This is a genomic window from Nocardioides sp. (genome assembly GCF_035697785.1).
GTDB lineage: Bacteria > Actinomycetota > Actinomycetes > Propionibacteriales > Nocardioidaceae > Nocardioides_B.
In genome coordinates this window covers 1-45,654 of record NZ_DASSCL010000100.1, presented here as the reverse complement: position 1 = coordinate 45,654, position 45,654 = coordinate 1, and the positions used below count along the sequence as shown (strand labels likewise).

The 45,654-nt window shown below is 71.5% G+C and carries 51 protein-coding genes and 1 pseudogene; 34 read left to right on the top strand and 18 right to left on the bottom strand.

The annotated features are described in order from the left end of the window. Window positions 1-365, top strand: a pseudogene (locus VFH10_RS10275) (hypothetical protein); the annotation flags it as partial. 230 nt (window positions 366-595) lie between these two features. On the opposite strand, the gene VFH10_RS10270 reads toward VFH10_RS10275, so the two are convergent. After that, window positions 596-2,101, bottom strand: coding sequence for an arylsulfatase (locus VFH10_RS10270; protein ID WP_325128157.1), 1,506 nt, complete (start codon window positions 2,099-2,101; stop codon window positions 596-598). 397 nt (window positions 2,102-2,498) lie between these two features. Here VFH10_RS10270 and VFH10_RS10265 point away from each other — a divergent pair, with 397 nt between their 5' ends. Next, on the top strand, window positions 2,499-3,578 hold the full coding sequence (locus VFH10_RS10265) for a PP2C family protein-serine/threonine phosphatase (RefSeq protein ID WP_325128155.1): 1,080 nt from the start codon (window positions 2,499-2,501) through the stop codon (window positions 3,576-3,578). A gap of 38 nt (window positions 3,579-3,616) precedes the next feature. On the opposite strand, the gene VFH10_RS10260 is transcribed toward VFH10_RS10265, so the two are convergent. After that, window positions 3,617-4,609, bottom strand: a complete 993-nt coding sequence (locus VFH10_RS10260; protein ID WP_325128153.1) for an HAD family hydrolase — start codon at window positions 4,607-4,609, stop codon at window positions 3,617-3,619. Between the two features lie 92 nt (window positions 4,610-4,701). On the opposite strand from VFH10_RS10260, the gene VFH10_RS10255 reads away from it, so the two are divergent. The 9 genes from VFH10_RS10255 (at window position 4,702) to VFH10_RS10215 (ending at window position 14,469) form a co-directional block, all read left to right on the top strand. Beyond that, the gene (locus VFH10_RS10255; protein ID WP_325128151.1) at window positions 4,702-6,201 is read left to right on the top strand and encodes an arylsulfatase; all 1,500 of its coding nucleotides are present in this window, start codon (window positions 4,702-4,704) and stop codon (window positions 6,199-6,201) included. Window positions 6,202-6,269: 68 nt separating this feature from the next. Beyond that, complete coding sequence (locus VFH10_RS10250; protein WP_325128149.1) at window positions 6,270-7,208, top strand: formylglycine-generating enzyme family protein; 939 nt, start codon at window positions 6,270-6,272, stop codon at window positions 7,206-7,208. Between the two features lie 157 nt (window positions 7,209-7,365). Next, a complete protein-coding gene (locus VFH10_RS10245) occupies window positions 7,366-8,667 on the top strand; it encodes a phosphodiester glycosidase family protein (RefSeq protein ID WP_325128147.1) in 1,302 nt (433 codons plus the stop codon). Between the two features lie 136 nt (window positions 8,668-8,803). Further along, the gene (locus VFH10_RS10240) at window positions 8,804-9,883 is read left to right on the top strand and encodes an ABC transporter substrate-binding protein (RefSeq protein WP_325128145.1); all 1,080 of its coding nucleotides are present in this window, start codon (window positions 8,804-8,806) and stop codon (window positions 9,881-9,883) included. Continuing rightward, window positions 9,880-10,725, top strand: a complete 846-nt coding sequence (locus VFH10_RS10235; protein WP_325128143.1) for an ABC transporter permease — start codon at window positions 9,880-9,882, stop codon at window positions 10,723-10,725. The genes VFH10_RS10240 and VFH10_RS10235 overlap by 4 nt, the downstream gene beginning before the upstream one ends. Beyond that, window positions 10,701-11,492 carry an ABC transporter ATP-binding protein gene (locus VFH10_RS10230; protein ID WP_325128141.1) on the top strand — a complete coding sequence of 264 codons (792 nt, stop codon included), beginning with the start codon at window positions 10,701-10,703 and terminating at the stop codon, window positions 11,490-11,492. The genes VFH10_RS10235 and VFH10_RS10230 overlap by 25 nt, the downstream gene beginning before the upstream one ends. After that, window positions 11,489-12,826 (top strand): LLM class flavin-dependent oxidoreductase, encoded by a 1,338-nt coding sequence (locus VFH10_RS10225; RefSeq protein ID WP_325128139.1) that lies wholly within the window; start codon window positions 11,489-11,491, stop codon window positions 12,824-12,826. Before VFH10_RS10230 ends, VFH10_RS10225 begins: the two co-directional genes overlap by 4 nt. Beyond that, entirely contained in the window at window positions 12,823-13,863 is a 1,041-nt protein-coding gene (locus tag VFH10_RS10220; RefSeq protein WP_325128137.1) for an aldo/keto reductase, read from the top strand. Before VFH10_RS10225 ends, VFH10_RS10220 begins: the two co-directional genes overlap by 4 nt. A gap of 105 nt (window positions 13,864-13,968) precedes the next feature. Next, the gene (locus tag VFH10_RS10215) at window positions 13,969-14,469 is read left to right on the top strand and encodes a hemerythrin domain-containing protein (RefSeq protein ID WP_325128135.1); all 501 of its coding nucleotides are present in this window, start codon (window positions 13,969-13,971) and stop codon (window positions 14,467-14,469) included. A 21-nt stretch (window positions 14,470-14,490) separates the two neighbouring features. On the opposite strand, the gene aqpZ is transcribed toward VFH10_RS10215, so the two are convergent. After that, the gene (gene aqpZ / locus VFH10_RS10210; protein ID WP_325128133.1) at window positions 14,491-15,249 is read right to left on the bottom strand and encodes an aquaporin Z; all 759 of its coding nucleotides are present in this window, start codon (window positions 15,247-15,249) and stop codon (window positions 14,491-14,493) included. Between the two features lie 296 nt (window positions 15,250-15,545). Between aqpZ and VFH10_RS10205 the strand changes: the two genes are divergently transcribed. After that, a complete protein-coding gene (locus VFH10_RS10205; protein ID WP_325128132.1) occupies window positions 15,546-15,980 on the top strand; it encodes a hypothetical protein in 435 nt (144 codons plus the stop codon). A gap of 46 nt (window positions 15,981-16,026) precedes the next feature. On the opposite strand, the gene VFH10_RS10200 is transcribed toward VFH10_RS10205, so the two are convergent. Then, window positions 16,027-17,103, bottom strand: a complete 1,077-nt coding sequence (locus VFH10_RS10200; protein ID WP_325128130.1) for a hypothetical protein — start codon at window positions 17,101-17,103, stop codon at window positions 16,027-16,029. Window positions 17,104-17,143: 40 nt separating this feature from the next. Between VFH10_RS10200 and VFH10_RS10195 the strand changes: the two genes are divergently transcribed. The 5 genes from VFH10_RS10195 to VFH10_RS10175 are packed head-to-tail and all read left to right on the top strand — an operon-like array spanning window position 17,144 to window position 20,843. After that, window positions 17,144-17,557, top strand: a complete 414-nt coding sequence (locus VFH10_RS10195; RefSeq protein WP_325128128.1) for a (deoxy)nucleoside triphosphate pyrophosphohydrolase — start codon at window positions 17,144-17,146, stop codon at window positions 17,555-17,557. Next, window positions 17,554-17,838, top strand: a complete 285-nt coding sequence (locus VFH10_RS10190) for a hypothetical protein (protein ID WP_325128125.1) — start codon at window positions 17,554-17,556, stop codon at window positions 17,836-17,838. The genes VFH10_RS10195 and VFH10_RS10190 overlap by 4 nt, the downstream gene beginning before the upstream one ends. 14 nt (window positions 17,839-17,852) lie before the next feature. Beyond that, complete coding sequence (gene mshB / locus VFH10_RS10185) at window positions 17,853-18,755, top strand: N-acetyl-1-D-myo-inositol-2-amino-2-deoxy-alpha-D-glucopyranoside deacetylase (protein ID WP_325128123.1); 903 nt, start codon at window positions 17,853-17,855, stop codon at window positions 18,753-18,755. After that, window positions 18,752-19,093: a hypothetical protein gene (locus VFH10_RS10180; protein ID WP_325128121.1), complete on the top strand. Its 342-nt coding sequence runs from the start codon at window positions 18,752-18,754 to the stop codon at window positions 19,091-19,093. Before mshB ends, VFH10_RS10180 begins: the two co-directional genes overlap by 4 nt. A gap of 10 nt (window positions 19,094-19,103) precedes the next feature. Then, the gene (locus VFH10_RS10175) at window positions 19,104-20,843 is read left to right on the top strand and encodes a VanW family protein (RefSeq protein ID WP_325128119.1); all 1,740 of its coding nucleotides are present in this window, start codon (window positions 19,104-19,106) and stop codon (window positions 20,841-20,843) included. 195 nt (window positions 20,844-21,038) lie between these two features. On the opposite strand, the gene VFH10_RS10170 is transcribed toward VFH10_RS10175, so the two are convergent. Then, window positions 21,039-22,061: a serine hydrolase domain-containing protein gene (locus VFH10_RS10170; RefSeq protein ID WP_325128117.1), complete on the bottom strand. Its 1,023-nt coding sequence runs from the start codon at window positions 22,059-22,061 to the stop codon at window positions 21,039-21,041. Window positions 22,062-22,109: 48 nt separating this feature from the next. Here VFH10_RS10170 and VFH10_RS10165 point away from each other — a divergent pair, with 48 nt between their 5' ends. Continuing rightward, window positions 22,110-22,484: a DUF1304 domain-containing protein gene (locus VFH10_RS10165; protein WP_325128115.1), complete on the top strand. Its 375-nt coding sequence runs from the start codon at window positions 22,110-22,112 to the stop codon at window positions 22,482-22,484. 32 nt (window positions 22,485-22,516) lie between these two features. Here the strand turns inward: VFH10_RS10165 and VFH10_RS10160 are convergent, their stop codons facing one another. The 3 genes from VFH10_RS10160 to VFH10_RS10150 all read right to left on the bottom strand — a co-directional run bounded on the left by VFH10_RS10160 (window position 22,517) and on the right by VFH10_RS10150 (window position 24,500). Further along, window positions 22,517-23,122, bottom strand: coding sequence for a hypothetical protein (locus VFH10_RS10160; protein ID WP_325128114.1), 606 nt, complete (start codon window positions 23,120-23,122; stop codon window positions 22,517-22,519). Between the two features lie 51 nt (window positions 23,123-23,173). Continuing rightward, the gene (locus VFH10_RS10155; protein WP_325128112.1) at window positions 23,174-23,449 is read right to left on the bottom strand and encodes a hypothetical protein; all 276 of its coding nucleotides are present in this window, start codon (window positions 23,447-23,449) and stop codon (window positions 23,174-23,176) included. A gap of 124 nt (window positions 23,450-23,573) precedes the next feature. Continuing rightward, complete coding sequence (locus VFH10_RS10150) at window positions 23,574-24,500, bottom strand: GNAT family N-acetyltransferase (protein ID WP_325128110.1); 927 nt, start codon at window positions 24,498-24,500, stop codon at window positions 23,574-23,576. 138 nt (window positions 24,501-24,638) lie between these two features. On the opposite strand from VFH10_RS10150, the gene fdxA reads away from it, so the two are divergent. Further along, entirely contained in the window at window positions 24,639-24,962 is a 324-nt protein-coding gene (gene fdxA / locus VFH10_RS10145) for a ferredoxin (RefSeq protein ID WP_325128108.1), read from the top strand. A 16-nt stretch (window positions 24,963-24,978) separates the two neighbouring features. Continuing rightward, complete coding sequence (dapC, locus tag VFH10_RS10140) at window positions 24,979-26,079, top strand: succinyldiaminopimelate transaminase (RefSeq protein ID WP_325128106.1); 1,101 nt, start codon at window positions 24,979-24,981, stop codon at window positions 26,077-26,079. Window positions 26,080-26,094: 15 nt separating this feature from the next. Here the strand turns inward: dapC and VFH10_RS10135 are convergent, their stop codons facing one another. Further along, entirely contained in the window at window positions 26,095-27,066 is a 972-nt protein-coding gene (locus VFH10_RS10135) for a hypothetical protein (RefSeq protein ID WP_325128104.1), read from the bottom strand. After that, a complete protein-coding gene (dapD, locus tag VFH10_RS10130) occupies window positions 27,056-28,054 on the bottom strand; it encodes a 2,3,4,5-tetrahydropyridine-2,6-dicarboxylate N-succinyltransferase (RefSeq protein ID WP_325128102.1) in 999 nt (332 codons plus the stop codon). Before dapD ends, VFH10_RS10135 begins: the two co-directional genes overlap by 11 nt. Before the next feature lie 67 nt (window positions 28,055-28,121). Between dapD and VFH10_RS10125 the strand changes: the two genes are divergently transcribed. The 6 genes from VFH10_RS10125 (at window position 28,122) to VFH10_RS10100 (ending at window position 32,075) form a co-directional block, all read left to right on the top strand. Continuing rightward, entirely contained in the window at window positions 28,122-28,829 is a 708-nt protein-coding gene (locus tag VFH10_RS10125; protein ID WP_325128100.1) for a VOC family protein, read from the top strand. Between the two features lie 58 nt (window positions 28,830-28,887). Continuing rightward, a complete protein-coding gene (gene dapE / locus VFH10_RS10120) occupies window positions 28,888-29,955 on the top strand; it encodes a succinyl-diaminopimelate desuccinylase (protein ID WP_414689860.1) in 1,068 nt (355 codons plus the stop codon). Window positions 29,956-29,987: 32 nt separating this feature from the next. Next, a complete protein-coding gene (locus tag VFH10_RS10115) occupies window positions 29,988-30,758 on the top strand; it encodes a TIGR00730 family Rossman fold protein (protein WP_325128161.1) in 771 nt (256 codons plus the stop codon). A gap of 70 nt (window positions 30,759-30,828) precedes the next feature. Next, window positions 30,829-31,131, top strand: a complete 303-nt coding sequence (locus VFH10_RS10110; protein WP_325128096.1) for a DivIVA domain-containing protein — start codon at window positions 30,829-30,831, stop codon at window positions 31,129-31,131. A 2-nt stretch (window positions 31,132-31,133) separates the two neighbouring features. Then, the gene (locus VFH10_RS10105; RefSeq protein ID WP_325128094.1) at window positions 31,134-31,595 is read left to right on the top strand and encodes an SRPBCC family protein; all 462 of its coding nucleotides are present in this window, start codon (window positions 31,134-31,136) and stop codon (window positions 31,593-31,595) included. 72 nt (window positions 31,596-31,667) lie between these two features. Continuing rightward, window positions 31,668-32,075, top strand: coding sequence for a hypothetical protein (locus VFH10_RS10100; protein WP_325128091.1), 408 nt, complete (start codon window positions 31,668-31,670; stop codon window positions 32,073-32,075). A gap of 124 nt (window positions 32,076-32,199) precedes the next feature. Here VFH10_RS10100 and VFH10_RS10095 read toward each other — a convergent pair whose 3' ends face one another. Further along, window positions 32,200-32,994, bottom strand: coding sequence for an enoyl-CoA hydratase-related protein (locus VFH10_RS10095; RefSeq protein ID WP_325128089.1), 795 nt, complete (start codon window positions 32,992-32,994; stop codon window positions 32,200-32,202). Next, entirely contained in the window at window positions 32,991-33,869 is an 879-nt protein-coding gene (locus VFH10_RS10090; RefSeq protein WP_325128087.1) for a PaaX family transcriptional regulator C-terminal domain-containing protein, read from the bottom strand. Before VFH10_RS10090 ends, VFH10_RS10095 begins: the two co-directional genes overlap by 4 nt. 174 nt (window positions 33,870-34,043) lie before the next feature. On the opposite strand from VFH10_RS10090, the gene VFH10_RS10085 reads away from it, so the two are divergent. From VFH10_RS10085 to VFH10_RS10075, 3 genes are all read left to right on the top strand, one after another. Then, window positions 34,044-34,211: a DUF3117 domain-containing protein gene (locus VFH10_RS10085; RefSeq protein ID WP_221025160.1), complete on the top strand. Its 168-nt coding sequence runs from the start codon at window positions 34,044-34,046 to the stop codon at window positions 34,209-34,211. A 124-nt stretch (window positions 34,212-34,335) separates the two neighbouring features. Then, a complete protein-coding gene (locus VFH10_RS10080) occupies window positions 34,336-35,889 on the top strand; it encodes a leucyl aminopeptidase (RefSeq protein WP_325128082.1) in 1,554 nt (517 codons plus the stop codon). 51 nt (window positions 35,890-35,940) lie between these two features. After that, window positions 35,941-36,285, top strand: a complete 345-nt coding sequence (locus VFH10_RS10075) for a hypothetical protein (RefSeq protein WP_325128080.1) — start codon at window positions 35,941-35,943, stop codon at window positions 36,283-36,285. A 78-nt stretch (window positions 36,286-36,363) separates the two neighbouring features. Here VFH10_RS10075 and VFH10_RS10070 read toward each other — a convergent pair whose 3' ends face one another. Further along, window positions 36,364-37,014, bottom strand: coding sequence for an O-methyltransferase (locus tag VFH10_RS10070; RefSeq protein ID WP_325128159.1), 651 nt, complete (start codon window positions 37,012-37,014; stop codon window positions 36,364-36,366). A 250-nt stretch (window positions 37,015-37,264) separates the two neighbouring features. On the opposite strand from VFH10_RS10070, the gene sigE reads away from it, so the two are divergent. From sigE to VFH10_RS10055, 3 genes are all read left to right on the top strand, one after another. Then, complete coding sequence (sigE, locus tag VFH10_RS10065; RefSeq protein ID WP_325128077.1) at window positions 37,265-37,948, top strand: RNA polymerase sigma factor SigE; 684 nt, start codon at window positions 37,265-37,267, stop codon at window positions 37,946-37,948. Continuing rightward, complete coding sequence (locus VFH10_RS10060; RefSeq protein ID WP_325128075.1) at window positions 37,948-38,550, top strand: hypothetical protein; 603 nt, start codon at window positions 37,948-37,950, stop codon at window positions 38,548-38,550. The genes sigE and VFH10_RS10060 overlap by 1 nt, the downstream gene beginning before the upstream one ends. A 111-nt stretch (window positions 38,551-38,661) precedes the next feature. Then, complete coding sequence (locus VFH10_RS10055) at window positions 38,662-40,233, top strand: S1C family serine protease (RefSeq protein ID WP_325128073.1); 1,572 nt, start codon at window positions 38,662-38,664, stop codon at window positions 40,231-40,233. 17 nt (window positions 40,234-40,250) lie between these two features. Here VFH10_RS10055 and VFH10_RS10050 read toward each other — a convergent pair whose 3' ends face one another. From VFH10_RS10050 to VFH10_RS10035, 4 genes are read right to left on the bottom strand one after another with little or no spacing between them, the layout of a single operon-like run. Continuing rightward, window positions 40,251-40,583 carry a sec-independent translocase gene (locus VFH10_RS10050; RefSeq protein ID WP_325128071.1) on the bottom strand — a complete coding sequence of 111 codons (333 nt, stop codon included), beginning with the start codon at window positions 40,581-40,583 and terminating at the stop codon, window positions 40,251-40,253. Window positions 40,584-40,639: 56 nt separating this feature from the next. Continuing rightward, window positions 40,640-41,821: an Mrp/NBP35 family ATP-binding protein gene (locus tag VFH10_RS10045; protein WP_325128068.1), complete on the bottom strand. Its 1,182-nt coding sequence runs from the start codon at window positions 41,819-41,821 to the stop codon at window positions 40,640-40,642. A gap of 52 nt (window positions 41,822-41,873) precedes the next feature. Next, window positions 41,874-42,419, bottom strand: a complete 546-nt coding sequence (locus VFH10_RS10040; RefSeq protein WP_325128066.1) for a DUF1003 domain-containing protein — start codon at window positions 42,417-42,419, stop codon at window positions 41,874-41,876. Continuing rightward, window positions 42,412-43,677 carry a magnesium transporter gene (locus VFH10_RS10035; RefSeq protein ID WP_325128064.1) on the bottom strand — a complete coding sequence of 422 codons (1,266 nt, stop codon included), beginning with the start codon at window positions 43,675-43,677 and terminating at the stop codon, window positions 42,412-42,414. Before VFH10_RS10035 ends, VFH10_RS10040 begins: the two co-directional genes overlap by 8 nt. A 41-nt stretch (window positions 43,678-43,718) precedes the next feature. Here VFH10_RS10035 and VFH10_RS10030 point away from each other — a divergent pair, with 41 nt between their 5' ends. Further along, the gene (locus VFH10_RS10030) at window positions 43,719-44,603 is read left to right on the top strand and encodes a PhzF family phenazine biosynthesis protein (protein WP_325128062.1); all 885 of its coding nucleotides are present in this window, start codon (window positions 43,719-43,721) and stop codon (window positions 44,601-44,603) included. Between the two features lie 117 nt (window positions 44,604-44,720). Here the strand turns inward: VFH10_RS10030 and VFH10_RS10025 are convergent, their stop codons facing one another. After that, complete coding sequence (locus tag VFH10_RS10025; protein WP_325128060.1) at window positions 44,721-45,296, bottom strand: hypothetical protein; 576 nt, start codon at window positions 45,294-45,296, stop codon at window positions 44,721-44,723. A 52-nt stretch (window positions 45,297-45,348) separates the two neighbouring features. Here VFH10_RS10025 and VFH10_RS10020 point away from each other — a divergent pair. Further along, window positions 45,349-45,654 (top strand): hypothetical protein (locus VFH10_RS10020; RefSeq protein ID WP_325128058.1); only part of this gene is annotated, 306 nt, incomplete at its 3' end.

The following is a 45,654-nucleotide window of genomic DNA, read 5'->3' as shown; positions in this document are numbered from 1 at the left end:
GCCTCGCTGCAGAACAGGCCGTCGCGTGGCGGCGCGAGATGAAGAGCATGGTCATCCGGCTCGTCGCGATGTCGCTGAAGAGCGGCCATCTCGCCGTAGCCGAGTTCCGGAACCATCGGATCAAGGCGCTCGTCCGGGCAGAGAACGGGCACGAGGCCTACCTCGCCATCATTGCCGAGGGAGTGCCGGACCCGCAGATGTTCGCGCTGCTTCTGGACTGCGTCCCCGGAGTTGCGCCCGAAGACTGGCAGCCCGAACCGTCGCCTCTGGCCGAGATGAACCCTGGCTCGGGCGAGATCATCTGGTCGACGCTGTTTCCGTCCGAGGTCGCTCGCGCGATCCTCGACCTGGACGGCGATGACTGAGGCCAGCGGTCCGCAAATAGTCCGCAAGAAGTCCAGCCGAGACCGATTCTCGCCGACGACGTCCAACGGTCTCGCGAACGCGTTTCCGCAGGTCAGGCCGCGTTTTCCGGCATCAGTCGGCGATGACCACCAACGGCCGAAGCCCCGCGTGATCGTTCCGCTTCAACGTCTGACAGGCGATGGGTGGCGCCCAGCGGTCGTCCCGATCTTGAGAGCCGCGGCCAAACCTGTTACTGGCCCGCCGCCGCCTGCAGCACCCGGTCCAGCATCTGCTGGGGGTTGAAGTCGGGCGGTGGTTGTCGGGGCGGGAAGGCGTCGAACGTAGCGGCGTGCTGCTGGACGAGGGCGGCGGCCGGTAGCACCGTCCAGAGCTTCTCGCCGGCGTAGAGCGGGTACGCCGGGGCGTCCATGTGCTGCTCGAACGGGTCGACCCGCAGGTTCACCGGTCGTGGGACCGTCGGGCGGAGCATGGCACCGGCGAACCAGTCGTCCTTGACCAGGAAGTGCACCTTCCAGTTGTTGTAGCGCAGCGCGAACAGGTCGTGCTCGCCGTAGTAGAAGAACTCGTGCCGTGGAGACTCCTCGACCTCGCCGCTCAGGTAGGGCAGCTGGTTGTAGCCGTCGAGGTGCACTCGGAAGTTCTTCTCTCCGGACTGGTACCCCTCCAGCAGCTGCTCCTTGATGTCCGGAACTCCGGCCGCGGCCATGACGGTCGGCACCACGTCCTCCAGGGACAGGATCCCGTTGAGGACCTGGCCGGCGGGGATGGTCCCCGGCCAGCGGATGGTGAACGGCGCCCGGAAGCCGCCCTCCCAGCCCAGCCCCTTCTCGCCCCGGAACGGCGACGTGCCGCCATCGGGCCAGGTGAACTTCTCGGCGCCGTTGTCGGTGGTGAAGACGACCACGGTGTTGTCGGCGATGCCGAGGTCGTCCAGCTTCTGGAGCAGCCCGCCCACCACCCAGTCGAGCTCTGCCATGCCGTCGGCGTAGCGACCCAGCCCGGTGCTGTCCTTCCACCTCTCCGAGAGGCGCGTCCAGACGTGCATCCGCGTGGTGTTGTGCCAGAGCAGGAACGGAGTCCCGGCCCGGTGGGCGCGGTCGATGAAGTCGAGCGACCGTTCCAACAGGTCCTCCTCCACGCTCTCCATCCGTCTGCGCGTCAGCGGACCGGTGTCGTTGATCGTCTGCTTGCCGACCTTCCCGAAACGCGGGTCCTCCGTCGGGTCATCGATGTCGGTGGCCTTGCACTCGAGCACCCCTCGCGGCATGAAGAACTGCTGGAAGATCGGCAGGTCCTTCGGGTAGTCGGGCTGCTCGGGCTCCTCCTCGGCGTTGAGGTGGTAGAGGTTCCCGTAGAACTCGTCGAACCCGTGCACCGTCGGCAGGAACTCGTTGCGGTCACCGAGATGGTTCTTGCCGTGCTGTGCGGTCACGTAGCCGAGGGGCTTGAGCAGTTCCGCGAGGGTCGGGTCCTCGGGCTGCAGGCCCTGCTTCGCACCTGGCAGCCCGACAGTCGTCAGGCCGGTTCGCATCGGGATCTGACCGGTGATGAACGCGGCCCGCCCCGCCGTACAGCTCGCCTGCGCGTACGCGTCGGTCGCCATCGCCCCCTCGGAGGCGATCCGGTCGATGTTGGGCGTCCTGGTGCCCATCAGCCCCCGGTGGTAGGCGCCGACGTCGAACCAGCCGATGTCGTCGGCCAGGATCAGGAGAATGTTCGGCTTCTCGGTCGACATGTGGGGCGCCCTTCCTGAGCGGTCTTGGCGTCGCTGGGCGGGAGCCCGGCGAGACGTTCCCGGCCGCACCCGTCTCGCCACCGACAGCCACACCTCGATGCTGGGCGAACCGGAGAGCGCGAGCATCATCCCCATCAGGTGAGCTGCGGGTAGTTCCCCCTCGTGGCTCGTGCCGGCGGAGAACGCCGATCCGCGGTGCGGCTGACGCATATCCCAGACCGCGCGTGGCTCGCCGTCCGCAGGGGTCGGCAGTGACAAGCCGAGTGGGCGGACCCGAGACACCCGTCTCCGCTATCGTCTCGGACAGGCAACACGCGGGCTTGTCAGCACCCTGCGGCTCAGCCTTGCTGGTGCAGTCAGTTCCTTCAGTGGTCGAGGGCGGTTTGACGGAGGGAATGTGTCGAACGAACGAGCCGCGCGACTCGGCGTCGTCCTGGCGCTGTCCTGGCTGATCGTTCTGACCGGCGTCAACTTCCTGCTTCCGCCGTCCAGCGTGCCCGATCCGCTGTTCCCGGTCGCGCCGCTCATCACCTGCGCGGTCTGCTCGGCCAGGACGACAGCGGGCTTCGCGGTGGCCGCGGTCCTGCTGACCGCCTTCTCCGGGATCTACAACCAGAACTGGGACACCGCCCAGCAGTGGGTGCGCCTTCTCGCCGTGGTGCTGATCAGTGGGGCGGCCGTCGTGATCGCCGAGGTGCGGATCCGGCGGGAACACCGGTTCGCCCGGGTCGCCGCGATCGCCGAGGTGGCCCAGCGTGTCATCCTGCCGACGCTGCCCAAGACGGCCGGTTCGGTGCACGCCACCGCCCAGTACTGGTCGTCGGCGGAGGACGCCATGGTGGGCGGGGACCTCTACGACTGCTCACTCACCGGCGGGCACGTCTGCTTCCTCATCGGTGACATGCGCGGCAAGGGTCTCGGCGCCATCGAGCAGGCCGCCCGCGTCATCCGCGCGTTCCGGCAGGCCGCGGCGCACTACTCCGACCTCGACGAGGTCGCCCGCGACATGGACTCCTACCTCCGGCCGTTCTTCGGCGAGGAGGACTTCGTCACCGCACTGATCGTCGACGTCACCCGGCCGAACCGGCTCACGGTGACGTGCTGCGGACACCCCCCGCCGCTGCTGGTCCGCGCCGACGGCACCGCGGAGCTGCTGAACATCCCGCCGGGGCTGCCGCTCGGCCTGGGCGGGAGCCACGACTCCTTCACCCTCACGTGGGGCACCGGGGACCGGCTGCTGCTGTACACGGACGGTGTCAGCGAGGCCCGCGGGTCCGACGGTGAGTTCCTCTCCCTGCTCAGCCTGGCTCCGGTCATCGGCGACGCCACGCTCGAGCAGGCGATGGAGGCGTTCCTCGCCAGCGTCCGCGACCACGTCCCGGGCGGAGAGCTCTCCGACGACGCTGCCCTGGTCCTGCTGGAGAACGCCAGCGAGGTGACGCCGAAGACCTCGGTAGCCTCCGTACGCCACGCGTAGCGGCGGCCACGGTCGCGCCCAGGCTTGGCCGATGACGGTCAGAACACCGTGGCCCAGTCGTCCTTCATGCTCACGACAGTCCAGCCGCTCTGCCTGGCCCGGTCGAGCGCCCGCTCGGCTCCCGCGGTGTAGTCGTACTCCCGCTCCGGGTCGTCGTGCAGGACCAGCAGGCGCAGCGTCGGCGCCTCCAGGTGCTGGGTGAAGTCGAGCATCTCGATGTCCCCGTTGGAGTTGCCCGCAGCAAGGATCGGTCGCCTGCCCGTGCGGGTCCAGATGCGGACCGGCTTCTCCGGACCATCGTCGAGGTAGTCGGCGGCCGCCTGGCGGACGATCGAGCCGCCCTGCGCGTTCGGGACGTACGTCAACGCGGTGCTGCTGCCGATCACCCGCTGGCGGGGCACGCCGTACACCTCCTCGGTGATCGGCCTCATGAAGTCGCGGCCACCCCCGGAGGCGATGTAGTTGGAGAACCCGTTGGCCGCGAGGTGGCCCAGGAGCTCGACCATCGGGGCGTAGGCGCACTCCAGGTACCCACGGCCCAGCAGCGGATGCTGGGTCTTCCGCAGGAACGCCTCGGACTGGTCCTCGAAGTCCTCCACGGTGATGTTGGCGAACGCCGCGAGCACGCCGCCCGCGAAGATTCTCACGTTGCTGTCGTTCCCCGCGTAGTGCTCGGCAAGGGTGTTCGTCAGCCACGCGTAGTCCTTCTCGTGGGCCGCCTTCCAGGGCTGGCGTCCGCGCAGCTCCGGGTCGCTCGCCGCCATCTCGGCCAGCCGTCGCAGGATGAAGTCCAGCTGGATCGGCATCGGCTTCTCGCACCAGAGGGTGCCGTCGTTGTCGAACACCGCCACCCGGTCGGCGGCCGGCACGCCCCCTGAGCCGTCGGCGCAGGCGCGCTCCACGAAGTCGAGGATCGTCTCCTTCGCCACACCCTCGTTCCACGTTGCCAGGGGTTCGCCCACGCCGCACCCGCCTCGTCGTACGTCGCCGTCGCCGTCATCGAACCAGCGGGATGTCGCCGTCCGCGTCACCCCGCGAGGGTGATGCCCCCACATCCGGCACCGACCTAGGTTGTGGCTCGACCCGGCGACGCCCTGCCCGGGCCCGCGGAGGAAGGACATCAATGTCGGACCGACCGAACATCCTGGTCATCTGGGGCGACGACATCGGGATCGCCAACCTGAGCTGCTACAGCGAGGGCCTGATGGGCTACCGGACGCCGAACATCGACCGGATCGCGGCGGAGGGCGTCCGGTTCATCGACTACTACGGCGAGCAGAGCTGCACGGCCGGCAGGGCCGCCTTCATCACCGGGCAGAACCCCTACCGCACCGGACTCACGAAGGTCGGCATGCCCGGGGCGGACATCGGGCTCCGGGCGGAGGACCCGACCATCGCCACGGCGCTCAAGGCCCTCGGCTACCGAACCGGCCAGTTCGGCAAGAACCACCTCGGCGACCGTGACGAGTTCCTGCCCACCGCCCATGGTTTCGACGAGTTCTTCGGCAACCTCTACCACCTCAACGCCGAGGAGGAGCCGGAGCACTTCGACTACCCGACCGAGGACGAGTTCCCCGACTTCCGCAGACGGTTCGGCCCGCGCGGCGTGCTTCACTCCTGGGCCACCGGGGACGGGACACAGAAGGTCGAGGACACCGGACCGCTCACCAAGGAACGGATGAAGACCGTCGACGACGAGATCCTGCCCGACGCGCTGCGGTTCATGACCGAGGCGAAGGACGCCGACACCCCGTTCTTCGTGTGGTTCAACACCACCCACATGCACTTCCGCACGCACCTCAAGGACGGCAGCCGCGGCCGGGCGGGGCGCTGGCAGTCGGAGTACCACGACACGATGTGCGACCACGACGAGCTGGTCGGCGAGCTGCTGGACCACCTCGACGACAACGGTCTCGCCGACAACACGATCGTCGTGTACTCCACGGACAACGGCCCGCACATGAACTCGTGGCCGGACGCCGGGATGACGCCGTTCCGCAACGAGAAGAACTCCTGCTGGGAGGGCGCCTACCGGGTGCCGGCGATGGTCCGGTGGCCCGCCCGGATCCCTGCCGGCCGGGTGCTGAACGGCATCGTCAGCCACACCGACTGGTTCGTCACCCTGCTGGCCGCCGCCGGGGAGGCCGACGTGGCCGACCGGCTCAAGGCAGGTGCCGACCTGGGTGGTACGACGTACAAGGTCCATCTCGACGGGCACAACCAGCTCGACTACATCACCGGCGCCGCCGACCAGAGTCCGCGCACGCACTTCTTCTACGTCTCGGACGACGGCGATCTGACCGCGATGCGGTACGACAACTGGAAGCTGGTCTTCCTCGAGCAGCGGGCCGTGGGCACGTTGCGTGTCTGGGCCGAGCCCTACACCGAGCTCCGGGTGCCCAAGATGTTCAACCTGCGCACCGATCCCTACGAGCGCGCCGACATCACGTCCAACACCTACTACGACTGGCTCATCGACCACGCCTGGCTGGTGGTGCCCGCGCAGGCGTACGTCGCGCAGATGCTCCAGACGCTGGCCGAGTTCCCGGCCCGGCAGGCACCCGCCAGCTTCAGCCTGGAGCGTGTGATGCAGCACCTGCGGGCCGGCGTCCCCAGCGCCTGACCCGGCTCAGGGCGGAGCATTCTGTGTCGAGCACGAAGCAGGGCCGACCCGACGTCTACAGTCGGCGGGTGCACAGCGAGCCGGTCAGCCTCCCGGGCGGGACCTTCGTGATGGGTTCCGACGCGCACTATCCCGAGGAACGGCCCACCCATCACGTGCGGGTGGCTGCGTTCGCCATCGATCCGGTGCCGGTCACCAACGCCGACTTCGAGGAGTTCGTGCGGGCGACGGGCTACGTGACGGTCGCCGAGCGTCCGCTCGACCCGGCCGACTTCCCGGAGGCCCCGGCGGAGAACCTCGTGCCCGGCTCGATGGTGTTCACTCCGACCAGCGGCCCGGTCGACCTGCGGCACATCAGCCTGTGGTGGACCTGGACGCCGGGCGCCTGCTGGCGCCACCCCGAGGGTGCCGGCAGCTCGATCAAGCGCCGGCGCGACCATCCGGTCGTGCAGGTGGCGCACGAGGACGCCGCCGCCTACGCGGCCTGGGCGGGTGCCGAACTGCCCACCGAGGCCGAGTGGGAGTACGCCGCACGCGGCGGCCTCGAGGGAGCGACGTTCACCTGGGGGGACGAACCCCGTCCCGGCGGCCGGATCATGGCCAACACGTGGGACGGGCCGGACTTCCCGTGGCGCAGCACCCGGGAGAGCGGGTGGACGCGGACGTCCCCGGTCGGGAGCTTCCCGGCCAACGGCTTCGGGCTGCACGACATGGCCGGCAACGTCTGGGAGTGGACCCAGGACTGGTGGACCACGCACCATCCCGACGACGCAGCGTCACCGTGCTGCGTCCCGGACAACCCGCGTGGCGGTGCGGAGGCGAACAGCTACGACGCCGCCCAGCCCCAGTTCCGGATCGGCCGCAAGGTGATCAAGGGTGGCTCGCACCTGTGCGCCGACTCCTACTGCCTGCGCTACCGCCCCGCCGCACGCCGCCCCCAGATGGTGGACACCGGGATGAGCCACATCGGGTTCCGGTGCGCGCGACGGGGTGCCGAGACTGCCTGATCGCTCGGCTGCAGGATCTCGGGGGCATCCCGACCGGGCCGCGGGGGGCGCCATCCGTGGTCGGGTGCGACACGCACGGCGGCCCCCGATGCCAGGGTGAGGGCGCCTCATGCCGCACAATCTTTACTTCCGTCCTCAAACCTCGGGGGAGATCGTGGTGCGTCGATCCTCAACTGTCCGGGCGAGCAGGAAGCTCGTCGCCGTCGGCCTCGGCACGCTGCTCGTGGGGCTCGCCACCGGCGGTCCCGCGACCAGTGAGGACGTGCCGCTGCCGCTGGGCGACGCCGACCTGGTCGAGACCCGCACGGTCACCGAGCTCGCGCCCGGGGTCTCGCTGACCCACATCTCGCGCGGCACCGAGCCGGCGAGGGAGAAGGACTACCAGACCACGCGCCGCGGCCCGTGGCAGGTGCGGGTGCTCACGATCGACCCGGCCGTCGCGGTGGGCAGCCTGCGGGCGACGTACGGCCCCGACCTCGCCCCTACGGAGAAGACCAGCGAGCTCGCGGCCTACTCCGGGGCGATGGCAGCGGTGAACGCCTCGTTCTTCACGTTCTCGGGCAGCAGCAACTACCCAGGGGACCCGGTCGGGCTCGGCTTGTACGACGGGCAGCTGCTGAGTGAGCCGAGCACCGGGACCGCGGAGGTCTCCCTGCTCGTCGACTCGCGCACCAACCAGGTCTCGATGCCGGGCAAGCTGTCCTGGCGGGAGCGGGTGGTGAACAAACGCACCGGCAACGGGCTCAAGGTCGAGATGCTCGGCCACCCGCCGGTCGTGCCCGCCGAGTGCGCCAAGAAGAACAACCCCACCAAGTGCCGCCAGTCCGGAGACGTGGTCCGGCTGCCCGCCCAGTTCAGCGCGAACACGCCGAGCGGCAAGGGCGTCGAGGTGGTGCTCGGCCGCAACGGCTGCGTGATCCGCAGGGAGAAGGAGCGCGGCACCACGCTCAAGCCGGTGCAGACCTCGATCCAGGCGACCGGCAAGCAGACCAAGCGGCTGATGACGATCACCCGCATGCACAACAACAAGCGCAAGGCCTGCCTCCGCAGCAGCATGCGCCTGCGCGACAGCACGGGTGCCCGGATCCCGACGGGTCCCTGGATGTACGGCGTGAACGGCCGCTTCACCCTGACCCGCGCGGGTCAGGTCGCCGTGCCGCGCGGCGAGACGTCGCTGTTCCAGCGACACCCCCGCACCTTCGTCGGCCGCACCAGCGCCGGCCAGATCCGGATCGTCACCATCGACGGCCGGCAGGCCACCAGCGTTGGCGCCGGGCTGCGCGAGACGGCCGCGGTCGCGCTGGCTCTCGACATGGCCGACTCGATCAACCTCGATGGCGGCGGATCGACCACGATGGTGGTCAACGGAGCCGTGGCCAACCGGCCGAGCGGCAGCAGTGAGCGCGAGGTCGGCGACGCCTTGATCTGGTCCCCGACGCCCTGGGCGCGCCGACGCTGATCGGCTAGCCCGCGCGGCTCGCCCGGAAGCGGTCGGCCGCGACACGCCCCAGCAGCCGAGACGGGGTGTGGTTTTCTCGGATCAATAGTGTAGTAATTTAGGTGACTTAGTTCAGGACACTCGAAGGAGTCACCTCATGCCAACCCCCGGAACCATCCACGCGCACACCCGGCGCCGCCGGCCGTCGCTCGTGGCGGGCGTCGCCACCGCACTGCTCTCCCTGCTCGGGCTCGCCGCGTGCGGTGCCGAGGAGAAGGGTGCGCACCTCGCCCTGACCGCCGCCGTCCCCGACGAGGTTCCCGCCGGCACCGTGCTGCGTGTGGGGGACCCGGCCACCCAGACCGCGCTCGAGGAGTCCGGCCTCATCGACGAGCTCGACGTCGAGGTCGAGTGGGCCAACATCAGCGGCGGCCCCAAGACACTCGAGGCGTTCCGCGCCGACGCGATCGACGTCGGTGCGGTGGCCGACATTCCTCCGCTGTTCGCCAAGTGGACCGGCACCGACATCCGCATCGTCGCGGCTCGCGAGACCGTCGACCCGCTGAACCACCCGACCTACGAGCTCGGCGTCGCACCCGGCGCGGGCGTGGAGAGCCTGGAGGACCTCGAGGGCAAGAAGATCGCCTACAGCCCGGGGCAGGCCCAGGGCGCACTCGTGCTGCGGGTCCTCAAGCAGGTCGGGCTCGAGCAGGACGACGTCGAGCTGGTGGAGATGACCAGCGTCGACGACGCCTACGTCAACGCCCTCGGCAGCAAGCAGGTCGACGTCGCACCCCTCGGGCAGACCCTCGTCAAGACCTACCGTGCGAAGTACGAGCAGGACGGCGCCACCACCCTCCAGCCCGGCGTGCGCGACGACTCATGGACGCTCTACGCACCCACCGAGACGCTCGAGGACGCGAGCATCGCGGCCGCGCTGAAGGAGTACGTCGCCGCGTGGGCGAAGGCCCAGCAGTGGATCAGCGAGCACCCCGACGAGTTCGCGCAGGCCTTCTACGTCGACCACGAGGGCCTCTCGCCGGAGGACGCGAAGTTCGTCGTCGACGCGCTCGGGACGTTCGAGGTGCCGACCTCGTGGGACGAGTTCATCGCCCGGCACCAGGAGACGGCCGACCTGCTCGAGAAGGAGCAGGGGCAGGAGCCGCTCGACGTCGAGGCGCTCTACGACCGCCGCTACGAGAAGGTCATCGCCAACGCCGTCGAAGGAACCTCATGAGCACCCTGCAGGCGACCCACAGCCCCGCGCAGGAGGTGGACGCAACCTCCGACGACCGCGTCGTGCGACGCCGGCTGGGGCCGGGGCGACGCATCCCGTTCGGCTTCGCGATCGGACCGGTCCTGCTCCTCGCCCTGTGGGCGGTCGGCTCCGCGACGGGGTTCCTGGACCCGCGGACCCTGTCCGAGCCCTGGACCGTCGTCGCCACGGCGGCCGGCCTGGCCGAGAGCGGCCGCCTCCAGGACAGCCTGCTCACCTCGGCGCTGCGTGCCCTGCTGGGGCTGGGCATCGGCGTCGCGGTCGGCACGGTGCTCGCGGTCCTCTCCGGCCTGTCGCGGACGGGCGAGGCGCTCATCGACGGACCGATCCAGGTGAAGCGCTCCATCCCCACGCTGGCGCTGATCCCGCTGCTCATCCTCTGGCTGGGCATCGGCGAGGAGATGAAGGTCGTCACCATCGCGCTCGGCGTCATGGTGCCGATCTACATCCACACCCACAACGGCCTACGCAGCATCGAGGGCCGCTACGCGGAGCTCGCGGAGACGATCGGGGTGAGCCGCGCCGAGTTCATCCGCGCCGTCGTGCTGCCCGGCGCGATGCCCGGCTTCCTGCTGGGGCTGCGGTTCGCGGTGACCACCGCGCTGCTGGCGTTGGTCGTGGTCGAGCAGGTCAACTCCACGAGCGGGATCGGCCACATGATCACGCTCGCGTCCAACTACGGCCAGACCGACGTGATCGTCGTCGGACTCGTCGTCTACGCCGTCCTGGGTCTCGTGGCCGACGGCTCCGTCCGACTCATCGAGAGGAAGGCACTTTCATGGCGCCGCACCCTGGCAAGCTGACGGACCCCGACGCCGACGTGGCCGTCCGGGTCCGCAACCTGCACCGAAGCTTCAACGAGGCAGGCGGGGTCCTCAACGGCCTGGACCTGCGCATCGCACCGGGCGAGTTCGTCGCCCTGCTCGGCCGCAGCGGCAGCGGCAAGAGCACGCTGCTGCGGGCGCTGGCCGGGCTGGACCGTGAGGTCACCGGGCACGGCAGCATCTCGGTGCCCGAGAACGTGTCCGTCGTGTTCCAGGACTCGCGGCTGCTGCCCTGGCGACGCGTGCTCGACAACGTCGTCTTCGGGCTGCGCGCCCCCGACGCCGAGGAGCGCGGACGCGTCGCCCTCGCGGAGGTCGGCCTCGAGGGCCGGGAGCGCGCCTGGCCGCACGAGCTCTCCGGCGGCGAGCAGCAGCGGGCCGCGCTCGCTCGCTCCCTGGTGCGCGATCCGCAGCTGCTGCTGGCCGACGAGCCCTTCGGGGCTCTCGACGCGCTCACCCGGATCCGGATGCACGTGCTGCTCCGCAAGCTCTGCGAGGCACACCGGCCGGCGGTGCTGCTGGTGACCCACGACGTCGACGAGGCGATCGTGCTCGCCGACCGGGTCATCGTGCTGGACGACGGCGTCGTACGTCGGGACGTGCCGGTGCACCTGACCGGACGCCGCTCCCAGGCGGACCCGGAGTTCGCCGAGCTGCGGACGCACCTGCTCGCCGAGCTCGGTGTCGAGGACGACGCCGAGGCGGCCCGACGTTCCTACCCCCTCCACCGGAAGGCGGCCTCATGAGCCTGCACCTCAACCTGTTCATCTATCCCGGCGGTCACCACGAGGCGGCCTGGCGCTACCCGGGATCGGCACCGGACCGAGTGCTCGACATCGGCTACTACCAGGACCTGGCCCGGCAGGCGGAGGCGGCGAAGTTCGACGCGGTGTTCTTCGCCGACGGCCCGGCGCTGGCCGACAACATCCGCTACGCGTCCCGGTTCCGGCTGGAGCCGTTCACGTGGATGTCCGCGATCGCCGCGGTCACCGAGCGGATCGGGCTGATCGGGACCGCGTCGACGACGTACTCCGAGCCCTACAACCTGGCCCGGTTGTTCGCGTCCCTGGACCACCTGAGCAAGGGCAGGGCCGGATGGAACATCGTCACCACTGGCGCCCCGAACGCGGCCCAGAACTTCGGGCTGGACGAGCATCCCGTGCACGCCGACCGCTACGCGCGCGCCGAGGAGTTCCTCGAGGTGGTCACGAAGCTGTGGGACAGCTGGGAGGACGACGCATTCGTCGCCGACGCGGAGAGCGGTGTCTTCGCCGACACCGACCTGATCCACTCGGTCGACCACGTCGGGCCGCACTTCTCGGTCGCCGGCCCGCTCAACACGGCACGGTCGCCCCAGGGCCGGCCGGTGTACGTCCAGGCCGGCTCGTCCGAGGACGGTCGTGCGTTCGCCGCCCGATGGGCGGAGGCGATCTTCACCGCGCACCAGACGCTGGACAGCGCCCGCGGCTTCTACGCGGACATCAAGGCGCGGGCCGGTCGGCTCGGCCGCAACCCCGCCCACGTGAAGATCCTGCCGGGGATCAGCCCGGTGCTCGGGTCGACCATGAGCGAGGCGCAGGACCTGCACGACGAGCTCAACCACCTCACCCAGCCGGCGTACTCGCTGGACGTGCTGCGCCGGCTGACCGGTGCCGACCTCTCGGCGTACGACCTCGACGGCCCGTTCCCGCGGCACCTCGTCGACGAGACCGGGGAGCGCGGCGTCAGCAGCCGCTCACAGCTCGTGCTCGACATCGTGGACCGGGAGCAGCCGACGATCCGCCAGCTGATGCATCGGCTCGCCGGAGCGCGCGGGCACCAGGTCGTCGTCGGGACCCCCGAGTCGGTGGCCGACCAGATCCAGGCGTGGCACGAGGCCGGCGCGGCCGACGGGTTCAACGTCATGCCGCCGTGGCTGACCGGCGGCTTCGACGTGTTCGTCGAGGAGGTGGTGCCGATCCTGCGCGGTCGCGGCTTGTTCCGCACCGACTACTCGGGCAGCACCCTGCGCGAGCACTATGGGCTGGACCGTCCGGTCAGCCAGTACGCCCGCACCGACCAGCACCTGGAGACAGCATGACGACAGACCACTGGCGCAGCCTCGGCACCACCGGAGTCCGGGTGAGCCCGCTGACCCTCGGCACGATGATGTTCGGCGCGTGGGGCAACACCGACCACGCCGAGAGCGTCCGGATCATCCACCGCGCGCTCGACGCGGGCGTCAACGTCGTGGACACCGCCGACGTCTACGCCCGCGGGGAGTCGGAGGAGATCGTCGGCCGCGCGCTCAAGGGCCGCCGCGACGACGTCGTGCTGGCCACCAAGTTCCACGGCGCGATGTCCGACGACGACCCCAACCAGGGCGGCAACTCCCGGCGCTGGGTCATCCGCGAGGTGGAGAGCTCGCTGCGGCGCCTGCAGACCGACCACATCGACATCTACCAGGTGCACCGCCCGCGACCGGAGGCCGACATCGACGAGACCCTCGGCGCGCTGTCGGACCTCGTGCGCCAGGGCAAGATCCGCTACATCGGGACCTCGACCTTCCTGCCCTCGCAGATCGTCGAGGCGCAGTGGGTGGCGGAGCGACGGCACCGCGAGCGCCCGGTCACCGAGCAGCCGCCGTACTCCATCCTGGCCCGCGAGGTGGAGCGTGACGTGCTGCCGACCGCCGAGAAGTACGGCCTCGGCGTGCTGCCGTGGAGTCCCCTCGCCGGTGGCTGGCTGTCGGGCCGCTACCGACGCGGGGAGGACGCGCCGGTGTCGAGCCGGCAGCAGCGGCAGCCGGCCCGGCACGACCCGCGGTCGCCGGAGAACCGCCGCAAGCTCGAGGCGGTCTACGCACTCCAGGACCTCGCCGACGAGGCCGGGCTCTCCTTGATCCATCTCGCGCTGGCGTTCGTGCTCGAGCACCCCGCCGTGTCGTCGGCGATCATCGGACCCCGGACGATGGAGCAGCTGGAGTCGCAGCTCGGCGTCGAGAAGGTGACCCTGCCGCGAGACGTCCTGGACCGGATCGACGAGATCGTCCCGCCCGGGACGACCATCAACGACGCCGACCGCGGCTATGCGCCGCCGGCCCTGGTGGACCCCGACCGGCGGCGCATCCGGCGCTGACCCGTGCGGGAGGGCCCGCGGCCGGTGCCGCGGGCCCTCCCCACGCATGACCTCGACACGGCGGGGTACGGCGAGAGCATTCCACCCGTCACCGCAGGAGGTGCCATGTCCACCGACGCAATCGTGCTGCTGAAGAACGACCACAAGGAGATCCGCAAGGCGTTCACCGAGTTCGAGCGCGCCGGCGACCAGGCCCAGGTCACCAAGGGTCGCCTCGTGGACCGGATCATCGAGCTGCTCACGGTGCATACCTACATCGAGAACGAGGTCATGTACCCGAAGGTCCGCGAGCTGCTCCCCGACCTCGAGGACGACGTGCTCGAGTCCTACGAGGAGCACCACGTCGCGGACCTGCTCGTGATGGAGCTCGCTGCGATGAAGCCGGACGACGAGCGGTTCGACGCGAAGACCACGGTCCTCATCGAGAACGTGCGGCACCACATCGAGGAGGAGGAGCAGGAGTGGTTCCCGCAGGTCCGCGAGGGGCTCGGGCGCAAGGCCCTGCAGGACATCGGCGCCGAGATGATGCGCGCCAAGAGCGTCGCGCCGCGTCGGCCTTCCCAGCCCAGCGCGCTGAAGAAGGCCGTCGACGCCGTCATCTCGTGAGGCGGACCGCCTCGCGCATCCCTACCCGGCGGTGGCCTCCTCGAGCGGAGCCGCCGGTCCCTCACCCATGAGGACCGCGTAGCTGAAGCCGGCGATGAGCGCGCCCGCGATCGGCGCGAGGATGAACAGCCAGAGCTGGGCGATCGCGTCGCCGCCGGCGAAGAGTGCCGGGCCGATCGAGCGGGCCGGGTTCACCGACGTGTTGGTGACCGGGATGCTCACCAGGTGGATCAGGGTGAGGGACAGGCCGATCGCCAGCGGAGCGAAGCCCTTCGGGGCGCGAGTATCGGTGACGCCGAGGATCACGTAGAGGAACACCGCGGTGAGCACCACCTCGATCACGAGGCAGGCGAGCAGCGAGTAGCCACCGGGGGAGCGGTCGCCGTACCCGTTGGTGGCGAAGCCGGACTCGCTCGCAGAGAAGCCGTCGACACCGTTGGCCACCACCCACAGCACGGCCGCGGCAACGATCGCGGCGACCACCTGCGTGACGATGTAGCCAACGCTGTCCCTCCACGCGAACCGCCTCGAGGCGGCCAGCCCGAGGGTGATGGCCGGGTTGAAGTGGCCGCCGGAGACGTGACCGACGGCGTACGCCATCGTGACCACCGTGAGTCCGAAGGCGAGGGCCACCCCGGCGAAGCCGATGCCGAGCTGCGTGTCCTCGTCGTTGAGGAAGACGGCCGCGAGGACGGCCGAGCCGCAGCCGCCGAAGACGAGGACGAAGGTGCCGAGGAACTCGGCGGCCAGACGTTGGGGCGTGGTGGGCACGGTCGGCATCGGATCTCCCTTCGGGCCACGCCCGACCGGCGGGCTCCGGCCTGGGTCCTGCGGCCCTCCTGGGGCGACGCTAGTGCCTCCCGACCTCGCGTGGGGGCCGGTGCGAGTGATTTTCGGACTTGTCGTCTCGCTCCGCCGTGCGCAGGCCGCAGGGTCCGAAACGCCCCGATGTCGCGGTTTGGCGCGAAGTTTTACTTTCGGTTCGCCCCGGAACGTCCGGTTTTGCCCCGACGCGCCGGATGACCCACCGCAATCTGGGGGATCCCCGCGCGGCCGCCAACCCGGATCATTCGGTCATGAACCTGACGCAGTTCCACCGCATGCGCAAGGCCGTCCAGGTGAACGCCGCACCCGGGTCGACCGGGGACCTGTCGACCGTCGAGCGCTCGCTCCGGTCGATGCTGATGTCCAGCGGCCTGTTCGTGGAGGTCGAGGTGGAGCACACCGACGACCCCGACCAGCTGATCATCGCGCTGTGCACGTTCGACCCGCACGTGGCGGAGGCCGACGTCGCCGGCCAGCTCGAGCGGATGTGGGCCGACCGGGTGAGCTACCCGTTCTGGGAGGCGCACGCCCTGCTGGTCGAGCCGGACCACGTGGAGCTCGAGGCGGCGAGCCGGCCGAGTGCGATGGGTGGCTACGTGACCGTGCACCTGGTGGCGCAGAAGGCGCTCATCCCGGCGCAGCGGCAGTCCTCGGAGGCGTTGACGAGGGAGACCGCCGGCTCCTGACACCTCCTCGACGAGCCGCCCGCGCGCGTGACGGCCGGGCAACGACCTAGTCGAACCGGCTGCGCGGCATCGCGAAGACGTAGCGGTGCCGGGGGTACTCCGAGAGCGACCAGAGCTCGTCCGTCGACGGCCAGTAGGTGATGTCCTCCGGCCCCACCGGCAGCGCGAACCGGTGCCGGACCAGCTCACCGGGTGTGCCTGCCCACACGCTGCCCAGCCGGTAGGGCCCGGCGGAGGTGGTGAGGTACCACCGGCCGCGCACGACGACCGCGCCCTGGGTGTGGCCGACACCGCGTTCCTCCAGCAGCAGCGGTCGGGCCGTCCCGTCGTCGTCGGCGGTGAGCAGCGCGGAGCCGGGGTCGATCTCGTAGCGGACCAGGCGCGTCGTCATCGAGCCGCGGCCGTACTCGCCGGCCACCAGCTCCTGCGGCGTGCTGCTGCGGTCGAGGGACAGGAACGAGTAGCGCATCTGCTCGAGGCCGGTGTCGGTCACCGCGTCGTACCCGAAGCGGACCGGCAGCAGGTAGCGGTAGCCGAACCCGTGGACCGTGTCGTCGTCGATGCCGAGCCGGTCGGGATCCCCCTCGCCGGGCACCCGCACGACGTCGTCGAGCCGGAACGTGCTGAGGCCGCGCCGGGTGCCGGCGACGTGCAGGTGGTCGCCGTGCCAGACGATGCCACCGGCGTGGACGTGCACGGGGCGTACGTCGACCCGGCCGTGCTCGTCGACGTACGGCTCGACCAGCAGCACGTGCCGGTAGTGGACCCGTTCCCGGTCGGTCACGTCGACCACGGTGATCCTGGCTCCCTTGTCCAGCCCGCTCACCCGCTTGGAGTAGGCGCTGGTGAGCACGACGCGTCGGCCGTCGAACAACTCGTCGGGTCGCGCGTCGGCGGAGGTGGTGATCCCCTGCGGCCACCAACGCCGGGACCGGTGGTCCTCCTCGTTCCAGCGGAACCCCCACTGCACCTCGAGGCCGGGGACCGGTCCGGGCCGGGCCTCCCGGTTGAGGTCCTCGAGGACGCCCTCGAGCCCCACCCGGCCACCGAGGCGCTCGGCGAGCCGGTCCGTCTCGTCGACGCGCTCGCTGCTGCGGACGAGGTGGATGCCGGGACGGTTCACGCCCCCGTTCTACCCGACGAGGCGTGCGATCATGGCGCGCGTGCCCACGAGCGAACCCGCGGTGCCCACTCTCGTGATGGGCGCCGCCATCGTCCACGAGGGGCGCGTGCTCGCCGCGCGGCGCACCACCCCGGCCATCGCCGCGGGCCGCTGGGAGTTCCCCGGCGGCAAGGTCGAGCCGGGGGAGGACCCTGACGTCGCGATCGTGCGCGAGATCGGGGAGGAGCTCGGCTGCGTCGTCACGGTCACCGGGCGCCTCGACGGTGAGCAACCGGTGAAGCCCGGCTACACGCTGCGGGTGGCAGTCGCCGCCCTGACGGACGGTGAGCCCGTGCCGCACGAGCACGACGCGGTCCGCTGGCTCGGGCCCGACCAGCTCGACCTCGTGGAATGGCTGGAGCCGGACCTGCCGTTCCTGCCCGCGCTGCGCGAGCTGCTCGAGGCGTCGCCATGAGAGTGGTCTTCCACGAGCGGGACGAGGCCGACCGGGTCGTGGCCCGGCTCCACGCGGACGGCTTCGGGGCCGAGCTGGCGCGGGAGCGGTTCGCCGGCGAGGACGACGACGAGGACCACCCCTGGTCGGTGGTCACCGACGCGCCGGAGATCGTCGTCGAGGTCGTCGCGGAGGAGTACGACGGCTGGGTCGACCACGAGGACACCGGCGTACCGCAGCCACCGATGGGGCTGGAGCTGCCGGACGGTCCGCGTCGCATCAAGCGGCCCGAGAGGGACTGACTAGGCTCGACGGCATGGACCAGAGCCTGCTGTTGGTGCACGCCCATCCCGACGACGAGTCGATCAACAACGGGGCGACCATGGCGAAGTACGCCGCCCGCGGCACCCGCGTCACATTGGTGACGTGCACGCTCGGCGAGGAGGGCGAGGTCCTGGTCCCCGAGCTCGCCCACCTGGCCTCCGACAAGGACGACGCGCTCGGCGCGCACCGGGTCACCGAGCTGGCGCACGCGATGATGGAGCTCGGTGTCACCGACCACCGGTTCCTGGGCGGCGAGGGCCGCTACCGGGACAGCGGAATGGTCTGGCACGAGGAGGGCCACGCGATCGCGGGCGAGGACGTCAAGGAGGGCACGTTCTGGCGGGCCGACCTGACCGAGGCCGCGGACCACCTCGTCGAGGTCATCCGCGAGGTCCGGCCCCAGGTGATGGTCACCTACGACCAGTTCGGCAACTACGGGCACCCGGACCACATCCAGGCGCACCGGGTCGCCATGTACGGCGCGCAGCTGGCCGCCGTCCCGTCGTACCGGCTCGAGCTGGGGGAGCCGTGGGACGTCGCGAAGATCTACTGGGTCGGGATGTCGGAGAGCCGCATGCGCGAGGGGCTGCGTCGGCTGCGGGCCGCGGGGGACACGACCACGTTCGAGGGAATGGACCCCGACGGCGACATGCCGCCGTTCTTCACCCCCGACCACCTGCTGTCCGCGGTCGTCGACGGGGCCGACTTCGTGGACGCCAAGCTGCGCGCGATGAAGGCGCACGCCACCCAGATCGAGGTCGACGGGCCCTTCTTCGCGCTGTCCAACAACATCGGCAACGAGGTCTGGAGCAGCGAGTACTACCGGATCGCCAAGGGCACCCAGGGGCCGACGAACGGGGACGGGCTGGAGACCGACCTGTTCGCGGGCCTGTGAGGCACCTGGGCGCACTCCTCCTCGGTGCGGTGGTGGCACTCTCGGCGGTGGTCGTGCACCGGGTCGACGCGCTCGGTCTGCCAGTGGGGCTGCTGCTGGGTGGGCTCGCGTCGCTGTACACCGCGTGGCACCTGCGCCGCGGCGCGACCCCGCGCACCGCGGCGTCGTACTGCCTGGGCTGGGTCGCCGTCCTGGGGGTCCTGCTGGCCGGCAAGCCGGAGGGCGACTTCGTGCTGGCGAGCGACGCATCGGGGTACGCGCTGATGGGCGTCGGGTTCCTGTTGGTCGGGTTCGGCGTGGCGGCCCTGTTGGCTCGTTCGACGGGACCGACAACCTAGAATCCGTCCGGTGAGTCCCCAGCGCGACCCCTACAGGACCAGCGACCGCCACGTGATTCCGTGGCTGCTGCTCGGTCTGCTCATCCTCTTCGGCGGGCTGTACGTCGCCGGCTACGTCGTTGCCGGTGACCGGGTACCTCGAGGGGCGACCGTAGCGGGTGTCAGCGTCGGCGGCATGCAGCCGGGCGCGGCGCGGGCCGAGCTGGCCGACGCGATCGACGAGCGGCGCCGGGCGCCGGTCCGGGTCAAGGCCCTCGGCGAACGCGGCCGCATCGACCCCGGCCGGGCCGGCCTCGACGTCGACGTCGCCGCCTCCGTCGCGCAGGCCGGCGGCGGCCGCTCCTGGAACCCGGCCCGGATCTGGGACTCGCTCACCGGCGGCGACGACTACGACGTCGTAGTGACCGTCGAGGAGTCGGCCCTCGCCGACGCGATCGGCGAGTTCGGCAAGCAGGCCGACCGGCCCGCGCGCGACGGCGGGGTGCGGTTCCGTGGCGACGAGGCGGTGGCCCGCCAGCCGCGCACCGGCCAGGCGGTGGACCGGGAGGCCGCGGCCGAGCGGGTGGCGTCGGCGTACCTCGACGGGATCACCGATCCCGACCTCCCGCGCGTGGACCTGCCGACGAGGACGCAGGAGCCCGACATCGGCAAGGCGGACGTCAGCGTCGCGATGAACGAGTTCGCTAACCCGGCCGTCTCCGGCCCGGTCAAGATCGAGCTGGACGACGAGGAGATCGTGCTCCGGCCGCAGGACTTCGTGCCCGCGCTGTCGATGGTGGTCGAGGACGGTGACCTGGTCCCGCGGCTCGACGAGGAGGCGCTGCTGCGCGGGATCGAGCCGCGGATGCAGACCGTCGCGCTGGCCGCCCAGGACGCGACCGTGAAGCTGAAGAACGGCCGGCCGAAGGTGGTCAAGGCCAAGAAGGGCGTCACCTTCGACGAGTCCGAGCTGACCGGCGGGTTCCTCGACGTGGTGGTCAACGAGGACGACGGGCGCAGCCTGCGGGTCAGCAGCGTGGTCGCCAAGCCGGAGTTCTCCACCAAGGACGCCCGGAACCTCCGGATCAGGGAGGTCGTCTCGGAGTTCACGACGTTCTACCCGCACGCCGACTACCGCAACACCAACCTCGGCCGCGCCGCCGCGCTCATCAACGGCACCGTGCTGCGACCGGGCGAGGAGTTCAGCCTCAACGAGACCGTCGGGGAGCGCACCGCCGAGAACGGCTTCACCGAGGGCTTCATCATCAGCGACGGAGTCTTCAAGGAGGACTTCGGCGGCGGCGTCAGCCAGGTCGCGACGACGACGTTCAACGCGATGTTCTTCGCGGGTCTGAGGGACCTCGAGCACAAGCCGCACTCGTTCTACATCGACCGCTACCCGGTGGGCCGGGAGGCGACCGTGGCGTGGCCGAGCGTCGACCTGCGCTTCCAGAACGACACGCAGTACGGCGTACTCATCGAGGCGTCCATCTCGCCGAGCACGCCCTCGAAGTCTGGGGCGATGACAGTCCGGATGTGGTCGACGAAGACCTGGGACATCAAGTCCTCCGCCTCCGAGCGCTTCAACCTGACCGAGCCGGACACCCGGCGGCTGCAGGGCGAGGACTGCGTCCCGAACCAGGGATACGGCGGCTTCGACATCAACGTGTTCCGGGATTTCTACGAGCCCGGCAGCAAGGAGCTGGTGAAGCGCGAGACGTTCAGCACGACCTACACGCCGTCCGACACGGTGATCTGCGAGGGTTCGTAGCGGGCGGTTCCCGGGCGGCCAATTCACTGGGTCCCCTGTGAATTGCCCCCTTCCCGGTGTGATCTCCCCAAGGGAACGTTCCATTAGCCCCGGGGAGGTGCGACGCGATGCGGCGGGCACGCCCGACTGGATACGACGCGACGGAGTTGCTGTCGCAGCGGCCTGAAAACAGCAGGTACGTCGCGTCGTATCGAGTCAGGCCGGCCGCGCCCCGTCGGCGAGCGTCTTCAGCAGGTCGAACCCCGGCCGGTCGGTGGGACGCGGGCAGTTGGTCAGTAAGACGACCCCGACGCCACGGTTCAGCACGTAGCCGGCGACGCTGCGCGCCCCGCCGGTCCCGCCGTTGTGCCAGTGCGCGGTGTGTCCGCTGCGCCCGAGCGGCACCACCAGCCAGCCCAGGCCGATCCGCTGCCGCGCGTGGCCCGCCCGCGCCTCCTGGGTCATCCGGATCGCGGTGCCGAGCGGTGTGCTCTCCGGGTGGAGCTGCGCGGCCATGAACACCGCGAGGTCCGCGGCTGTCGAGTGCAGTGCCCCCATGCCGGGCAGGGTCGGCATCGACCAGTCCGGCGTCGGCCTCCGGCGTGCCTTGTGCCCGTGGGCGCGCCGGCCGTCCTGGTCGGGCCGCACGTCGACCACGGTGTCGGTGAGGCCGAGCGGACCCGTCACGCGCGCGGCGAGCAGGTCGGCGTACGTCGTACCCGCCCGGCGGGCGAGCGCGTTGCCGAGCACGGCCGCGCCGAAGTTGGAGTAGCGCAGCTTCAGGCCCGGCTCCCGCTTCAGCCGCACGCCCTCGAGCGCCGCCGCCACGTCGTCGGCGGAGAACCGCGCGTAGGGGTCGTCGCCGTGCCTCAGCGCCTGCCGCACCACACCCTTCGGCAGCCGCGGGAACCCGGACGTGTGCGTCGCGAGGTCGACGAGGGTCACCGGCCGACCGCGCACCGGAATCCGCAGCTCCGGGTAGAAGGACTGCAGCGGTTCGTCCAACCCGACCACCCCGGCGACCACCTGGTCGGCCAGCAGCAGCGAGGTGAACACCTTGGTGATCGAGCCGATCTCGAACAGGGTGTGCTCGTCCACGTCCTCCCCGCCGTCCGCCCGGGTACGGCCCGCCGCGAAGAACGCCGTCTCCCCGTCGCCCGTGGCCGCCGCGGCCAGTCCGACGTACTTGCCGGCCACGGGTTGGAGCGCCGACTTGAGGGTCTCGTGGAGGTGCGACACCCGCCCAGCATTCCGTACGACGAGGCGGGCGGCTGGCACGGTAGGCCCATGTCCGTCTTCGCCCAGGTCCTCGTCGCGCTCGCCGCCGCCCTGCACGTGCTCTTCTTCGCGATGGAGAGCGTGCTGTTCATGCGGCCCGCGGTGCACCGCCGGTTCGGCGTCTCGCGCGAGCACGCGGAGGTCGTCCGCCCGATGGCCTTCAACCAGGGGTTCTACAACCTCTTCTTGGCAGTGGGAGCCGTCGTCGGGATCGTGCTGGTGAACACCGGTGACGAGTCGGCCGGTGTCGCGACGGCCGCGTTCGCATGCGCGGTGATGTTCGGCGCGTCCCTCGTCCTCGTCGCCACCGACCGGAAATTCCTGCCGGCCGCCGCCGTCCAGGGCCTGCCTCCTCTCGCGGCGCTGGTGCTCATCGCCGCGTAGCGCCGGCGAGGAGCACGAGGGGACGCCCCCGGTCAGCCGACGACGCGGACCCGGACCCGGGCGTCGTACCCGTCCGCGAAGTGCTTCCGCCAGGCGCGGAACAGCGCCCCCATGTCCTGCGGCGACAGCTTGATGCAGCCGTGCGAGCGGTAGTCGTTGATCTTCGGGAACTCCCACCGGCAGGGTTGGTCGCCCTTGCGGTTGGGGCACTGGCTGTTTCGCTGGCCCTGCTCGGTATGGATGAACAGGCTCCGCCGTATCGTGCCGTCGCCACAGGCCTTCTCCCCGAGCTCGATGGCGCGACCCTTGATCAGGGTGCCCCAGTAGTCGGCGATCAGCCGCGGCCGGTAGCGGCCGTTGGGCAGCCACCCGTCGTTGACCTTGCACGCGTCGGTGGACCTCGGCGTCCAGCCGGCTCCTGCCCGCCACGTGCGCGACTCGACCAGCCGGCGCCCGTGTCCGTCGTGCCGCCACACCCGCCACGACAGTCTGGAGTCCTGCGGGTCGCGCCAGTTCTTGTCGAAGGTGATCGTGGCGGTCAGCCGGGGTGACGTCAGGGTGGCCGCCGAGGGCGACGGCCCGAGCCCGCTGACGAGTCCGAGCAGCAGGGCGGTGACGAGGGCGCGTGGCGCGCGCATGACCGAAGGCTAGTACCGCGCGCCGGGTCGGGACCCCGGTGCGGACGCGAGCTACACCTTGGACGGCTGACGCGGCGCCGGCATCGCGTGCGCCGTGGGGATCGGCGTCCGCCCGGGCAGCTCGGAGGCGATCCGGACGGCGGAGACCCGCTCCATCCGCAGCACCGCGTGCCCGAGGTCGTCACAGTGCAGGACCACCCCGTGCCCGTCCACGGCGGCGATCCGGCCGGTCAGCCACTGGCCCTCCACGAGCACCTGCACCGCGACGTCGTTGTCGCGGGCCCGGTTGAGCGCCGTACCGATGGTGTAGATGGTCGAGTCGAGCATCGCGATTTCCCCCAAAGCAAAACGGCTTCGCCGTCCCCCCGGCCCTGCTTTGAACCGTTTCGACCATGCTGGGCGCGTTGTGCCGGAATGACAATGCCCCGAGCGGGTGCGGGGTATCCCCAACTCAGGGGGTCAGGTACCGGTACGAGTGGTGCGGGGCGAAGCCCAGCCCCTCGTAGAGCGCGAGCGCGGCCGGGTTGTCGAGGCGCACCTGGAGGTACGCCGTCGTCGCGCCGGTCGCCGCGGCGGCGTCCAGCAGGTGCGCGACGACCGACGATGACAGCCCGCGACGGCGGTACGCCGGGTCGGTCCACAGGTCGTGCAGGCCGACCCAGTCACCGTCGACCGCGGCCCGGCCGCGCGCGACCGGACCGTCCGGCCCGGCCATCGTGGCCAGCAGTCGGGGGCCCTGCTCCTCCAGCGACACCCGGGTCGGACCGCGCAGCGCGCCGGGGAGGTTGCGCAGCACCCGGGCGACCGACGCGATCTCGAAGGACGTGTCCGCCTCGCCCGGCCGGGCCGGACGCCAGCCCAGGTCGACGAGGCCTCGGTCGAGGTCGCCACCGGACTCGACCTGCACCCAGGCGGGCCGGTCACGTCGCGCGTAGAACTCGATGACGCGGGCCGCGGCGTCGTCGAGCAGCAGGCCCGGGTCGCCCATCGCCAGGGCGGAGTTGGCCCGCGCGACCAGCCGGCCGCCCGACGGGCCACTGCTGCGCAGCAGCCACTGCCCCAGCGGCTCGGTCTCCAGGTCCGGCCACATCGCCAGCGACCGGAGATGTGCCTCGCGCGGTGTGACCCGGAGTCGGACGGACGGGCGCGGCGGCACCGGTTTGCCGGAGACGATGTCGGCGAGCGGGATGCTGACCTCGCGGCCGTCCTCGGCGCGCACCGTCGTGTCGGTCGAGGTCCACGAGGTCATCTCGCCGAGCAGGTCGGTCATCGCCGGGCCTCCCGTCGGGCCGGTCTCGCCACGCACGATCCGACGTACGACCACGCGCCGGCCCACGCAGTGCGGCCCCAGGCCGGGTGGGGTTGCTGGCGGTGACACGTGGCTCTTTCGTCGTTCGGACCGGAGGTGGGTAGGAACGCAGGACACACTAGGCTGTAGTCGTCCGTGTGGACGCCTGGTACGCCAGGCGGACGGCGGCACCGGCATCCCAGCACTTGCAGCACTAGGAGGAACCAGGTGACCTACGTCATCGCGCAGCCGTGTGTGGACCTCAAGGACCGCGCCTGCGTCGACGAGTGCCCCGTCGACTGCATCTACGAGGGGTCGCGGATGCTGTACATCCACCCCGACGAGTGCGTCGACTGTGGTGCCTGCGAGCCGGTCTGCCCGGTGGAGGCGATTTTCTACGAGGACGACACGCCGGAGCAGTGGAAGGACTACTACACCGCCAACGTCGACTTCTTCGACGACCTCGGCTCGCCGGGCGGCGCCGCCAAGATGGGCGTCATCGACAAGGACCACCCACTGATCGCCGCCCTCCCGCCGCAGAACCAGGAGTGACGGGCCGGCCACGCCGGTGAAGGTCAGCGAGAGCCTCCCGGACTTCCCGTGGGACCACCTCACGCCGTACGCCGAGACGGCACGCGGCCACGTCGACGGTGTCGTCGACCTGTCGGTCGGCACCCCGGTGGACCCGACGCCCGAGGTGGTGCAGGCCGCGCTCCGGGGCGCGGCTGACGCGCCCGGCTACCCGATGACCGTCGGCCGGGCGGACACCCGGCAGGCGTGCCTCGACTGGCTGGCGCGACGGTTCGGCGTCACGGGTCTGGGGCTCGACGCCGTGCTGCCGACGATCGGCTCCAAGGAGCTCGTCGGCGCGTTGCCCACCCAGCTGGGGCTCGGGCCGCGCGACCTGGTCGTGGTCCCGGAGCTCGCCTACCCCACCTACGAGGTCGGCGCCCGGCTGGCCGGCGCGCGCACGATCGCGACCGACGCGCTCACCGCCGTCGGCCCGGAGCGGGTCTCCCTGGTCTGGGTGAACTCGCCGTCCAACCCGACCGGCCGGGTGCTGCCGGTGGACCACCTGCGCAAGGTCGTCGCGTGGTGTCGGGAGCGCGGGGCGCTGCTCGTGTCCGACGAGTGCTACCTCGAGTGCGCGTGGACCGAGCGCCCGGTCAGCGTGCTGCACCCCGACGTCTGCGACGGCGACCCGACCGGGATCCTCACAGTGCACTCGCTGTCCAAGCGGTCCAACCTCGCCGGCTACCGGTGCGCCTTCGTCGCGGGCGACCCGGCGCTGGTCGGCGAGCTGCTCGCCGTGCGCAAGAACCTCGGCCTGATGATGCCCACGCCGCAGCAGGTCGCGATGCGTGCCGCGCTCGAGGACGACGAGCACGTCGACGCCCAGCACGCTCGGTACGCCGCCCGGCGTACTGCGCTCAAGGACGCGCTCGAACGAGCGGGCTTCCGGATCGACCACTCATCGGCGTCGCTGTACCTCTGGGCGACCCGCGGCGAGCCGTGCTGGGACACCGTCGCCGCGCTGGCCGAACACGGGATCCTGGTGGCGCCGGGGGCGTTCTACGGGGTCGAGGGCCGCCACCACGTGCGAGTCGCCTTCACCGTGACCGACGAGCGCGTCGAGGCCGCGGTGTCCCGGCTCGCGGCGATCGGCTGAGCCTGCCCGGAGGGGTCAGCCGACGTCGACGTGCACGTGGTCGCGGTGCTCTAGCACCGCGCGGTCGCCGGGACCGTCGCCGGGGTCGTAGTCGCGCCAGCCCGACTCGGACCGGCCGGCCGTCCAGATCCGGTCGTCGAAGATGAGCGTGCGGATGCCGAGCCGGTCGGCCTGGGCCACCAGGTAGTGCGCGACCGCCCAGCCGCGGCGCTGCGAGTCCGGGTTGACCGGCCGGAAGAAGATGTCGATCGCCCGGCCCTCGTAGTGCGCGGAGCCCTCCATGTGACCGTCGCGCACGCCGCCCGGCTGGAAGCCGCCGAGCGACTGCGCGCCGAACGCACGCTCCACGTCTCGACGTACCGTCGCCGCTCGCGGGGTCAGACCGCCGGCGTTGAGCTCCTCGTCGTCGACCGACTCCTCGCGGACCACGCACGAGAACCTGGCCGGGCTGTAGCCGGTCAGCGCCGAGGCCAGCGCGCGACCGTCCTCGGCGTGGTCCTCGTAGGCCTCGGGAAAACCGGACCGCTGCACACGTTGGGCGGCCTCGGTGATCCGCATCGTCTCGAAGCCCTCGACCTTCAGCAGCTCGTCGTAGAACTTGTTGGTCGCGTAGTACGGGTCGGTGATCTGCGCCTCGGTGCCCCAGCCCTGCGAGGGCCGCTGCTGGAAGAGGCCCAGCGAGTCCCGGTCGCCGTGGTCGAGGTTCTCGATCTTCGACTCCTGGTACGCCGTGGCCAGGGCGATCGACACCGCGCGCGCCGGGAGGCCGCGTCGTACCCCGATGGCCGCGATCAGCGCGGCGTTCTCCGACTGCTCCACCGACAGGTCGACGACGACACCGCCGACCTCCGCCGTGCAGCCCTCGGGGTCGGGCAGCGGGCCGACGCCCTGCCGGAACAGCAGCCCGACACCGGCGACGACGAGGAGGACGAGCAGGAGCGTGACGGACGCACGGCGGGCTCGACTGCGGGAAGCGCTAGTTGGCATGCAGGTCGGCGTTCAGCTCGATGCCCTGTCCGCTCCGGGGCACCGCCTCGACCGCGCCCGTGGTGGAGTTGCGGCGGAACAGGACGTTGCTTGCCCCCGACAGCTCGGCCGCCTTGACGACCTTGGGCTCGACGCCGGAGCCGTCGGTCATCAGCACCTTGGTGCCGGCGGTGACGTAGCAGCCCGCCTCGACGACGCAGTCGTCGCCGAGCGAGATGCCGATCCCGGCGTTGGCGCCGAGCAGGCAGCGCTCGCCGAGCGAGATCACCTGGGTGCCGCCGCCGGACAGCGTGCCCATGATCGACGCGCCGCCGCCGACGTCGGAGCCGTTGCCGACGACGACACCGGCGCTGATCCTGCCCTCGACCATCGAGTGGCCTAGCGTGCCGGCGTTGTAGTTGACGAACCCCTCGTGCATGACGGTGGTGCCCTCGGCGAGGTGGGCACCGAGCCGGACCCGGTCGGCGTCGGCGATCCGGACCCCGCCCGGCAGCACGTAGTCGGTCATCCGTGGGAACTTGTCCACGCCGTACACGCTCACCTGGCCGTGGGCGTCCTTGAGGCGCATCCGGGTGAGCTCGAAGCCCTCGACGGGGCAGGGCCCGGCGCTGGTCCACACCACGTTGGTGAGCAGGCCGAAGACGCCGTCCAGGTTGACCGAGTGCGGGGCGACGAGGCGGTGGCTGAGCAGGTGCAGCCGCAGCCAGACGTCGTGGGTGTCGGTGGGTGGGGCCTGCAGGTCCGCGATGGTGGTGAGGACGATGGCACGCCGGACGCCGCGAGCCTCGTCGATGCCCTCGAGCCGGGTCAGCTCGGCGGGCGCCTCGGTCTCGTCCGGGGGAGTGCCGAGCGCGGGCAGCGGGTACCACGTGTCGAGCACCCGGTGCCCCGTGGGCGCCTCGCCCTCGGTGCCGGCGAACGTGGCGAGGCCGTAGGCCCACGCGGTCGTCGGCGCAGAGCGATCAGGCGTGGCGTCGGTGTCGGTCACTCGTGCAACGCTACCCAAGCGCCGGGAACCCGCCCGGCGGGACCCGACCGACCGTGAGAGGAGCCACATGAGCCCGGACGCCCGCTGGCTGTCACTGTGCATGGACACCGCCGAGGACACCCCGAGGCTGGGTGCCTTCTGGGCTGCTGTGATCGGCGGGCGACACGAGACGTCCGCCGCCGACCCGGCGGGTGACGTCGTGGTCCCGGCGGTCGAGGGTGGCGGGCTGGCGATGTGCCCGGTGCCGGAGGTGAAGACGGTCAAGCACCGAGTACACCTCGACATCTGCGCCGCGGCGATCAGCGACCTCGAGGCGCTCGGCGCGACCGTGCTGATCCCTGCGGAGGAGTCCGGACTGGGCTGGACGGTGATGGCCGACCCCGAGGGCGGAGAGTTCTGTGCCTTCCTGCGCGACGGGGACCCACTCCCGGCCCACCGGTTGCAGGGGGTGGGGATCGACTGCGCCGACCCCGAGCAGGTCGCCCGCTGGTGGGGCGACCGGTTCGGCATCACCCCGGTCCGCCAGGAGGGCGGCGCCTGGTGGACGCTCGAGGGCGTCACCAACGATCCGGTGGTGACGTTCGACTTCGCTCGGGTGCCAGAGCCCAAGACCGTGAAGAACCGGGTGCACTGGGACGTGTACGGCGACGTCGCCGACTTCGAGAGGGCCGGGGCGACCGTGCTCTGGACGCGCCCACGATGGACGGCGATGGCCGACCCCGAGGGCAACGAGTTCTGCGTCTTCCCCGAGCCCGCCGACACCTCTGGCGACTGACCTACGACGACCGGGTCGGTGGTCGGCCGGCTCGGAGGCCTGCGGCAGGATGACCCGCATGGGACTCGACCTCACCGCCGACGCCGTCACGCTCACCCAGCAGCTCGTCGACATCGAGTCGGTGAGCGGCAACGAGGCCGCGATCGCCGATGCGGTCGAGCAGGCGCTGTCCGGCTACCCGCACCTGACCGTGCAGCGCTTCGGGCACACCCTGGTCGCCCGCACCGACCTCGGCCGCGACGAGCGGGTGGTCATCGCGGGGCACATCGACACGGTTCCGGTGAACGGCAACCTGCCGTCCCGGCTCACCGACTCCGACCTGCACGGGCTCGGCAGCTGTGACATGAAGGGGGGTGTCGCGATCGCGCTGCGCACGGCCGCGACCGTGCCGGCGCCGAACCGGGACGTGACCTACGTGTTCTACGAGTGCGAGGAGGTCGAGGCGGAGCGCAACGGCCTGTTCCTGCTCTCCCAGAGCCATCCCGAGCTGCTGCAGGCCGACTTCGCGATCCTGATGGAACCGTCCGACGCGGTCGTCGAGGCCGGCTGCCAGGGCACCATGCGCGTGGACGTGCTGACCCGAGGCGAGCGGGCGCACTCGGCGCGCTCGTGGACCGGCGTCAACGCGATCCACCGCGCGGCCGACGTGCTGGCCCGACTGAACGCCTACGAGCCGAGGCGGCCGGTGATCGACGGGCTGGAGTACCGCGAGGGACTCAACGCCGTGTTCGTGTCCGGCGGTGTCGCCGGCAACGTGCTCCCCGACGAGTGCCGGGTCTCGGTCAACTACCGGTTCGCGCCGGACCGGACCGAGGACGAGGCGCTCGCGCACATGCGGGAGGTGTTCTCGGGCTTCGAGATCGAGGTCAGCGACTCGGCCCCGTCGGCGATGCCCGGGCTCACCGTGCCGGCCGCGGCGGCGTTCGTCGAGGCGGTCGGCGGCACAGTCAACCCGAAGTTCGGGTGGACCGACGTCGCCCGGTTCAGCGTGCTCGGCGTACCCGCGGTCAACTTCGGCCCCGGCGACCCGCACCTGGCGCACAAGGCCGAGGAGTTCGTGCCGCTCGCGCACCTCCGGTCCGTCGAGGCGCAGCTGCGCAGCTGGTTGGCCGGTGACGACGCGTGAACCCGGAGCACTTCGATCCGGACGCGCACGAGATGTACCGCGGTCGCACCCGGCTGCGCAGGGGTGAGATGGAGTCGGGCACCACCGACCAGCGACTCCTCGACTCGCGCGGGCCGACCGACTGGGTGCACACCGACCCCTGGCGGGTGCTGCGCATCCAGAGCGAGTTCATCGAGGGCTTCGGATCGCTCGCCGAGCTGGGGCCGGCGATCTCCGTGTTCGGTTCGGCGCGGACGCCGCTGGACGACCCGCACTACGCACTGGGCGAGACGCTCGGCCGTCGGCTCACCGAGGTCGGGTTCGCGGTCGTCACCGGCGGCGGTCCCGGTGTCATGGAGGCGGCCAACAAGGGCGCCAGCCAGGCCGGCGGCATCTCCGTCGGGCTCGGCATCGAGCTGCCGTTCGAGGCCGGCCTCAACGAGTACGTCGACCGGGGCCTGAACTTCCGCTACTTCTTCGCCCGCAAGACGATGTTCGTGAAGTACGCCCAGGGCTTCATCGTGCTGCCGGGCGGCTTCGGCACCTTCGACGAGCTGTTCGAGGCGCTCACCCTGGTGCAGACCCAGAAGGTGACGTCGTTCCCGATCGTGCTGATGGGGACGTCCTACTGGGCGGGGCTGATCGACTGGCTCCGCGGCACGGTGCTGGCCGACGGCAAGATCTCCGAACGCGACCTCGACATGTTCCGGCTCACCGACGACGTCGAGGAGGCGGTCGAGGTGATGGTCGACGCGCGCCGGCACCGGCAGTCCTCGGCTCCGGGGGGCGGCGAGACGCGGGGGAGCGCGGTGCCGCCGGAGTGAGCGTCCCCCTCCGCGCCGACCGCGTCCGTCGTACGTCGGACGGTGACCGGTGCCGTGGAAGGATGACGGCATGACGTGGTTCTTCGCGTTCGTGATCGTCGCGCTGATGGGCGTGATCGCCGTGGTGGCGACCGGTCGGGGCGGCTCGATGGCGGAGGTCTACGACGACCGGCCGGACTCCCGGGTGCAGGCCGACGGGCCGCTGACCGCCCAGGACCTGCGCCGCGTCCGGTTCTCGACCGCGCTGCGCGGCTACCGGATGTCCGAGGTCGATGCGCTGCTCGACCGGCTCGCGGCCGAGCGCGACGTGGTGGCCGACGCGGACGACGGACCGGTGCCGGACGGCGACCCCGACCGACGCGCGGATCCCTGAGCGTGCGCGCAGTCATCCGGCGCGAGGTCGCCCTCGACGTACCTGCCGACGTGGCCTGGGCCTACGTCACCGACTGGCCGCGGCAGGGCGAGTGGGTGCCGTTCACGCGGGTGGAGCACGTGGACCCCGCCGATCCTGCGGCGGGTGTCGGTGGCCGGTTGCGCGCGTGGTCGGGGCTCGGCCCGGTCGGCTTCTGGGACCCGATGACGATCACCTCCTGGGAGCGGCGTGCGGACGGCGGCGGTCGTTGCGAGGTGCTGCACACCGGGAAGGTCGTGCGCGGCGAAGGCGAGTTCGAGGTGGTCGCCGAGGGTGACGGCCGGAGCCGCTTCCTGTGGGCGGAGCTGGCCGTGGTGCCCTTCGGCGCGGTGGGTGCTGTGGCGTTCCGGCTGCTGCGGCCGCTGCTCGAGCGGGTGATCGACGGGGGTCTCGCGACTCTCAAGGAGCGGGTCGAGTCGGGGTAGCCGCGCCACGCCGAGACGCCCTTTTCGGACCTGGACACACCGATCGATGACCGGTTGCGGCAGGATCGAGTCGTGACACCGTTCCGAATCACGTTGGTGCTGACCGTCCTGGCCGCGGTCGTGGTCGTGCTGACCAGGGTCCGGCTGGCGAAGGACGAGGGTGCCGGTCGGCTGTCAATCCCGCGCGGGCTGCTCAACACCCACACGTTCGCGGGCGTCCCCGCGGTGGGCCTGTGGGTCGCGTTCCTGGTCACCGGCAACACCCTGCTCGGCTGGGCGGGGCTGGTGTTCTGGTGGGTGACGGTCGTCGCCGGGCTGCTGATCCTCGCCCGGTGGATGCCCGCCAAGGGCCGGCACTCCTCCGGGCCGACCGCCGACACGTGGGGCGAGGGTCCGGGGCTGTCGGTGCTCGCCCACGTCGGTCTGCTCATCGGCGTGATCGTGTTCACCGCGTTCCTGGCCACCGGCAACATCCCGTAGCCAGGCGGTGCGGGGGCGCGGCGGCCAATTACCACGGTCCCGTGGTAATCACCCCGTTCCCGCGGGGAGTTCGCCACGGGGAGCGGGAGATTCACTGGGTCCCCTGGGGATTGGGGGCGCCCCCTCACCGGCCCTCGTACACCGGCTTCTCCTTCGCCACGAACGCCTTGACCCCCTGCGCGTGGTCGCGGGTGGCGCCGGTCAGAGCCATCATCTCGCCCTCGAAGGCGACCGAGGACTCGAAGTCGTGGGAGGCCGAGTAGGTCACCGACCTTCGCACGGCACCGAACGCCACGGTGGGGCCCGCGGCCAGCCGAGTGGCCAGTGCCGCGGTCTCGCGCTCGAGGTCGGCGGACGGCACGACCTGGGTCGCCAGGCCGAGGTCGAGGGACTCCTCGGCCGACAGGGTGCGTGGGAAGTAGAGCAGCTCGAGCGCCTTCGCCCGGCCGACGAGCCGCGGCAGCGTCCACGACGAGCCGGTGTCGCAGGACAGCGCCACGCCGGTGAACGCCAGGTTGAACCCGGCGCTCTCGGCGAGCAGCCGGAGGTCGCAGGCGAACGCGAGGCTCGCGCCTGCGCCGGCCGCGACTCCGTTGACGGCCGCGACGACCGGCTTCGGCATCGTCATCAGCGCCGTGACGATCGGGTTGTAGTGGTCGGGGACGGTGCGGAACAGCTCGTCGGACGACCCGCTCTCGAGGATGCCGATGTGTTCCTTGAGGTCCTGCCCGACGCAGAACGCGCGGCCGCTGCCGGTCAGTACGACGCACCGCACCGCCTCGTCCTCCGCGACCCGCGTGACCGCGTCACCCAGCGCGACCTTGGTCGCCACGTCGAGGCTGTTCATCGCGTCGGGTCGGTTGAGAGTGATCGTGGCGACGCCGTCGGCGACGTCGAGGCGAACGGGCTGGTCGGTCATGGGGCGGACCTCCGGGGGATCGGTTCGGGGGATGGAGCGGTAGGGGTGGCTGCTGCGGACGAGCCCAGCGGGACCGAGGGGTCGGCCAGGCAACGGTCGACGAACCGGGACGCCGCCGGCAGCAGCCGACCGGCCTCGTCGGCGAAGAACCGGGCGGCGGCCTCGCCGGGCCAGTCGGCGGGCAGCAGCTCGGCCGGCAGGCCGGGGTCGGTGAACAGGAACTTCCGCCACTCGTGCACGAGCAGTGACCGTACGGCGAACGCGCCCTCGTCGTCGGCGGTGTCGGGATCACCGGGCAGGTGCGCGGCCGGGTCGGCGACGAGCTCGGCGGCGAACCGGTGCCACTCGGTGTAGGCCTCCCCGAGCGCGTCCAGGTCCCAGGCGAGCGCGGCCCGCTCGCGTGGGTCGTCGTCGCGGGCGGTGAAGCGGGCGTGCCCCACGCCCTCGGTGTCGAGCAGCCCGAGGGCCTCGGCCGACGCGAACGGCCCGATCCAGGTGGAGTCGCTGAGCGCGGCGTACCCGAGGAACCCGAGGCCCGAGCGCACCCGCTCCCGGGCCGCCCGCGACGGCACCGGCTCGAGGACCAGGAGGTGCCAGGTGCCGTCCCACGGTTTCTCCACGGTGCGGTAGATCCGCTCCGCCGCGTCGTCGAGGCGTTGGGTGGCATGCCGGGTCAGTGCGTAACCGGGGCCGGTGGGCAGTCGGACCGGGTCGAGCCAGCCCTGCCGGACCATCCGCGAGATCGACGTCCGCACGGCCGGTCCGGTCACGCCGAGGGGCGCCAGCAACCGCACCAGGGCCGCCACCGGAGCGCGTCCCCCACGGCTGCGCAGGTGGTCCCCGAAGAGGTCGAAGAGCGCGGAGCGGGCGTGCACACCGGGCAGTCTGCCGCACCACGTTGGGAACTCCGGGGCGGGCCGGGAGTGTTTTGGGGGATAATGGGCGTGCAACTCGGCGCCAGGATCGTGTCCGACCGGGGGCTGCCCCGGGCGGGAGCGACCACGACACGCAGAACGGCGCACTCAACAGTGACAGGAAGAGGTGTGCGCATGGCGGCGATGAAGCCGCGGACGGGCGACGGTCCGCTGGAGGTCACCAAGGAGGGGCGGGGCATCGTGATGCGGGTCCCGCTCGAGGGCGGTGGCCGTCTCGTGGTCGAGCTCAACGCCGAGGAGGCAGGGGCGCTCGGCGAGGCGCTCAAGGAGGTCGTGGGCTGACCCACGTCCCCGTCATCTGAAACGCGCGGACCCCGTCCACCGACCAGGTGGGCGGGGTCCTGCCGTTCCCCTCCGCGCGAGTAGGGTCGGCACCGGCATCCGTGAGTACGTCAGGAGCATCCTCGTGTCCCTTCCCAGCCAGGTCAGCCCGCCCCAGGTCGCGCTCAGCGACGTGGCGCCGTCTGCCGTCGTGGGTGCCGAGGTCGTGGCGATCCCCGTGCTCACCGGGGAGGGCGACGACGGCCCGTCCCTGGGCCCGGGCGCAGCCGAGCTGCTCGACGAGCTGCCCGAGGACCTGTTCGCGTTGCTGGAGCTGCACGCCGCCACCGGTGCAGCCGGCGAGGTCGTCGACCGAGCGGTGCTCGACGGCTCGCGCCTGTCCAACACCGCGATGCAGCGGGTGCTGCTCGTCGGCGTCGGGGACAACACTCCCGACGACCTGCGTCGCGCGGGTGCGGCGCTGGCCCGCTCGACCAAGGGTCGCGCCACCATCGCGACCTCGCTGGCCGCTCTCGCCGACGACGCCGGTCTGCGCGCCCTCGTCGAGGGGCTGGTGCTGGGCTCGTTCGAGTTCCACTGGCGCTCCACCGGTCCGCAGGCCCAGCCCGTCGAACGGGTGGTGCTCGCCGGGATCGGCGACGTGGCCGGGCGCAAGCCGGTGCTCGACCGTGCGCTGGCCATCGCCGGAGCGGGCTGGACCTCGCGCTTGCTGGCCCTGGTACCCGCCAACGAGAAGACCCCCGCCTGGATGGCGGACCAGGCGAGCGAGGTGGCCGGGCGCAGCGGAATCAAGGTCACCGTCTGGGACGAGAAGCAGCTCGCGGCCGAGGGGTTCGGCGGCATCGTGGGCGTCGGACAGGCATCGGCGAACCCGCCGCGGCTGGTGCGGATGGACTACACACCGCGTCTCAAGGGACGCAAGGCTCGATCGAAGGCGGGACACGTCGTCCTCGTCGGCAAGGGCATCACGTTCGACACCGGCGGGCTGTCGATCAAGCCCAAGGACAACATGATGCTGATGAAGCGCGACATGACCGGCGCCGGCGTCGTCCTGGCGGTGATGGGCGCTCTGGCCGACGTCGACTGCCCCGTGCACGTGACCGGGCTGCTGCCGTTGGCCGAGAACTCCGTCAGCGGCAACTCGCTGCGACCCGGTGACGTGCTGCGCCACTACGGCGGCCGCACCACCGAGGTCACCAACACCGACGCCGAGGGACGGCTGGTGCTGGCCGACGCGATGGCGTACGCCGTGGCCGAGATCGAGCCCGACGCGATCGTCGACGTCGCCACGCTGACCGGTGCCATCAAGATCGCGTTGGGTCAGCGGACCGGTGGCTACTTCGCCAACGACGACGCGCTGTCCGACGTACTCCGGGCCTCGTCCCTGGCCGCCGGCGAGCCGCTGTGGCGGATGCCGCTGGACGACGAGTACGAGGAGCGGCTGGCCTCCAAGGTCGCCGACGCCGACAACTCCGCCGGCGTGCCTGGGGCGATCACTGCCGCGCTCTTCCTGCAGCACTTCGTCGGTGGCATCCCGTGGGCGCACCTCGACATCGCGTCAGTGGGGGACGCCCCGAAGGACGAGCACGAGTACACCAAGGGAGCCACCGGCTTCGGCGCCCGGGCACTGCTGCACTGGCTGGAGCTGCGTGAACCCCTCGCCGGCGTCGGCGCCTAGCCCGCAGCGGAGCCCGCACCGGACGGGAGTCGACATCAGGAGGTACGCCGCATGCACGGTCTGACGGTTCGGTGGTCACTCGAGAAAGCCCCGGAGGGCGCCGAGGATGCGCTGCGTGCCTACGTCGAGGCCACGTCGCACGCCCGGTTCACCGGGAAGGAGGGGTTGCGCTTCAAGACCTGGAGGATGCGCGAGGGCGAGTGGTTCGAAGGTTGCTACGTGTTCGAGAGCTCCGAGCAGCGCGACACCTTCGAGAGGGAGTTCACCGCGGTCGCCGCGGAGTCTCCCGGCTCCCAGCTCGCGGGGTCCGCACCGGTGCTGATCGAGCCGTGTGAGGTCGTCGCGGTCGCCGAGGGTGCGGCCGGCTTCCTCGCTGCCGCCAGCTACCGGTCCTGAGGAGTGCGCCGAGCCCGGCGAGGGGTCAGCTGTGACGCGACACGCCGCCCAAGAGCCTGAAGAGCTGACTCCTCGGCCTCAGGTCTCGGGGGTCCAGACCTTCTTGGCGACCAGCAGCCCGTCGCCGACGGGGAGCAGCACGGGCAGCAGCAGGTCGTGGTCGGCGACCGTGCGGCACAGCTCGCGGATCGCCACCGTCTCCCCGTCGCGCTGCGCGGGGTCGGCGACCCGGTCGTGCCACAGCGCGTTGTCGAACGCGACGATCCCGCCCGGCTTGAGCAGCCGGAGCGCCTCGAGGAGGTAGGCGGGGTACTCGAGCTTGTCGCCGTCGGCGAAGACCAGGTCGTAGTGCCCGTCGGTCAGCCGCGGCAGCACCTCCAGGGCGGCTCCGGGGATCAGCCGCACCCGCTGCGAGGGGATGCCGGCCTCCTTGAACGCCTCCTTGGCGAGCCGCTGGTGCTCCGCCTCGGTGTCCACCGTGGTCAGCACGCCGTCGGGGCGCATCCCCCGCAGCATCCAGACGCCGGAGACCCCGGTGCCGGTGCCGATCTCGACGACCGCGCGGGCCTCGGTCACCGCGGCCAGGAACCGCAGCGCGGCGCCGCCACCCGCACCGATCGGGGCCACCCCGACCTCGTGCGCGCGGGCGCGGGCGTTGGCGAGCACCTCGTCCTCGCCGACGAACTCCTCGGCGTAGGCCCAGCTGGCCGGCTTAAGTCCCGTGATGATGGCCTCCCTCGTCGGGGCTCCAGGCCGACCCGGCCGGCGCCCCCTGGGCGAGGACACCGCGACGAGCCGCCCCGGGGCGGTCTGCGCGGGACTCTACCGGGCGATTTGTTCCCGGGTACGTACGACATTGCCGGCCCTGGGGAACATCTGTACGACGCCGTACGTTCACGAAACACCCAGCACAATCGAGTCCGCCCCTCAGGCGCCTCTCAGGCGCGGCTCATACATTCGAGGAGACGAGCTTCACCGGATGACGACCCAGGTCGAGGAGCAGGCCATGACGCAGAGCAGGAGCCACGCCGGCGCCGGGGCCGGTGCGCCCGCCGGGTCGACCCAGCAGCGTGAGGTGCCCACGTGGGACGAGGTCGTCGAGCTGCACTCCGCCCGGGTCTATCGGCTCGCCTACCGCCTGACCGGAAACCGCCAGGACGCCGAGGACCTCACCCAGGAGGTGTTCGTCCGGGTGTTCCGCTCGCTGTCGTCGTACACGCCGGGCACCTTCGAGGGCTGGCTGCACCGCATCACCACGAACCTCTTCCTCGACGGCGCACGCCGCAAGGCCAAGATCCGGTTCGACGCCCTCGCCGACGACGCCGACACGCGCATCCCCAGCCGGACGGTCACGCCCGACGCCGCCGTCCTGGAGGGTCTCTTCGACGACGACGTGGAGTCCGCGCTCGCGGCCCTGCCACCCGACTTCCGCGCGGCCGTCGTCCTCTGCGACATCGAGGGCCTCAGCTACGAGGAGATCGCCGACGTCCTCGACCTCAAGCTCGGCACCGTGCGCTCGCGGATCCACCGCGGCCGCACCATGCTCCGCAAGGCGCTGGCCCACCGCGCACCCGCCGGGGGGCGTTCGCGCTACTCCGGGCCGGCCGACCAGTCCTCCGCCACCCGCCGCCGCGGGTCCGGCCTCGCCGTCCAGCCGACGTGATGCCCGGCGTCTGGAGACTCGGCACCCGGTTCTGGGGAGGACACCTCGGGCCGGCGGTAAGCGCCCTCGTCGACGGTCAGCTCGACGAGGAGTCGGCGGAGCGTGCCTGGGGCCACGTCCTGCACTGCCCGTCCTGCCGTCGCCAGGTGGAACGCGAGGGCTGGGTCAAGCGTCAGCTCGCGCAGATGGCCGGCAGCGGCCTCGGTGAGCCGTCGCGGCAGCTGATCGGGTCGCTGCACCAGCTCGACCCGGTCGAGGAGGAGACCCGTGCCGCCTGGGCAGCGGTCGACGAGCTCGAGGAACGCAGCCGTGGACGCCGCCGGGCCGGCATCGCCGCCGTCGGCGTCGGCTCGGTCTCCGCGGCCGTGCTGGGGATCAGCGCCCTGAGCGGGACCCCGTTCCTCGGCGGCACCCCGGCAGCGCCGCCGGCGACCTCACTCACCCGCACCACCCCGACCGCGGGCCCGCTTGCCCAGCTGCAAGCCCCGGCCGCCGACGCCTCGGTCACCGGGCCCTCGTCGTTCGTGCCGTTCTCCGGGTGGAGCTTCTCGACCCCCGCCGAGGCGACCGCCAGCGCGGCGACGTTCCGCTCCCGACGCTGACGGACGGCGCCCACTCCCGGGCCGGCTCCGGTGCCGTGTCCGGACCCGAGCCAGGGGCCCGCCCGGCGAACCGTCCGGACCGGCGTTGGAGGCGTGGTCCAGAATGGTGGGGTGAGCCAGTTCGACGACCGCGAGCCCGTTGCCCCAGACGACCCGCGCGCGTCCGTCGGCGCAGACCCGGGCGACTGGCCCGACGGCTCCACTGATCCCGCCGGGACCGGCGAGACCCGCGACACCATCGACTTCGGCCGACGTGCCGGCGCCTCCGGCGAGGGCAGTCACCCGGACGACCCGGACGACTCCGGGGGCTCGGACGACGCCGACGGCTGGGGCGACACGCAGGGCTGGGACGACACGCAGCCGATCGGCTCCGGAACCGCTCCCGCCTACCCGGGATCCGACGAGCTCACCGGGGCGCAGCCGGAGTGGCCGCACGAACAGCCCGATCCCGCCCCGTGGCCCCAGCCCGAGGCGCCGGGCAGCACCGCCTGGCCCACGGCGGCGTACACCGCCGGCTACCGGCAGGAGCCGGGCCCGCACCCCTATGACCAGTACGGCCAGCCCGGGTACGCCGGTGGCCCGCCACGGCAGACGTCCGGGTCCGGTCAGCCCGGCTGGTTCTGGCCCGTCGTCGCAGCCACCGCCCTCGTGGTGGGCCTGCTCGGCGGCACCCTCGCGGCGGTCGCGGTGTCCAGCTCGATGACCGACGGCTCGGTGAACATCCCGATCATCCAGTCCGACGACCGGGCCGCACCGCCCCTGGAGGCCGACAACGGCAGCATCTCCGCCGTCGCCCAGCAGCTGCTCCCGAGCACGGTCCAGATCCTCGCCGGCGAGATCGACGGGGACGGCGCCACCGGGTCGGGCTTCGTGCTCGACCGTCGGGGCCACGTCATCACCAACAACCACGTCGTCGCCGAGGCGACCGACGACGGCGAGATCGAGATCGTCGACCACGAGGGCCGTGAGCTCGACGCGGAGATCGTCGGCCGCAGCCCGGTCTACGACATCGCGGTGCTCCAGGTCGACGGGGCCCGCAATCTGCGCCCCGCCGCCCTCGGCTCCTCGCAGGCGATGCGGGTGGGGGAGAGCGTGGTCGCGATCGGGTCACCGCTCGGCCTCAGCAGCACCGTCACCTCGGGCATCGTGTCCGCGCTCGACCGTCCGGTGACCACGGGCACCGATGACGAGTCGTCGTACATCAACGCCGTGCAGACCGACGCCGCGATCAACCCGGGCAACTCCGGCGGCCCGCTGGTCAACCTGCGCGGACAGGTGGTCGGCGTGAACTCCGCCATCGCCACCACGGGTGGGGCGTTCGGCGGTGACTCCGGCAACATCGGCGTCGGCTTCGCGATCCCGATGGAGCAGGTGCGCGTGACCGCGGCGCAGATCCTCGAGACCGGGGAGGCGAAGTACCCGGTCATCGGCGCCAACGTCAACACCGGCGAGCAGCAGGGCGGCGCCGAGGTCGTCGACGTGCCGTCCGGGACCCCGGCGGCCGCCGCGGGGCTGCAGGAGGGCGACGTCGTCGTCGGCGTGGACGACAAGCAGATCGACGACGGCATCGAGCTGATCGTCGCGATCCGCAGCCACCAGCCGGGCGAGACGATCCGGCTCCGGGTGCAGCGCGACGGCAACGAGGTCGAGGTGGACGTCACCCTGGACGCGAAGGTCGGCTGAGCCGCCGGTCTGCCGGGTCAGGTGGCCTCGGCGTCGTACGGCGGGCGTTCGCCCTTCTTGAGCGGCCGCAGCCCCGGTCGTTTGACCGCGTCGTCCGCGTCGGTCTCGTCCCAGGTGTCCTGCATGTACTTGCGGACTGCGCGCCGCGGGTCGAGGTCGGTGAGCTCGAAGTCGGCGAACTCGGGGCCGAGCTCCTCGCGCAGGTCGTCGCGGGCGTTCTGGGAGAACTGCTTGATCTGGCGCAGCACCCGGCCGGCCTGACGCGCGAACTCGGGGAGCCGGTCCGGCCCGAAGATGAGCAGCCCGACGACCAGGAGCACCGCCAGCTCGGGCAGCCCGACCCCGAACACGGCTACGCCCTGACCGTGGCGGCCGTGGTCGAGGACATGGCTACAACTTACCGATGTCAGCGGCCCGCCGGGGTGAGACCGAGCTGCAGGCCGACGAGACCGCGACCACGACCGGACAGGGTGGTGGCGACCTGGGTCAGCGCCATGGCGGAGGGAGTGTCCGGCGCGGTCACCACGATCGGCGTACCGCTGTCTCCGCCGGCGCGCAGGTCGAGGTCGAGCGGGATCTCACCGAGTACAGGTACGTCGTAGCCGAAGCGGCTCGACAGTGTCGCCGCGACCCGGGCGCCGCCACCGGAGCCGAACACCTCGAGCCGGTGCTCGGGGCCCCCGGCTTCGGCGCAGTGCGGGCAGGGCAGGAACGACATGTTCTCCACCACGCCGACGACGCGCTGGTGCATCATCGAGGCCATCGTGCCGGCGCGCTCGGCCACCTCGGCCGCGGCCTCCTGCGGGGTGGTGACGACGAGCACCTCGGCGTTGGGGAGGTGCTGGCCCAGCGAGATCGCGATGTCGCCGGTGCCGGGCGGAAGGTCGAGGAAGAGGACGTCGAGGTCGCCCCAGTAGACGTCGCTCAGCATCTGCACGAGCGCCCGGTCGAGCATGGGCCCGCGCCAGGCCACGACCTGGTCTCGCCGCGGCTTGAGCATGCCGATCGAGATCACCGACAGCTCACCGGCGGACTCGCGCGTGATCGGGGTCGGCACCGGCATGATCATGTCCTCGACCTGGGTGGGCCGGACATCGCCGAGACCCAGCATCGCGGGCACCGAGTGGCCGTAGATGTCGGCGTCCACGATGCCGACCTTCAGGCCCTGCTGGGCCATCGCGGTGGCGAGGTTGACCGTCACCGACGACTTGCCGACGCCGCCCTTGCCGCTGGCGATCGCGTAGACCTTCGTCAGCGAGTCGGGGCGGCTGAACGGGATCTCCTTCTGGGCCTGGCCGCCGCGGAGCGTCTCCTGCAGGCCAGAGCGCTGCTCGGCGGTCATCACACCCAGGGTCAGGTCGACGTCGGTGACGCCGTCGACCTTGCCGACGGCTGCCTTGACGTCGCGGGTGATGGTGTCCTTCAGCGGGCAGCCGGCGACGGTGAGCAGCACCTTGACGTGCACGACTCCGGTGTCGTCGGCCTCGACCGACTCGACCATGCCGAGGTCGGTGATCGGGCGGCGGATCTCGGGGTCGTTGACCGTGGCCAGCGCAGCCTGGATCGCGTCGGGTGCGGGGGAAACCATGTCTACAAGGGTACGTGGGCCGCCTCGGCGCTCCCGGGTCGGCCGGGTGGGCTCAGACCGGCCACTCGCGGTCCGCGTCGCCGGACTCCTCCTCGTCGCGGGCCCGTCGCTCCTTCTCCTCGATCTCCTGCAGCAGCGAACGCAGCTCGGAGCGGACGTAGTCGCGGGTGGCGACCTCGCCCAGGGCGATGCGCAGCGAGGCCATCTCGCGGGCCAGGAACTCCATGTCGGCGTGCGCCCGGGTGTTGGCCTGCCGGTCCTGCTCGGCGATCACCCGGTCGCGGTCCTCCTGCCGGTTCTGCGCGAGCAGGATCAGCGGGGCGGCGTACGACGCCTGCAGGCTGAGCATCAGGGTCAAGAAGATGAACGGGTAGCCGTCGAAGGACACCGACGCGGGAGCCAGCCAGTTCCACAGCAGCCAGACGGCAACGAACAGCGTCATGTAGATCAGGAACCGCGCGGTGCCCATGAAGCGGGCGAACGTCTCGGCGAAGCGGCCGAACGTGTCGGAATCCACCTCCGGCCGGCGGATCAGCCGTCGGCGCTGCTCCTTGGGGACGTCGAGGCGGGCCGACCGCTCCTCGCGACCGCTAGGCACGGATCGACCCGTCGGTGCGGCTGGGCGTGTCGCGCCAGTTCTCCGGCAGCAGGTGGTCGAGCAGGTCGTCGACGGTCACCGCGCCGACCAGCCGGCCGTCCTGGTCGACGACCGGGGCCGCCACCAGGTTGTACGTCGCGAGGTGGCGGGCGACGTCCTCGAGGCTCGAGGTGGGCTTGAGCGGCTCGATGTCGGTGTCGAGCGCCCCGCCCACCAGGGTGGACGGGGGCTCACGCAGCAGGCGCTGGATGTGCGCGACCCCGAGCAGCCGCCCGGTCGGCGGCTCGAGCGGCGGACGGACGACGTACACGAGCGCCGCCAGCGACGGCGACAGCTCGGCCTGCCGGACGTGCGCGAGAGCATCCGCGATCGTCGCGTCGGGAGGCAGGATGACCGGCTCGGTCGTCATCATCCCGCCGGCGGTGTGCTCCTCGTAGGACATCAGCCGGCGTACGTCCTCGGCCTCCTCGGGCTCCATCAGCTGGAGTAGCGCCTCGGCGGTCTCGGGCGGAAGCTCGGCGATCAGGTCGGCGGCGTCGTCGGGGCTCATCTCCTCGAGCACGTCGGCGGCTCGCTCGCTGTCGAGGTTGCCGAGGATCTCGACCTGGTCCTCCTCCGGCAGCTCCTCGAGCACGTCGGCGAGCCGCTCGTCGTCGAGGGCCGCCGCGATCTCGAGGCGGCGCTTGGCGGGCAGGTCGTGGATCACGTTGGCCAGGTCGGCCGGCCGCATCTCCTCCAGCGCGGCGAGCAGGTGCGTGGCACCTTGCGCCTGTTCCAGCGCGTCGAAGCCCTCGACGTCACGCCAGTCCGCGACGTGGGTCTGGCCCTTGCGGCCGAACCGCTTGACCGGACCCTCCTGCAGGGCGACCCGGCTGATCACCCAGTCGCGGTTGCGGGCCTGCTCCATGGCGAGGTCGTACACCGCACCCTCGACGCCGGAGTCCCGGACCCGCACCCGGCGGTCGAGCATCTGCCCGAACACGAGCGTCTCGGTCGGTCGCTGCTCGAAGCGGCGCATGTTGACCAGGCCGGTGGTGATGACCTGGCCCTTGTCGATGGACGTCACCCGGGTCATCGGCACGAAGATCGACCGGCGGCCGAACACCTCGACGACCAGGCCGAGCACCCGCGGCGGCAGCCCACCGGGCCGCAGCACCACGACGAGGTCGCGGACCTTGCCCACCTGGTCGCCCGCGGGGTCGAACACCGGCAGGCCGGCGAGGCGGGCCGCGAAGACGCGGGAGGGCGAGGTGCTCACGTCCCGAGGCTAGCGAAGCGTGCTCTGGTTGACTTGCCGCCATGCGGCTCGCCTACGACATCGTCGACGTGTTCACCGACCGACCGTTCGCGGGCAACCAGCTGGCCGTCGTGCACGGCGCCGGGGACCTGTCGACCGAGCAGTGCCAGGCGATCGCGCAGGAGTTCAACTACTCCGAGACCACGTTCCCGGCGCCGCGCGGGCAGCACGACTACGCGGTGCGGATCTTCACGCCCGGCTCGGAGATCCCGTTCGCCGGGCACCCGACACTCGGCACGGCCTGGGTGCTGCGCAGCCGCCGCGAGCTGGGCGAGGGCGACGCCGTCCAGCACTGCGGCGCCGGCGAGATCGGCGTGCGGTTCACCGGCGAGCGCGCCGTGGAGCTGACCGCGCGGCCGCGGGACTCCGTCGGACACGGCGGCCGGTTCGTGCAGCGACTGCTCGCGGACCTCGGCCTGTTCCCGAGCGACCTCGACGGGCCGGTGTGGGTGGCCGGCTGCGGTCTCACGTTCGCGTACGTGCCGGTGGTCGACGACGCCCTGCGCCGGGTGCACATCCCGTCCCGGCCGATGTCGGAGTACGACGACCGGCCCGACGTGATCGACCCGCTCGAGGGCGTGAACGTGTACTCCGCGTCCGGCGGGCCCGACGAGCTGCGCGTGCACTCCCGCGTCTTCGTGCCGGGGCTGTCGGTGCCGGAGGACCCCGCGACCGGCTCGGCGGCTGCCGGGCTCGGCATCGCCCTGGTGGAGACCGGCCTGCTGCCGCGGGGCGGCCGCTACACGATCCGCCAGGGGGTCGAGATGGGCCGCCCCTCCACGCTGCACGGTGAGGTCGACGTGGACGAGTCCGGCCGTCCGACGGTGTGCCGCGTCGCCGGTGAGGTGCAGACCGTGGCGAGCGGCGAGATCGTCGTACCTGGCTGAGGGGGTGGGGGCCGGGGGGTGGATTACCACGGGACCGTGGTGAACTGCCGCTTCCCGCGGGGAGTTCGCACCGGGAACGGGTGGATTACCACGGGACCGTGGTAATCGGGTCCGGCGCTACGACAGCTTCGGGCGCCGCCGCACCCGCCGGTGCAGGACCTTCGGGAGCGCACCGCGCGTGGTGGCGGACGTCTCGGGCGGTACGGCGCGGTGGTGCTCGTCGGACAGGTCGCCCGGGGTCTCCACGACCTCACCGGTCGGGACGAGGCGGGTGACCACGCTCGACTCGGCCCAGCCGTCGGCGGCGGTCGCGAGGTCGGGGAGGTTCAGCCGGCCGGCCACCAGCGCCGCGGTGACGGGTTCCCACCGGTCGTCTTCCGGAGTCACCCGCGACGCGTCCGCGACCCAGGTCACCAGTCGGCCGCCGTTGTCCTTGCTGCGCATCGTGACCTCGACCCGGGTGGCGCGTTCCAGGCCGGGCAGCGGCTGCTCCGTGCCGCCCGACACGACGTACAGCGCGCCACGGTCCCCGGTGTCGAGCCAGACGTGCCAGGCCGCGTGCGCGGGGCAGCCCGCCGCGCCGTACCGCAGCCAGGACACCCCGGTCTTCTTGCCGAGCTCGGCGAGCAGCGCGGGCGTGAGATCGGGCGCGGCGTCGGGGGTGAGCTCGGGCTGGGTATCGGACTCGGTCACGTGACGAGCGTGCCACAAGGTTTCCCCAAGGTCGGGTGTGCAGGGTCCGTAAATGGCCGTTGTGGATGTAGTCGACATCGGCGTCCCGGCCATGGCACTGACCCGGCGGCGGGCTCTCGAGCTCGCGGGGACGGTCGCCACGGGGGTCGCCGTCTGGGTGTACGTGCCCGCACTGACGCGCGGAGGGCGGCTGGAAGTCGCGCCTTCGCTCACGACGTCGTTCGGCGACGTCACCGTGCTCGCGCTCGTCAGGGCCGCGGCGCCGCTCGCGGGCGGTCGCCCGCTCCGGCACGGGGTGTGGCGCGACGTGCTCATCGCGTCGCTGGCGCTGCGCAACCGCCTTCGCCAGCCGCAGCTG

What these genes read in the sequence shown, in the direction of transcription:
- VFH10_RS10095 (WP_325128089.1), bottom strand. Translation starts at nt 32,994, where the DNA reads ATGACCGACCAGCCCGTTCGCCTCGACGTCGCCGACGGCGTCGCCACG.
- VFH10_RS10235 (WP_325128143.1), top strand. Translation starts at nt 9,880, where the DNA reads ATGAGCACCCTGCAGGCGACCCACAGCCCCGCGCAGGAGGTGGACGCA.
- dapE (WP_414689860.1), top strand. Translation starts at nt 28,888, where the DNA reads ATGGGACTCGACCTCACCGCCGACGCCGTCACGCTCACCCAGCAGCTC.
- VFH10_RS10240 (WP_325128145.1), top strand. Translation starts at nt 8,804, where the DNA reads ATGCCAACCCCCGGAACCATCCACGCGCACACCCGGCGCCGCCGGCCG.
- VFH10_RS10045 (WP_325128068.1), bottom strand. Translation starts at nt 41,821, where the DNA reads ATGGTTTCCCCCGCACCCGACGCGATCCAGGCTGCGCTGGCCACGGTC.
- mshB (WP_325128123.1), top strand. Translation starts at nt 17,853, where the DNA reads ATGGACCAGAGCCTGCTGTTGGTGCACGCCCATCCCGACGACGAGTCG.
- sigE (WP_325128077.1), top strand. Translation starts at nt 37,265, where the DNA reads ATGACGACCCAGGTCGAGGAGCAGGCCATGACGCAGAGCAGGAGCCAC.
- VFH10_RS10165 (WP_325128115.1), top strand. Translation starts at nt 22,110, where the DNA reads ATGTCCGTCTTCGCCCAGGTCCTCGTCGCGCTCGCCGCCGCCCTGCAC.
- VFH10_RS10060 (WP_325128075.1), top strand. Translation starts at nt 37,948, where the DNA reads ATGCCCGGCGTCTGGAGACTCGGCACCCGGTTCTGGGGAGGACACCTC.
- VFH10_RS10085 (WP_221025160.1), top strand. Translation starts at nt 34,044, where the DNA reads ATGGCGGCGATGAAGCCGCGGACGGGCGACGGTCCGCTGGAGGTCACC.
- VFH10_RS10205 (WP_325128132.1), top strand. Translation starts at nt 15,546, where the DNA reads ATGAACCTGACGCAGTTCCACCGCATGCGCAAGGCCGTCCAGGTGAAC.
- VFH10_RS10160 (WP_325128114.1), bottom strand. Translation starts at nt 23,122, where the DNA reads ATGCGCGCGCCACGCGCCCTCGTCACCGCCCTGCTGCTCGGACTCGTC.
- VFH10_RS10230 (WP_325128141.1), top strand. Translation starts at nt 10,701, where the DNA reads ATGGCGCCGCACCCTGGCAAGCTGACGGACCCCGACGCCGACGTGGCC.
- VFH10_RS10225 (WP_325128139.1), top strand. Translation starts at nt 11,489, where the DNA reads ATGAGCCTGCACCTCAACCTGTTCATCTATCCCGGCGGTCACCACGAG.
- VFH10_RS10215 (WP_325128135.1), top strand. Translation starts at nt 13,969, where the DNA reads ATGTCCACCGACGCAATCGTGCTGCTGAAGAACGACCACAAGGAGATC.
- VFH10_RS10110 (WP_325128096.1), top strand. Translation starts at nt 30,829, where the DNA reads ATGACGTGGTTCTTCGCGTTCGTGATCGTCGCGCTGATGGGCGTGATC.
- VFH10_RS10270 (WP_325128157.1), bottom strand. Translation starts at nt 2,101, where the DNA reads ATGTCGACCGAGAAGCCGAACATTCTCCTGATCCTGGCCGACGACATC.
- VFH10_RS10255 (WP_325128151.1), top strand. Translation starts at nt 4,702, where the DNA reads ATGTCGGACCGACCGAACATCCTGGTCATCTGGGGCGACGACATCGGG.
- VFH10_RS10190 (WP_325128125.1), top strand. Translation starts at nt 17,554, where the DNA reads ATGAGAGTGGTCTTCCACGAGCGGGACGAGGCCGACCGGGTCGTGGCC.
- VFH10_RS10125 (WP_325128100.1), top strand. Translation starts at nt 28,122, where the DNA reads ATGAGCCCGGACGCCCGCTGGCTGTCACTGTGCATGGACACCGCCGAG.
- aqpZ (WP_325128133.1), bottom strand. Translation starts at nt 15,249, where the DNA reads ATGCCGACCGTGCCCACCACGCCCCAACGTCTGGCCGCCGAGTTCCTC.
- VFH10_RS10115 (WP_325128161.1), top strand. Translation starts at nt 29,988, where the DNA reads ATGTACCGCGGTCGCACCCGGCTGCGCAGGGGTGAGATGGAGTCGGGC.
- VFH10_RS10220 (WP_325128137.1), top strand. Translation starts at nt 12,823, where the DNA reads ATGACGACAGACCACTGGCGCAGCCTCGGCACCACCGGAGTCCGGGTG.
- VFH10_RS10135 (WP_325128104.1), bottom strand. Translation starts at nt 27,066, where the DNA reads ATGCCAACTAGCGCTTCCCGCAGTCGAGCCCGCCGTGCGTCCGTCACG.
- VFH10_RS10075 (WP_325128080.1), top strand. Translation starts at nt 35,941, where the DNA reads ATGCACGGTCTGACGGTTCGGTGGTCACTCGAGAAAGCCCCGGAGGGC.
- VFH10_RS10030 (WP_325128062.1), top strand. Translation starts at nt 43,719, where the DNA reads ATGCGGCTCGCCTACGACATCGTCGACGTGTTCACCGACCGACCGTTC.
- VFH10_RS10155 (WP_325128112.1), bottom strand. Translation starts at nt 23,449, where the DNA reads ATGCTCGACTCGACCATCTACACCATCGGTACGGCGCTCAACCGGGCC.